This is a genomic window from Hymenobacter sp. J193, assembly GCF_024700075.1.
Lineage (GTDB): Bacteria > Bacteroidota > Bacteroidia > Cytophagales > Hymenobacteraceae > Hymenobacter.
This window is the reverse complement of record NZ_JAJONE010000003.1, coordinates 115,344-170,364: the sequence shown is the minus strand read 5'-3', so window position 1 is coordinate 170,364 and position 55,021 is coordinate 115,344. Positions and strand designations below refer to the sequence as shown.

Sequence of the window (55,021 nt, the reverse complement as noted above, 5' to 3'; positions counted from 1 at the left end):
CGGGGCGCTGGTACTGGGAAATTTTCTGACCTACTTCGACGTGGCGGGCGTTGCGCTGACCTGCCTGCACCAGGGCCAGCTGTACCACTTCGCGCAGTGGCGTACTCAGTGGGGCAAGATCATGGCGCTGGGCCAGTGCCGCTATTTAGCCCCGGCGCAGTACGAGCAGCTGTGGTTGGCCGCTCCCACGGGTGGGCCGGTTTCCGCCACGGGCATACCAGCCCAGCTGACCGGGCTCACGGATGAGCAGGTGCTACGGCGCTTCTTCCGGCTGATCGCCTGCGATGCAGCAGTCCTGCAATACAATGCCACCAACACGGATTCACAGGCTTTCTGGCAGTGGCGTAATGCGACGGGCCAGGCCTGGATCAAGCAAGTCGCTACCCGCCGCTTGTTTGATAGCCACCAGCCCTTATGGAATGAGGTACCGTGGAAAGGCCAGGCTATCTGTCCGGCGACTTTTGCCGAAGTGATTCGCCTAACGGGTCAGGACTCGCGCAATGCTACGGCAGCCCGTGCGGTCCGCTACAAGTGGAGCGCCGAGCAGGTAGAAGAACTAAACCTTAGGCATTCTGCAGGAAGATGAAAGTTTCTTCAATACCAATCAGTGAATTACTGGCTCAGTGGGCGCTCCGCTTGTACGTCTTTTTTCTGGCGGGCATCGTTCTGCGACACCTGGTTCTGAAACTGCGGCGTCCGAAACGCAAAGCCGGGCCGACAGCAGTTCTGCTTTTACTAAGCGGTAGTTTGTACGCCCAGGGCACCATGCCCTCCGGGGTTACGGTGCAGAACTACGACTCTACTTCTGTCCCGTGGACGTTGCCCCCGGGCATGAGTCATAAAGAGGCCCGGCAGGCCGTGCTAACCCTGACCAAGCTGGGTCCAACCCTGACGACGGCCCACCTGACGGCAGCTGACAGTGCCTTCCTCTACAAATGGATGCCCGGCGTGCTGAATCCCCCTCGCCGGGTTCACTAATGTTTTTCACCTCATTTCTGAATGTGTATGTTTCTGGTCTATGTCAATCTCCTTCCAGGCAGCGATAATCATTTCGTTGCCTACATCATGCACGTGCTGGAGCCCCTGCCGCTGCTACTGATTACCCTTGGGGCGGCCGCAGTCGCGTTTCTGCTGACAGCTACCCGCCAGCCCCGTCCTCTGCCGCGGCTTACGCAGGGAGTACTGCTGCTGAGCACGCTGACGCTCGTAGGCTCGGCCATATATGCCGGCTTGCTGGTGGGAGCCGCCCTGAGCTGGTGCCTGTTGCTGCTGCTGCTTCTGCTGGATGAGTTTCTGCTGCTACGCGGCCAGGTGTCAACTACAGAAGCGGATGATAGAATTCTCCGCCTTATTCGAGCTAAAAGACGGTGATAATTATACAGAAGTCATTGCAACAAAAAACCCCGGTCTGTGCCAACAGCCGGGGTTTTTTGTTGCTGCGCCGCTCGCGCGGCTTGCTTTACTGATCTGTTGTCAGCGGCGTTTCCCCGTTAATGTGGGCCAGGAGCTGCCCGCAGAGTGCATGAATTTTTCCACCCATTGCAGCATCATCGGTTGCCTGCATGAGCGAGTCGGCAATAGCGCCAATGGTATCGACATAGAACCGTTTCATCTGGTCCACCGGCATATCCTTTGTCCATAGGCCAATCTTCATGGTGCCTTGCTCCTGGCCATCCCAAACGGAAATATTCAGGGCCTTTGCCTGCTGTATGCCCTGCTCCGGGGCTTTACCGTCGCTGGAGCGCCAGCTGATGGTTTCAGGCATTTTGTTTTCGTCGAGAGCAATTGAGAAGGTGAGGACAGAATCTTTCATGTGAGGACAACAGGGTGTAGACTCAAATTTACCGGCTTTACCGTGAATGGCAGAATGCTTCGCGAAATACTTGCTGCTGGCTGGGCGTGTCCCCGTGGGCCGGGCTATGCGGGGCTACGCTGTTCGCTTCGGTGCTACGCACTAAACCCCTTCTATCCCTCACGCAAATTTCGCCGGTACTGTCAGGGTGGGTAATTAAACCAATGTGGCAGTCGGGGGAAATGCGGGAGGCAGTCCAAAGAATCGCTGTTGGTAGTATCATGTTAAGCTATTTTGCGTATAATAAGCAACAATAAACCCTATTTTCATGTCACAGACAACAGCAGAGAAGGTGTACTTTATCTATGACGAAATAGATAACCCAGTTGTAGGAAGCTGTCCGGTTTGTGGGGGCGAAGCCTTTCTGGCAGAAGCCGCCCAGGCGGCCCAGGTCGTTGAAAGTCAAAGTGACGAGCCGCTGGATATTCCCGAGGGGTTGGCGTGGTGCCCCACGTGTGAAAAAGCCGTTGAGGCTGTTCCTGAGAACGAGGAAGACTAGCCGGCCGGGAAGCGGGGCAGTAGGGGAGTAAAAGTTGATTTGCAGCAAATTGAGAGTGTTTTTTGTTGTCTTTTGACAACGCTAAGGGGTGCCCAGCCGTTAAACTATTATACAACGCAAGCAACCTCCCTCACCTCTGAACGCCGCCGACCATGTGCCCAGCCCCTACTGCCGCCGCTACCACCGACCGCCCCAAGCGTACCCAAGGCCAGAATTGGATTACCCCCAAGAAGCGCCTAGCAATCTACCTCCGCGATGGGTTTTGCTGCGCCTACTGTGGCAAAGGCATTGAGGCGGGCGTAACGCTGACGCTCGACCACTTGAAGCCTTACAGCAAGGGTGGGGCTATTTCCGACCACAAAAACCTAATTACCGCTTGCCTGAGCTGCAACAGCGCCCGAGGTAACCGCAGCCTGAAAGCCTTTGTAGAGGTATCAGCCGCTTACCACCAGCGTGAGGCCCAGGAAGTACTGGCCTACATCCGCCGGCAGGTACGCCGGGTACTCAAAACGAAAGTAGCCGGGGTAATGCTGGCCCAGCGCGGAAGCTGCCGCAAGGTACTCGACCAGGTTCAGGAAGGGGGGCTAGGGTAGGCAGGGCTACCCGGTGGGGCCGCCGAGGCGATTGGCCGGGGGCGGGCATCGAGCCCGCCCCCGGCCAAAAAGGGCTAAACAGCAGGAGCGTACAGGTATTGTTGTCGCTTTGCCCTATGAACCGTTCAAAGGTGTGTCGGTTCATAGGGTTGAGAGTATCTGACCCCATACCTATTGCAGCAAGTACGGAACCCGGCCTTACCAGCCGGGTTTTTTGTTGGGCAGTCGGGCGGGAAAGCACGCAATTAAATTTAATTGCAATATGGTCATGGATTTATACCTTTGCTTCGTTCAGATTTCGACCTATGAAAACACTGCTTCTCATTCTCGCCGGCACCTTTGGTTTTCAGGCAGCTACACCAGTCGCCAGCAAACCCCAGATACAGGACCCGCAATCGGGCTTGAATTACCCCCAGCCAGGCGCTTTCCTGAAGGTTTATCCTCAGGATAACCTCAGTTTTGGTACCCGGCCCAGTGGCGGCATAGTGGAGGCGAGTTTCACGCTGAAGAACATGGGCGCTGATCCCGTGATTATCCGGGACGTGCAAAGCAGCTGCGGCTGCACCGTTGCCCAGTTCAACCGTCAGCCTCTGAAAATGGGCAATAGCCGCACGCTGGTCGTACGTTTCAATACCGATGGTCGTATTGGTCAGCAGAACACCAAGGTGGTTGTGCGGAGTAATTCTACCACCGGGCCCTTAGTGCTTTCATTTTCCGGAATCCTGGAAGAACCGGCCGCTAGTACTACCGGAAAATAAGCGATCCTGCGCAAGCATCCGAGTAGATAGGATTAATGGGAAACCTCACAATTTATTTGTGAGGTTTTTTCATGCTCACAGGGCAACGTTGTAGTTGGCTTTATAAATATGATAAATGCGATTAGGGTAAAATAAAGGGGTTTTTTGTTGCTAAATATCAACAAAAATAGCTGTTTGAACGTACACGCTATATACAGCGCAAACCTCCAGCCCGTTAATTTCATGCTTCAAGTTACCTCACTTCCGCCCGTTGCTCAGCAACTCGAAACGAACGCTTATGCTTTTGGCCGTGAGGCCCAGCAGCGCGGGATGCAGGAAGTCCCCGCCCAGGATGCCAACCTTTGGCCCCTGATGAAAGGCTTGGTCGTAGGTCAGGGCCTGCCCCTAATGCAGGCGTGGCTGAAAGGCTACCGTGACCAACAGGACGAGCAGCAAATCCGCGAGTTTGCCTGCCAGTTGAAGCGAGAAACGGAAGTAGAGCAGCTGCTTCAGTCGGGCCTGAAAGATGCAGCGCGCAAGGCGCTGTGGTGGCAGTTATTTGACCAGCTTCCGGACGCGCACTAGGCCATCAATGGGCCGTTGTCTTGCTTACACATCACTACATCGTCGAACATGAAACTCTCCTTTAATCCCGATACGCTGCTGCCCAACGCCCTGCCAGCCTCCATGCCGGCCTGGGCCAAGCAAATGCCGCCGCTAGTTCCTCAGGCCCGCAGTCTGTACAATTTGGCCCTGGTGCGCCGCCAGCAGCAGTTGCTGCGCCAGCTGAGCGCCACGCTGGATGCGCAGGGCACACCAGCATTTCTCATCGACCACCTCGACAGCGTAGCCGACTTGCTGGGCGAGCTGGTAACGCCCTACCTGGAAAAGCTCGATACCCTGGGCGAGTGTGCCACTGAGGAAATAGAGCCGAACTGGTTACCTGATTTCTCCCCGCTGCCCATTTTCTGGCGTCCCAGTGACCCGGCCGTAGAGGTAAGCAGTGAAACCGTGGAAGCATTCGACCTGGTGGCCCGGCAGCCCGATGTGGTGATTGCCGTATCCGGGGGCGCGGCAGAAGTGGTATCGACTCGGCCGGGGGTGCAGGTGGAGATTGTTGATTTCGATGACCTGGGCCAGGAGCAAGGACAGGCCCGGGTGCAGGAACTACTGGGCGGAATATTAGACCCAACCGATTGGATACCGGAATACCCGCAGGAGGAAGTAGCCCAAGCAGAAGACTAGCTATGGCGCAAGTAGCAGGCAGCAGGCTACATGTACCAACAAACAGTAAACCAACACGTTCAGTATGCCATCTAGTGCAAAAAACCAGAAGCTAAACCCGACTGCCACCCTGCAGCCAACGGCTACGGGTCTGAGCCAGAACGCGCTCATCATTGCGTCCGGGCAGTACATCACTGCCGAGGATGTAGCTCACCAGTTCAAGGCTGGCCCGCGCAAAGCCAAGGCCCTATTCAAGGAAATGCAGCATCTGTATGGGCTGAAGCCCACGTTCTTTCACCTGGCATTATTCAGCGGTACCAACGAACTCGAAGCAATGATGAAGGACCTCATGCAGGCCCGTAAGCAACGCAACCCCAACGCCTAAAGCCGGCCAGTTTCCTTATTTCTCAAATATGGATAGCAACCAACCAGTACAGCAGCCTTTGCCGTTTCGCTTTCGTGGCTTCACATTTGAGCCGCTGCGCCAGCTCACGGCGTGGGAAGAAAGCCAGGCGTTTCGCATCATGAACAGCCAGGTGCGCATGCACAACCCGGTGCTGCACGATGCCGCCGCAGGGTGGGACTACGAGAAGTTCTACCACGCCGCCCGAAAAGCCGGCGCCGGCGCCATTGACCTGTTTCGGGTAAAGACCCGGCCGGGCCGGGCTTTTCTGCCTGGTACGAATCACCTTTTTTATATCGACGAGTCCTAGCGCGTGCTTTCCCAGGCGGGTTGGTCCCGCCTGGGAGATAGGTAGGCTGCCATTACCTTTGCTCAGAATCCAAACGCTCGGGATGGGCCGTTACCTCCGTCACTACTCCTTATAATAAGGTGTCTAATCTTTCCATGACTGTATCTCGATTTTCGGGTTGCCTGAGCGCCGCCTTTTGCTCCCTGCTGCCCCTGGCAAGCCAGGCGCAAGGTTACGCCGAAGGCCTAGGCCTGAGTTATGAAGTGTTGCCACTCCAGCTGGCCGGCGATGCCCCTCGCTCCTTCCGTGCCGACGTGTACCGGGCCAACCTGATACTGCCGGTTCTAGCGTCGGCCGACAGCAGCCGGAGTATGTTGGTCGGCCTGAGTCTGGAGCACCTGCGCTTCAGCGGGGAACGCCTTGGCTTGGCTTCCCGTGGCCAGCGTAACCGGCCTGTTGCCCTTGGTTGGCTACCGGTACCGCGTGTCGCCGCAGCTGGAGCTGACGGCCCTGGCGCTGCCGGCGCTGAACTCGGACCTGCGCCACGTGCGCGCGGCCGACCTTACCTGGGGCGGCGTGGTGCGGGCCGGCTACCGCCGCAATGCCCGCCGAGCGTACCGCCTTACCCTGGGATACCGGCAGCAATTCTATGGCCCCCAGTATGTGGTGCTGCTCGGTCTGGACTGGCAACTCGGCCGGCGCTGGCGGGCCTTTGGCGACTTGCCCACGACCTTTACCCTGAGCTACGCGGCTTCGCCGCGGGTAGCCGTCGGCTTCAACCTCAACGGCATCAACACGGCCTACCGCCTGCAGGAGAGCAACCGCTATTTCCAGTACCAGCAAGGGCACTACGGCCTGTTCGCGGAAACCTACCTCAGCTCGCACTGGGCGCTGCGGGCCACGGCGGCCTACGCCGTGACCCGCCGCCTCGATGTATTCGAGCAGAACGACCAGTGGCCCGCGACCATCGACTACATCGGCCTGGGTCAGGAGCCCACGTCGGTGAACCCTCACATCAATAATGGCCCGGCATTCAAGCTCGCGCTAAGCTACCGCGTGGCTACGCCTTAACCCACTTGCATACTATGTCTGAACATAAAGGCCAGTTTGTTTATGCTGGCACTTCCCTGGCTGAGCTGGTGCAGGCACATTATCGGCTGCTTCGTGACTTTGATTTGGATAGTGAAGTATTAGACCCAAATAGTGAATGCTATTGCAGAGACCTTTATTGGGGGATTTGGTATCTGAGCTTCCGTGACCGTGCAATCGGGGACTGTTATCGGGTAAGCAAAAAGGAAAACGCCACTACCCTGGACAGAATGCTGCACGCCTATCCGTCCCTTCGCCAGTACCGCACCAGTGAACCCACAGCGGTAGCACCTTTGGACGTGGAGCGCCTGCTGGCTGCCTCAACGGATTGGGTGGAATCTAAGTTGGCGCAAATCCAGCCGGCAACAGCGCTCGGTGAGCAACGGGCTGCCCAGTACCGGCAGCAAGTAAACGACTGCCGCAACCTGGTTGCTCGGGTCGGCCGAAACTGGTTTGTGCGGCTTGTCTAACGTGGACTCTTCCCAACGGGAGGATTTTACGTTAAGTACCCTTGCGCGGAGGGGCCTAGGTAGCCAAGACCGAGATGGTTCAGTGAGTTCTCTAATAAATTGTACTTATATAGGTGATTACTGCACTATAACTATTAATTGTGTTTAATTGGTAAAAGTAGTTTTTTCCGGTCATTAGTTATGATAACATTTACTTATCGTAACCAATTGTCTACCTTGTTGGCTTGGTCACTCGTTCTTTTCGTATCGCTCCATTTACCCTAACCGAATATTATGTCTGATTACGACGAGGGCTACGAAGCCGGCCGCAATGCGCCGAACATCCGCCAATCCATCCAGAACGGTCAGGCAATCGGCAAGGGCCTGGCCACCGTGCTGGGTTTGGGCTTGCGCCTGCTGGTCGAGGTGCTGGTCCTGGCGCCCTTCCTGGTGCTGGGACTGATCCTGGCGATGGAGCTGGAATTTCTCGGGCCCGGCTTCGGCTTCGCCCGGCTGCTCTGCATCGGGGTGCTGGCCTACAGCTTCTATGCGCTGCTCTACCTGGTCAAGGGCGTGGCCATCGGCCTGCGCCAGCGCGGTAGCCGGCGGTGGCTGCTGCCGTTTACCATCTGCCTGCTGGTCGCCTGTCTTGTACCGGCCTGGCTGCTGCATTTGTTCGTGGTCCATACTGCCCACGTGACGCACCCGGTACTGGTCTGGGTGGTGCCGGCCCTGTTTGCGCTCTACACCTATTCGCGTTATCGTTTAACAGAAGACGTTGCGCCGAATACGGTGCTGTGGGCGTACCGCCGCGGGTACCAGTGGACAACCACCTAACCTAATCTGGTAAGCTACCTGACCGCCCAGGCAGCTCCCGTAAGCACTGCACCCGAATGCGTACACACCTTCCCCAGCCCGCCGCCGCGCACCAGGTCGGCCCGGCGCGCAGCGTCAACGAGTACACCCAGGAGGCCGCCGACTACCTGATCCGCAGCCAGCAAGGGGCCGTGAACACCCAGCGGGCCTACGCCGGCGACTGGCAGCGGTTCACAACCTGGTGCCAGGCCTACGATCGAATAAGCCTGCCGGCGGAGCCGGCTACCGTGGGGGCCTTCCTGGTGCACCTGGCCCGGGAGAAAAAAGTCTCCACGGTGCAGCGACACCTGGCCGCCATCAGCAAGGCCCACCGGCTGGCCAAGCTGCCGAACCCGGCGGCCGACGAGACGGTGAAGGACCTGCTCAAAGGCATTGCCCTGGAAAAGAAAGTGCGGCCCAAGCAGGCCCAGGCCTTTACCCTGGCCCATTTCAAGCGCGTGGTGCAGGCTATTTCCCAGGAACGGCCCGATGGCGTGCGCGACCGGGCGCTGCTGCTGCTCGGCTTTGCCGGTGCCTTCCGCCGGGACGAGCTGGTGAAGCTGCTGGTGGAGGATCTGACCTTCGACGACGACGGGCTGCTGATCACACTGCGCGAGAGCAAAACCAACCAGCAGGGCCAAGCCGAGGAAAAGGCCGTGGTGTATTCTTCCGACCGGCGGACCTGCCCCGTGCGCGCCCTGAAAGACTGGCTGCAGGTGCTGGAAACCAACGAGCGCCATAGCGGCCCGCTGTTTCTCTCCTTCAATAAGGGCCAGCGCTTGGGCCGCAAGCGCTTGAGCGGCGTCTGGATAAACGAGCTGGTGCAACGCTACCTGGGCGCGGCGTATTCCGCCCACTCCCTGCGAGCCTCCTTTGTGACTATTTCTAAGCTGAATGGAGCAGACGACTCCAAGATTATGAACCAGACCAAGCACAAGACCACGGGCATGATCCGGCGTTATACCCGCATCGATAACGTGCGCCAACACAATGCCGTCAATGATTTAGGTTTGTAGCTTCGTTGCATCCAGTTGTAGATTCTTATAAAGGACTGATAAGCAGGATAGGACAGTGCTGTAGTATAACGTTTGATCCGTGAACTATAACGTTTAATCCGTTAAACCTGATCCTGCTATTTTAAAAGGAAGTACGCGCTACTTTGCTGACTAAATTGGCAGCGGATTGCCGCCGAACAAATACGGCAACTGAATTTCGGTCTTATGGGGTACGCGTATGAATGATGAAACCCTGGCCCGGCTCATTTACCGGGCCAATGGCGCCTATGGGCAGGAAATAGTGGTGGAGCGCCCCTTGACCGATACAGTCGGCTGGGCCCGCATCTGGCTGCAGGCGCCCCACCCCAACGAGAGCGATTTGCTGACGCCGAACTATGATGCCTACCTGATCCGTGACCGGACCCAGCGTTGCGTCGGCCTGGTCATCGACCACGGAGAAAACGACCTGCACGCCTATGTGCCGCCCCACCGGCGCGGCCGGGGGCTCATGAGCCAGGCCCTGCGCGAGGTGATTCTGCCCCACCTGCTGGGCCGGGGCGACCGCACTGAGCAACGCATCACCATTAGCCGCAATTACGGACAAGCTACTTTCGAAGCGGCCGCCCGGGCTGCCCGCGCCGCCGGCTTCGAGCCGCTGGAGCTGGGCGAGCAGGCCGAGCAGAACACGCTCACCCTGCGCTACCGGCCGGCGAACGCAGGCAACTTGCCCTGGGTCGAGGGCCGCAATACGCTGCCGACGCTGGAGCGAGTGGGCCAGCTGCGCCGGGAGTTGGCGTACGTAGCGAGCCGCCTGCAGCGGATCGGCGCGGAAGCTGGAACTGCACCTGGGCGACGAGCTGCTAACCGCTGACATAGCGACCCTCACCCAGGAGGTACAGGACCTGGGGGAGCGAATTGAAACGGCCACATGGGCTGCTGCCCGTAGCCAGGACCGTACCCTCTAAGCTTGTAGCGATGCAGAAGCCTACCCGACTTGAACTGCGCATTAATGCATTCCAACGGCTTATTGGCGCGCCAGCGTACAACGGCGCTGTTGCAACCCTTCTTACGGAGGTGGCTGCCTGGCCTATTAACAGCATTTCGATAGACGATGCGATCTTCTGGTCGCACCCGGCCTTCAACTTGTAGCCGGCCGTTATGCACGTTTACCGACAGCAGCCGCCCCTGGTTGCTGGCCCACTCCCTGCGCCAGTACCGACAGGAGGGATGCTGGCCCACGGCCCGCTACATGGCGCTGCGCTACCTGGTGAGCCGGCCGGATCAGCTGCGCCACACCGGCGTGGTGGCTGTGACGGCGCTGCTGCAGACGGCCCGGGAGCCCTGGGCTGACATCCCTCCAACTGCTGGACTAGCATAGAAAACGCCCTGGCATTCCAGCCAGGGCGTTTTCAGTTCCTTCTGGGCGAGGCCACTGGCCGGTACCGGTAGCGCGCCCGCGATGTGGCCGCGCGGAGGAAGGGCAAAACAGCGAAAGAACGAGTGCTGCGAAAAGGAAGAAGTAGCCCGTTCTGTGACACGGCCCGGCTCAGTAGCACCGCTTACATAGATCCTGGCCAGACTAGCCACCAGACATGGGTCGTAGCTTGTAGGGGTAGTGAATCAGTTGAAGTTATTGCGGACGGGTAAGCGTATAGGCGGCCCTAACTCTTTGTGTGCTGCTGTTGGCACCTTGCATATTCCATTGGTTCGTCGGGCGCCCACGCTGCATGATTCGGGTGATTTGATGCACCCTGCCAAATCTATCCTGCTGCCCCATCGTAGTGAATGCCGCATGCTTACTAGATCTGACAATAGCAATGGGTACCGTATCTAGTGTGCTAAAGTCAGTTATTGCCTGTAGGCTCCAGGCTATTAACAAATTGCCGCTTTCAGTAGGATAGCCAGAACAAAGATATTGAACCGCATCCGGGAAGTTTTTAACGCACTTCTTGTAATCTCCGCCATCATTGACCAAAGCACTCTGTAGACGCAACATGCGTTTGCAAATGAGGGTGTACATGGTAACAGCATCTTCCACAAAAACCGAGGTTTGTCCCCTGGGGACTTCCAAATCAGCCCTTCTCCTAACAGTGTCACGCTCCGCTGGGCCAATGGCTACAGTTGTACCATCATGAAACGTGCACCGAATGCTGTCACCACCTCGTCGGAACGATCTGAACACCTGATCAATCGAGCCAGCCTGGGCCAGTGATACTTTGATGACAGCAATGGCTACACAGTTGCCGACGCTATAGTCATCAGTGCATTTCTGGGTGTTGTTAAATGAGCTTTATACAATCCGTAGCAGACCGACCTTTCTACTTGATGAGAACGGTTTGATTCCTTGTGCCGGAAACAGGCGCATTCGAAGCCATCTGCTCTTAATATAAGCAATTCCAATTATATTGGTCGCACAATTGGGAGTGCTTTTTCGCAAAGGAGGACAGATACCGTTTGTATCCCTCTTGATTCGTTACACACTAGGAGCTGTTAACAGTAGGTATTATGTTTGGTTATGGAGTATTTATTGGGGTTCCACTAGAGCAAGAACGGAAAACAACGCTAAGGCCAGTTAATCAAATTCCGGTGGTGGTGGTGGGGTGCCTCAAAAATCGGGCTTTTTTTCTTACAGCGTCAAAATCGACCTGCGCGAGGATAATAGTTGTCTGTTTAGCGGATTACAGCAGTCAATGTCACGCTGGCTGCGCAATGCATCAAGCCCCGGAGTGAATTACCGCCGACTGCAGGTAGTATTATATTTACTAAAAATTTCCTCGGCCAATGCCTCACTCTTACATTGCCTTCGACCCCGCAGCGACCGTGAACGGCGAAACGTTGCAAGCGGTACATCGAGTGCTTCATATTCCCCAGGATGCCCGGCGCTTGCTGAAACAGTATGGCCTGCCTTCGCAGCCCGTGCGCGGGCAGTGGTACCCGCTGCAAGGCTGGCTGAACCTGCTGGGGGAGTTGGAGACAGGGTACGGCGAGCAAACGGTGTACGCCGTGGGCCTACAAATTGCCGAGTGCAGCGTCTGGCCCGACACCATTGGCACGTTGGAGCAAGCGTTGTACGCGCTCGACGAGGCCTGCCAAGCCAACGTGGACAGTTCCCCGATGGGGTACTACCGCACGCAGGCTCTCGCGCCCCGGACCATGCGCGTGGTGTGCTACACGCCCACGCCGACGAATTTTGAATGCGGCCTGATTACGGGCGTAGCCCGCAAGTTCAAGCCCGTCGGCAGTATCCGCGTCCGGGTCGAGCCGGAAGAAACCCCGACTGATTCGCCTGCCCTGCTAAAATGGTTTCGGGTTAGCTGGACCTGAGCCACCCAAAACCAACGGCTCCGGCAGGGCAATGTTACCGGGCCGCCTGCGCCGGGTCGGGAAAGGAATGCTTCCGCAGTCGATGAATGTGCTCGCAACGGTTGGGCGAGAAGGAGTCAAAATAAATATAGCAAAAATGGAACAGAAAGCAGCGAAGTGAAGTTGGGCGGATTTTAACCTGAACAGGACGTTTTTTGCCCTGCCACGCTCATCTGCTTGCACGTAGATGGTGCCCACCAAGGGGGGTGTACATTTACCTACTTTTTTCATCCGTCCAGCGCGGCTACTATGTCCCATCCTCCGGCGGCTGCCGAGTCTACTCCCCCGGACCTGTTTGCCGCTCCCGCCGACTTGCTGCAGGACCTGCTGGCCGTTTCGCTCACGGCGGTCAACCTGCTGCGCCCCCTGTACGCCCCCACGGGAGAAGTGGTGGACTTTGCCGTGGAATACCTCAACCCCGCCGCGCAGCGCATGACGGGCCTGCCGGAGCGGCCGGGGGGCACGATGCGCAGCCGCTTCCCCCACACGTTTGCCAACGGCGTGTTTGCCCTGTACCGGCAGGTGATGGAAACCGGGCAAGAAGGCCGATACGGCGTCAACTATCAGACCGACGGCTTCGACAACTATTTCCACGTCGCCGCCCGGCGCAGCGGCGAGTGGTTGCTGGTCAGCTTTACGGATACGGCCGACCAGGACCGCAGTGCCGTAGAACTCGCCCTGCGCGAGAGCCAGGCCGCCGAGCGAGCCGCCCGCGCGGCGGCCGAGGCCCAGCGCCAGCGCTTTTACGAGGTGCTCCTGCACCTGCCCGCCCAGGTGGCCATCTACCACGGGCCCGACCACGTGTTCGGCTTCGTCAATGAGCGCTTTCGCTCGTTTGTGCCCGCGGCGGACCTGCTCGGCCGCCCGGTGCGCGAGGCCGCCCAAGGGGCTGTGGGGGAGGAAGTCTTTGCGCAGCTGGACCGCGTGTACGCCACCGGCGAGCCCGTCCACCTGCCCGAGTTGGAAATAGTCCTGAGCCACCGAGATGGCCCCTTGGCTAGGCCATTGTTTGTCAATGCCTTTTACCTGCCTTTACGGGATGGCGAGGGCCGCATTCACGGCGTACTCGATTTCTCTTACGATGTCACCGAGCAGGTGCTGGCCCGCCGGCAGCAGCAGCGGCTTACCCAGGAGTTGGAAGCCCGCGTGCAGGCGCGCACGGCCGAGGTGCGCCGGCAACAGGGCCACCTGCAGCAAATCCTGGGGCAAGTACCGGCCGCCATCGCCACGCTGCTCGGCCCCGAACACCGCTTCGCGTTCTTCAACGACGCCTACCAGACCCTGACCGAGGGGCGCACCCGCGCCGGCCAATCGGTCGCGGAACTCTTGCCGGAAGTGGCGGCTCAGGGCTTTATCGGGTTGCTGGACGAGGTGTATGCCACCGGCCGGCCGCACGTGGGCACGGAAACCCCGCTTGCGATTCACGACCCGGTGACCGGTCAAGACGTCCCGCATTACCTGGATTTTCTCTACCAGCCGCTGCTCGACGAGCAGGGCCGCCCCGCCGGCATCCTGGCCTTTGCCGTGGATGTGACGGAGAAGGTGCAGGCCCGCCAGCAGGCCGAAGCCCTGCAGGCCCAGGTGCTGGCGGCGGCCCGGCAGCAGGCCCACGAGCGGGAGGCCTTTCACAACGTGTTCGAGCAAACGCCCGCCTTGGTGGCGCTGCTGCGCGCCCCCGGCCACCGCTTCGAGTACGTCAACCCCGCCTACCAAGCCCTGTTTCCCGGGCAGCAGCTGGTGGGCCTCGACCTGGCCGTGGCCGTACCGGCAGCGCAGGAGCAGGGCTTCGTGGCCCTGCTCGACCGCGTCTACCAGACCGGCGAGACCTTCTTTGGGGCCGACTTGCCGTTCACTGCCGCCGCCACCGACGAGAGGCCCGCGCAGACGACGTATTTTAACTTCACCTACCAGGCGTACCGGGAAGCGGGCGACATCGCCGGCGTGTCCATCTTCGCCTTCGACGTGACCGAGCAGGTGCTCGCCCGGCAGGAGCGGGAAGCGCAGCAGCAGCAGCTCGCCGACCTGTTCATGCAGGCCCCGGCTCCCATCGCCATCCTCGACGGCCCCGACTTGGTGTTCCAGCTCGTCAACCCAGCCTATCAGCGCGCCTTTCCGGGGCGGGAACTGCTACATAAGCCGCTGCTGGAGGCCCTGCCCGAGTTGGTAGACTCGCCTGTTCCGGACCTGCTCCGCCACGTGTACCACACCGGCGAGCCGGTGGTCATGCAGGAGCTGCGGCTGCGGCTCGCCCGCCACGAGGGCGCTGCCCCGGAGGAAATGTATTCGACCTTCACCTACCAGGCCCGGCACGACGCCCAGGGCACGATTGACGGGGTGCGCGTTTTTGCCCACGACGTGACCGAGCAGGTGCTCGCCCGGCAGCGCACCGAGCGCAGCGAAAGCCGCTTCCGGCACTTGGCCGAAACCACCCCCTTAGTGGTGTGGGAAGCCAACGCCCAGGGCCAGACCACGTACCTGAGCCCCCAGTGGGAGCGGTTCACCGCCGCCGCCAACGGCCAGGGGCTGGGCTGGCGCGAGTACCTGCACCCCGACGACCAAGAAAGCTTCGTGCAGGCCTGGCTGACGGCAGTGGACAGTGAGCAGCCGTTCCAGGCCGAACTGCGCCTGCGCGTGGCCACCACGGGCGAATACCGCTGGCACCTGGACCGGGCCGTGCCCGTGCGCGATGCCGCCGGGACGCTCGTGCAGTGGGTAGGGGCCGCCATCGACATCCACGAGCAGAAGCTGGCCGAGCAGCAGTTGCAGCAACTAACGGCGCAATTGCGCGCCGCCCGCGACGAAGCCCACGCGCTCAACACGGAGCTAACGGCTACCAACGCGCGGCTCACGCGCACCAACGCGGACTTAGACACCTTCGTGTACACGGCCTCCCACGACCTGCGCTCCCCCATTACCAACATCGAAGGCCTGCTCACGGCCCTGGGCGAGCACCTGCCCGAAGCCGCCCGCCAGGCCGAGCCGGTGCCTTACCTGTTCAACTTGCTGCACGGCGCCGTCGAGCGCTTCCAACTTACGCTCGACCAGCTCACCGATATCATCAAGTCGCAGCAGACGGGGCAGCAGCCGGCCGAACCCATCGACCTAGCCGCTCTCATTGCGGACGTTCGCCTGGACCTGGCCCCGCTGCTGGCCGCCACCCACGCCCAGTTCGACGTCAACGTGGCCGCCTGCGCGTCCCTATACTTTGCCCCGCAGCACCTGCGCAGCATTGTCTACAACCTGCTCAGCAACGCCGTCAAGTACCACCACCCCGACCGACTGCCTGTAGTGCAGGTGCGCTGCTGCCCCGCCCCCGGGGGGCACGGTCCTGGAAGTGCAAGACAACGGGTTGGGCCTGAGCGCGGCCCAGCAGGCGCGCCTCTTCGGCCTGTTCCAGCGCCTGCACACTCACGTGGAGGGTTCCGGCATTGGCTTGTATACCATCAAACGCATTCTCGATAATGCCGGCGGCACGATTACCGTGCAGAGCCAGCCGGATGTTGGGACGACGTTTACCGTTACGTTTCCAGAGTAGCCGGCTGTCTTTTTGCTTCCTATCCAATGGCCCTACTCGCTACTTAAAACGCATTGCTGCTAGCAGGCGGCAGTACCCACATTAAACACCCCATATAGTCCAACCCAGTAGTGCTGGCCGCCGCTGAGGTAAGTGGACCCGCACGGACCGGCTGGCCCTGCTCCCCCGTTCTGTTTTCCTCACCCCACCGTAACGGGCCAGAGCGCCCACGGTGCGAGCAGCCCGTCTAGCCCGTGGGGGTGGGTAAGCAGCCCTTGCGCGCCCACTAGCCAAAAAACCTTATAAGCACCATGCCATCCGCCAATCAGACCACTTTTTGGGAGAATTTGTACGCGCAACGCCGACCCGAGCAAGCCAGTTGGTTCCAACGCCAGGCAACGGCTTCGCTGCGCTTATTCGCCGACGCGAACTTGCCTTTTGACGCCCCTGTGCTCGACGTGGGGGCCGGCGTATCGCCTTTTCTGTCGGGCCTGCTGGCCCAGGGCTACACCAACCTCATCGCCACGGACCTAAGCGCAACGGCCCTGGCCGAGCACCGCCGCCAGTTACCGCCCGCGCAGGCCGAGCACGTTATGTGGGTGGTGGACGACTTGCTCCAGCCGCAGCACCTGCCGCTGCTGGACCCGGTGCTGTTCTGGCACGACCGGGCCGTGCTGCACGGCTTTCTGGGTTCGGCGCAGACCGCGGCCTACGCGCGCTTGCTCCACCACATGGTGGCCGCCCATGGGTGGGTGCTGCTCAGTGCCCGGGCACCCGAATCGGCGGTGCCGCCCACCGAGGCGGGGCTGCTGCTGCAACCCTACACCGTGGCCGATTTACAAGTCCTGCTCGGTTCCAACTACACCCTCCAGGCGGCGACGGAAGAAGTCCACCAGCCTCTTACAGGCGACGCACATCCCTATACCTACGCCTTGTTCCAGCGCAATGCCACCTGTCGGCAAGCGCCGTGGTCGGCGTAACGTGTAAATCCGCCCCGTTGGCTTCCCTCAACATGGCCGAGCGACTGCGGCGAGCAGCCCGCTAGCGGAATGCTTGTAGCAGTCGCTCGGGCGCTGACTTCGTTCCGGGGCTGTTATAGGGTTCTTATTGCAACGGGGTGAATTTACACGCTAAGGTGGCCGAAAAACAGACTGAAAAAGGGCGATTCCAAGTGATTTAGAGGGTATACCAAGCTTATCAAAAAGAAAATTCTGCTTGATAAGTGCTTTGGATAATCTTTGCCTCCCTAGCTCGGTGATGAATGGCTACTGTAAACCGGGTATTGACCCCGCCAAGCACCTGCGCCTCGGCCGCGAGCAAGGCCGGGCACTGGCTGACATCCCGGCAGCCCTCACGCATGGCCGCCGGGCAGCCGGCCGCCGTACACCCTAGCGTCAACCGGTTCCGGTTCAGCACGGCTGGCCGCCGCCGCTGGCGCAACCTTCTTCATTTCACCGGCCGGCGGCACCGACCACCCACCTTTTATTCCGCTTCCTTGCTACCTACCCTCGTTCGGCCCCTGGTTCGTCCGCTTATCCGGCCCTTCGCCGAGTTTTTCCGCCGGGAGGCGGCCAGCGGCATCGTCTTGATGATTAGCGCCGTGCTGGCCCTGCTGCTGGCCAACACCAGCTGGGGCCCGGCGCGCTACTTTCCCGCGTTCTGGGACCAGCACCTGCGCCTGAGCGCGGGCAGCGTAGTGCTCGACCACACTTTAGTGGAATGGATAAACGACGGGCTGATGACCGTATTTTTCCTCATCGTGGGCCTGGAAATCAAGCGCGAAGTGCTCGACGGCGAACTGTCCTCGCCCCGCCAGGCGGCCCTGCCCATTGCCGGGGCCCTGGGGGGCATGCTGCTGCCCGCGCTGCTGTTCAGCGTCTTCAACCACGGCACGCCCACGGCCGGGGGCTGGGGCATTCCCATGGCCACCGACATTGCCTTCGCCCTGGCCGTGCTGCAGCTGCTGGGTCCCCGGGTGCCGCTGGGCCTGAAAGTGTTTCTGACCGCGCTGGCCATTGTCGATGACCTGGGGGCGGTGCTGGTCATTGCCGGCTTCTACACCACGGAGCTGCACCTGCACTACCTGTACCTGGCACTGGGTACTTGGGCGGTGCTGCTGGCCTTCAACGGGTTGCGCATACGCAGCTTGTGGGCCTACCTGCCGCTGGGCGCGGTGCTCTGGTTTTTTATGCTCGAATCGGGCATCCACGCCACCCTGGCCGGGGTGCTGCTGGCGGCGGCCATCCCGTTTCGCATTCCCTTCTCTCGGCCGGACTTGCTGCGCCGCGTGGACGAGCGGCTGGCCCTGCTGCGCGAGAAAACCCAGGAGCCCGAGGCAACCCCGCGCGTCATCAGCGAGGAACTGGAGGAGCTGTACCTGCGCAGCAGCTCGCCGGCCCAGCGGCTGGAGCAGCAGCTGCACTCGGTGGTGGCCTTCGGCATCATTCCCCTGTTTGCCTTCGCCAACACCAGCCTGGTTGTTGCGCCGGCCGCCGTGCGGGGGCTGCTTTCGCCGCTGGGGCTGGGCATCCTGGCGGGCCTGGTCGTGGGCAAGCCCCTGGGCATCGGGGCGCTGAGCTGGCTCACGGTGCGCCTGGGCTGGGCCACGCTGCCGCCCGGCGTGAGTTGGCGGCACCTGTGGGGGGGCGGGCCTGCTGGCGGGCATCGGCTTTACCATGTCCATCTTCGTCACGCTGCTGGCGCTGGGCGAGCATTCGGTGGGCACGGACGTGGCCAAGCTGGCCATTCTGGTGGCCTCGCTCACGGCGGGCGGCCTCGGGTTTGCGCTGCTGCGCACGCTGCCCGCAGCCCCGCCGACTTCGTGACGCTGCGGCTCCCGCTGCCGACATATGGCGTACTCTTGGCCTGTCTTAAAAGTTTGGTCCCTAAGTCGCATTTAGGGAACGTGGCTGTTACCTGCTAGCTGCCAGCACGAGTCGGTGTTCCGGCTGCTGCAGGGCCGGTGCTTTAGGGGTAGCGCAAGAGTAAGAACAGAAATTCCCGTTAGGGCCGCAGGGTTGGATTTTGGCGGGGGCCGGGCGTCTCAAAATACGGGCGTTTTTGCGGTCCACTGCCCGCACTGGCTGGGGGCCTACTGAAGCTGAGCAATAACTGTCTCATATGGTGTTCTCACCAATCAACGGCTCGCTATCTTCGCGGCTCTTGACTTTTTGAGAATAGCGCCTATGATTTTCGGCTACGCCCGCGTCAGCACCCCGGACCAGCAGTTGCACCTGCAGACCGATGCCTTGCAGGCCTACGGCTGCGCCGAGGTGGCGCAGGAAAAAGTATCGTCCGTGAAAGAGCGCCCCGCGCTGCAGCACCTGCTGACCCGGCTACGGACGGGCGATACGCTCGTGGTCTGGAAACTCGACCGACTGGGCCGCTCGCTCAAAGACCTGGTCACACTGGTCAGCGGCTTTCAGCAACAGGGGATTCACTTTGTCAGCTTGCAGGACCATCTGGACACGACCACCGCCCAGGGCCGCCTCATGTTTAACCTGTTTGCCTCGCTGGCTGAGTTTGAGCGCGACATCATTCGGGAGCGCACCAAAGCGGGCCTGACGGCGGCCCGGGCCCGCGGCCGCCAGGGCGGGCGGCCCAAAGGTCTTTCCAAAGAAGCCCTCTCCAAAGCCCAGGCCGCAAAAACGCTCTACCTGCAACAAGACAAGACGGTAGCAGAAATCGGGCAATTGCTGGGCGTGGGCCGGGCTACTATTTACCGTTACCTGGCCTATCTGGGGGTAGCAACCGGCGGAAAAGCGCAGGAAGCGGCCTAGTTCCGGCCTTTCTATCCAGACAGCTCAGTGCCCCCGTCAGAAAGTCTTCAGAATTGCCAGCTACCTTTCCGCCGTTCCTCACCTTGCACTCCCGTGAAGCTGCTGATTGTAGAAGACGAGCCGGCCCTGCGCACTTCCCTGGTGGAGTACCTGCGCCAGGACGGCTACGTGGTGGAAGCAGCGGCCAGCTACGAACAGGCGCACGAGAAAATCAAGCTCTACCAGTACGATTGCGTGCTGCTGGATTTGACGCTGCCCGACGGCAACGGGCTGGACGTGGTGCGCACGCTCAAGGCCGACCGCTCCCCGGCCGGCGTGCTCATCGTCTCGGCCCGGGGCGCGCTCGACGACAAGGTGCTGGGCCTGGAGCTGGGGGCCGACGACTACCTGGCCAAGCCGTTTCACCTCTCGGAGCTGAGCGCCCGGCTGAAAGCCATCATCCGGCGGCGGCAGTTTCAGGGGCAGCGCCACCTACTGTTTCAGGAACTGACCGTATTTCCTGACCAGTCCCGGGTGCTGGTCAACGGCGAGCCGGTAACGCTTACGCGCAAGGAATTTGACTTGCTGCTGTATTTGCTCACCAACCCCGGCCGCGTGCTGACGAAGGAGTCCATTGCCGAGCACGTCTGGGGCGACGCGGCCGATGCGGCCGACTCCTTCGACTTCCTCTACACCCACCTCAAGAACCTGCGGCGCAAGTTGCAGGACAAAGGAGCCGGCGACTACATCCGCTCCGTGTACGGGGTGGGCTACAAGTTCAGCGCGGAATGAAGCTGCTGGCCGCCACCAACCGCTACTACCTGCTGCTGGCCACCGTGCTCTTCACGGCCGGCAGTGTGTTCCTCTACTACGGCGTGCGCTGGACGCTGCAAAGCGAAGCTGGAGGAGCGCCTGTTTCAGCAGCGCGACTACTTGCGGGCGCAGGTGCAGCGCACCGGCCACCTGCCCGGCACCCCGTTTGAGGGCCGCATGCAGCTCAGTGCGCAGCCGCAGCCGGAAGGGCTGCGCGATACCCTGCTGCTGGAGCCCCTGGAAAACGAGTTGGAGCCCTACCGCCAGCTCACGTTTCGGCTGCCGCTGAACGGGCAAACCCAGTGGGTATCGCTCAGCAAGGCCCTGCTGGAAACCCATGACGTGCAGCGCCTGATTGTGCTGTTGCTGTTCGGGGTGCTGGGCACGCTGCTGCTGGGCGTGGTGGGGCTCAACCGCTGGTTGACCCGCCGCCTCTGGGCCCCGTTTGAGCAGACCCTGCACCAGCTGCGCGGCTACGACGTGCGCCAGCACCAGGTGCTGCAGCTGCCCGCCACCCACATTGAGGAGTTCGCCCAACTCAACCACACGCTCACCCACCTAAGCGAACGGGTCGCGGCCGACTACGTGCTGCTCAAGGAGTTCACGGAAAACGCCGCCCACGAAACCCGCACCCCGCTGGCCATCATGCAGGCCAAGCTGGAACAGCTGCTCCAGCTGCCGGATTTGCCCGCGCCGGCCGGTCCCTTGGTGGGCGACCTGTACGCGGCCGTGCAGCGGCTGGCCCGCCTGCACCAGGGGCTGACGCTGCTCAGCAAAATCGAGAACCAGCAGTTTGCCGCCGCCCAGCCGGTGCCGCTGGCGGAGTTGCTGCGCGAGAAACTGGCGCAACTGGAGGAATTCATCCAGCAGAAGGAGTTGCAGCTGGACGTGCAATTAAATGCCGCGCCGTTGCTTATGCTACACCCTGCGCTGGCCGATTCGCTGCTCAGTAACCTGCTGCACAACGCCATCCGGCACAACTTGCCGGGCGGCCTGTTGCGGGTGCAGCTGCGTGCCACCGAGCTGGTCATCACCAATGCCGGCCCCGCCCTGGCGGCGCAGCAGAAACCCGCACAGTTTTTCGAGCGGTTTCGCAAGCAGAATGCCGCTTCCGACTCGCCCGGCCTGGGCTTGTCCATCGTGCAGAGCATTGCTGCCTTCTATGGCTTTACGGTGACGTACGACTACGCCCCGGACCCGGCGCGGCACACGCTGCGCGTCCGATTCGTTTCAGCGGCTCCCCGGCCCTGACCGCTACAGAATGTGCACAGAATTGCCCCCTACGTTTGGGACGTACCTGCTGCTGTTCTGTATGCCCCGCTCCGTGTTGCTCCCCTGGCTGTGCTGGCTGCTGCCCCTGTTCCCGTCCCGGGCCCAGACGGGGCCGGCTGTTTCGGTACCGCCTTCCCTGCGTGACTCCACCGCCCGCCCGCCGCGCTGGCAGCGGCCGGTGGCGCGGGCGCTGCTGGTGCCTACGCTGCTGCTCACGGCCGGCGCCCTGACCACCCACCGGGTGGAGGCGCTGGAATCAGACGAGGAACTGCGGGAGGAAATCCGCGAGCATATGGGCCGGCCCACGACGACGCTCGACAACCAGCTCCGGTACCTGCCGGGGGCCGTAACGCTCGGCCTGGGCCTGGCCGGGGTGCCGGGCCGTCACAAACCCGTGGACCAGCTGCTGCTGGCGGCGCTGGCCTTCGCCCTCAACGATGCGGTGACCAGCAACCTGAAGAAGCTCACGCAGGTGCAGCGCCCCGACGGCTCCGACTTCCATTCTTTCCCGAGCCAGCACACCAGCCTGGCTTTTGCCTCGGCCACGTTTCTGCACAAGGAGTACGGCGGGCGCAGCGTCTGGTACAGCGTGGGCGGATACTCGGTAGCAGCGGCCACGGGAGGTATTCGCATGGCCAAAGACGTGCATTGGTTTTCCGATGTGCTGGCCGGAGCCGGCGTGGGCATTCTGTCAACGCAGGCCGCGTACTGGCTGTACCCGCTGGTAACAAAGCCGCTGCGCAAGGTGCTGGGCAACCGGGCGCTGGTCGTGCCCAGCTACCAGCAGGGGGCCATCGGGGCCACCGCCGTCATGGCGTGGTAAGGCAAGCGAAGGAAACTACAGAATGACTTCAGAATCGTGCGGGAGCTTTGTCGGGCTAACCTGCGCCAACGAGCCAGCGCATGGCTTCCTCACTAACGGTCCCTCCCATTGCCCAGCAAAAAACAGATAAAAACAAGCCTGTTGCGTACCTGGCTCACGGCCTCCCTGGGCCTGTGCGCCGCCGCAGCCTCCGCCCAGCAAGTGGACAGCCTCTCCTTTATCCGCTCCAAGCGCATGGCAGACGCCGACCTGGCCAAAAAACGGGAAGGCCTGTTCGTGACCGGCTTGCCCGACCTCTCGTCCGACCCGGTGACGGGCTTCGGCGTGGGGGTCAAAACCAACATCATCTGGAACGGCACCCGCGACAACCCGCTGTTTGCCTACACGCCCTACCTCATGCGCCTGCGCGCCAACGCGGCGTACTTTACCAGCAACGCCCGCGAGTTCACGCTTTCCCTGGACGTGCCCTACTATCAGGGCACGCGCTGGCGCTACCGCGTCGACTTCAAGGCCCAGCAAAACCCGGCCAACCTGTACTTCGGCTCGTCCGAGGCCACGCTCGGCCGCCTGCGCCTGCCCTCCAACCCGGACGAGACGTTTGCCACCTACGCCGCGTACGACGCGGCCCGCAAAACCCTGCGGCCCGGGCAGGCCGGCGAAGCCGCCGAGGTCACCGATGCGCTGTCCAACCGGTTCCGCGAAACCGAGTTTATGCTCAACCTCAAGGCCGACTACGCCCTGGGCAAGGGCACGTGGCGCGTGATGGGCGGCTACGAGATTCAGCACCTGGCCTACGACACGTTCCAAGGCACAACGGCCGAGGCCACCCGTAACGGCGAAGAAACCACGGCCCCCAACGGCACGTCGCTGCTGCAGCGCGATGCCCAGCAGGGGCGCATCTTTGGCCTGGACGGGGGGTGGGTGTCCATTATCCAGACGGCGCTGATTCACGACACGCGGGACTTTGAACCCGACCCGACCCGCGGGGTGTACTTTGAAGCCGCCAACGAGTTTTCCAGCCCCGCCATCGGTTCGCAGTTCCGTTTCAACAAGCTGTTTTTCCAGGGCCGGGCCTACCGCAAGCTGCCTGTCGGACCGCGCACGGTGCTGGCCGGGCGGGTCGGCGCGGGCACCATTTTCGGGAAAGAAGCGCCGTTTTTTGAGTTTCAGGACCAGTGGAGCCCCGACGGCAGCATCAACGCCCTGGGCGGGCGGCAGTCGCTGCGGGGCTACCGGGCCAACCGCTTCCTGGCCCGCTCGCTGGCCTTTGCCAACGCCGAGCTGCGCATCCGGCTGGCCGATGTCAAGCTGGGCAAGCAGAACTTCGGGCTGGGCGTGGCCCCGTTCGCGGACGCCGGCACGGTGCGCGACCGGTGGCAGGACCTGGGCTTGCGCGACGTCCGGTTTTCGTACGGAGCCGGGGCGCGCATTGCCTGGAACCTGTCCACCATGCTCTACGCGGACTACGGCGTGTCCAAGGAAGACCGGCTGTTCTACTTCGGCATCGGACAGAATTTCTAACCCCGTAGTAGCGCGGCGCGGGGCTTCCCGGCCGGTTGTTCGGGTTTGATAGCGGCACCATGCGCCATTTGGCTTATTCTTTCGCTGCCTCCCTGGCCCATGCCCGTAGAATTCCTCAGTGACGAGCAGGCCGCCCGCTTCGGCTGCTACGCCGACGAGCCCAGCCCCGAACAGCTGGCCCGGTTCTTTTACCTGAGCGCAGCCGATGGCCACCTCCTGGCCGCGCGCCGACGCCCCGCCAACAAACTCGGGTGTGCCGTGCAGCTCTGCACCCTGCGCTTTCTGGGCACCTTCCTGACCGACCCGCTGCGGGTGCCGGCCGCGGTGGTGCAGACGCTGGCCGAGCAGCTGCACCTGCCCGCGGACGCCTTGGCCGCGTACCGGACCCGGCCGAACACGTGGTACGACCACCAGGCCCGGATTGTGGCCCACCTCGGGTACACCCCCTTTGACGGGCGGCAGGCGTTCCGGCTCACCCGCTGGCTCTACGCGCAGGTGCTGACGAGCACCGTCCGGCCCAGCGTGCTGTTTGACTTGACCACGGCCCACCTGGTCGCGCAGCGGGTCGTCTTGCCCGGCGTCTCGCTGCTGGCCCGCCTGATTGCGCGGGTCCGCGAGCGCACCGGCCGCCACCTCTACCGCCAGCTGCGCACGCGCCTGAACCCGCCCCAGCAAGCGGCGCTGGAAACCCTGTTGACCGTACCGGCCGGCGAGCGGCTCACCCACCTGGAGCGGCTGCGCACCCCGCCCACCCGCGTGTCCGCCCCGGCGCTGGCGGCCGCTTTGCGCCGGGTGGACGAAATCCGCGCCCTGGGTGTGAGCGCCGTGCCCGTGGCCGACTTACCCGAAGCCCGGTTGGCGCGCCTGGCCCGCCACGCCCAAGTGGCCTGGGCGCAGACGCTGGTGCGGATGGGCGAGGAACGCCGGCTGGCCACGCTGCTGGTCTTCGCCCAGACCCTGGAGCGCACCGCCACGGACGACGTGCTCGACCTCTTCGACAGCCTGCTCACGTCGCTGGCCCTGCGGGGCGAAACCAAGCGCCGGCGCGAACGCCTGCGCTCGCTCAAGGACCTGGACCAGGCCGCGCTGCTGCTCCAGCAGGCCGTGGAGCTGCTGCTCGACGAGGCCGTACCGGCCGGGCAGGTACGCCAGCAGGTGTTCGACCGCCTGGGCCAGGAGCCCTTGCGTGCTGCGGCGGCCACCGTGCAGGAACTGGCCAGTCCGCCGGAGGACCCGTTGGCCGAAGCGCTGAGCGGCAGCTACGCCACGGTGCGCCGGTTTCTGCCCGCCTTGCTGGCCGGCATCGCCTTTGAGGGAACGCCCACCGCCAAGCCGTTGCTGGAGGCCTGGGCCTTTTTGCAGCGGCAGGAAGCCGGCGGCCGGGGCCGCCCGAAGTGGTCGGCCGCGCCCCGCACGGTGGTGCCGAAGGGGTGGGCCCGGCGGGTGTTCCCGGCCAAAGGAGCAGTGAATCCGCAGGCCTACACCCTCTGCGTGCTGGAGCGGCTGCAGCAGGCCGTGCGCCGCCGCGACGTGTTTGTGCCGACCAGCGATCGCCACGCCGACCCACGGGCCGAGCTGTTGCGCGGCGCGGCCTGGGAGGCGGCGCGGGACTCGGTGGCCCGGGCCCTGGACCGTTCCCTGAACCCGGCGGTGGAACTGGCCCGTCTGGGGCAGCTGCTGCGCACGGCGTATGCCGAGGTCGGGGAGCACCTGGCGCAGAAGACCGCCCTGCAGGTGGTCGAGCAAGACGGCCAGCCGGTCGTCACGCTCAGCGCCTTGCCGGCACAAGACAAGTCAGATTTGCTGGCGCACGTGCGCCAGCAGCTGGCGGCGGCCCTGCCCCAGGTCGAAGTAGCGGCCCTGTTGCGGGAGGTGGACGCGTTTACCGGCTTTGCCGCCGCCTTTACCCACGTGGCCGACGGGCAACCCGCTGCCGCCGACCTGCCGCTCAGTATCTGTGCCGTGCTGCTGGCCCAGGCGTGCAACCTGGGGCTGAAAACCGTCGCCCGGGCCGACGTGCCGGCCCTGACGCTGGCGCGCCTGGCGTGGGTGCAGCAAAACTACCTGCGCGCCGAAACGCTCACCGCCGCCAATGCCCGCCTGGTGGATGCCCAGGCGGGGCTGCCCCTGGCGCAGGCCTGGGGCGGCGGGGAGGTGGCCTCGGCCGATGGCATGCGCTTCGTCGTGCCCGTGCGTACGCTGCACGCGGGCTGGAACCGCAAATACTTCGGGTCCCAGCGCGGGGTGACGTACTATAACTTCACCAGCGACCAGTTCACCGGCTTTCACGGCATCGTCATTCCGGGTACGCTGCGCGACTCTTTGTTCATCCTGGCCGGGTTGCTGGAACAACAAACCCGTCTGGACCCCAAGGAAATCATGGCCGATACCCACGGCTACAGCGACGTGGTCTTTGGCCTGTTTTCGCTGCTGGGCTACCGCTTCAGCCCCCGCCTGGCGGACCTGGCCGACCAGCGCTTCTGGCGGCTGGAAAAAGCGGACGACTACGGTCCGCTCAACGAGTTGGGCCGCCACGTGGTCAACGCCCGCCTGATTCACGACCACTGGGACGACATGCTGCGCCTGGCCGGCTCTCTGAAACTCGGCAAAGTCAAGGCCACGGCCGTCATGCGCACCCTGCAGCGGGCGGGCTCCCTCTCGGGGCTGGGGCGGGCGGTCGCCGAATTGGGCCGCGTCGAAAAAACGCTGTACCTGCTGGCCTACGTGCAGGACGAGGCCTACCGCCGGCGCATCCTGGTCCAGCTCAACCGGGGCGAGGGACGACACGCCGTGGCCCGGGCGGTCTTCCACGGCAAAAAAGGCGAGCTACGCCAGCGCTACCGCGAGGGCATGGAGGACCAGTTGGGGTCCCTCGGGCTCGTGGTCAACGCCCTGGTGCTGTGGAACACCCGCTATCTGCAGCACGCCCTGGAACGGTGGCAGCAGACGGAAGGCGTGCTGAACCCGGACGACGTGGCGCGCCTTTCGCCCTTGCTGCACGAGCACGTCAACATGCTGGGCCGCTACGATTTCAGCTTGCCCGAAGACATTGCCGCCGGCGAAATGCGCCCGTTGCGCAACCCCGCCAGCTGGGAAGAACGGCTGGCCGAATTTCCTTAGCGTTGTTTTCCGTTCCTACTCTAGTGCGACCCCTTATTGACGGATGCGCAGTGGGCGCGGATTGCCCCGCTGTTGCCGGGTCGGGAAGGGACCAAAGGCGGCCGGGGCCAAGATAATCGACGCTTTGTAGAGGCGGTGCTGTGGCTAACGCGCAATGGCTGCCGGTGGCGGGCGCTGCCCGCCGTGTGGGGCAACTGGCACACGACGTACATGCGCTTCCAGCGCTGGACGGCCTCGGGGGTGTGGGCCCGGGTGTTGGCCGCCGTGCAACAGGACCAGGCCCTGCACACGCTGCTGGTCGACTCGACCACCGTGCGGGCGCACCAGCACGCGAGCGGGGCACGCAAAAAAACGGACCGCAAGCCCTTGGGCGCAGCCGTGGCGGGCTGACGAGCAAGCTGCACGTGGCGGCCGACGCTCAGGGCCGCCTGGTGCGCTGCCGGCTTACGGCTGGCCAGCGCCACGACGCCCCGCAGGCCCTGCCGCTGCTCAAAGGACTGAACCCGGCCTTTGTCGTGGCCGACCGCGGCTACGACTCCGACCCGCTGGTGGCCGCCTTGGCCGCTGGCGGCACCTGCGCCGTGATTCCGCCCCGGCGCAAGCGCCGCCACCCACGCGCCTACGATGCGGAGCGGTATGCCCAGCGCCACCCCGTTGAGCGGCTCTTCAGCCGCCTCAAGCAGTTTCGCCGCGTGGCCACACGATACGACAAGCTCGATGCCCATTTTTTAGCTTTTGTCCATCTTGCCGCAACCGTCCTGTGGCTGCGTGACTGTTAACACCTCCTAAACTGCTGAAATCATGCAGGAAGAACATAAAGGCGCCAACCAGCCGAATGAGGAAGGTGAATCGATTTTGGATTCATATATCTTCATTCGTCTATCAGATGAGGTCTGCAACGTCGAGTGGGTTGCCAACTCAGAGTATTTGGAAAACACGCACTCCACTAGTAAAATATGGGCACTTGTTGCCACCTCAACCATTCACGATGGTCAGCGCGTAACGACGGAAAAAGAATATGTAGTGGACCCAAAAAGCAAAGTTTTGCTTCCTTGCGCCGTGCCTGGACCAACGGGTCAACGATTTAATCATCGTATTAAAACCAGTAAGTGGACATCTTAACTTATCCATTATGCTGGATGACTCTGCCTTTTTCCTACAAGATACCAGCGCTGTAACGGTTCCCAACCCGTGGCCTTTTTTGGAACCCGAAACTATCAGTACCGTCTCGTCAGGGAAAGATAAAGGCCAAAACATCATTATGACGCTTTTCTTTCGAGCCAAGCGACACGGCACGACGCGCGAAATGGTATCCAACATTAATGCTCGCCGAGTTGAGCTGGGCATTGACCGAGCTGGTCCGGCTGGGGGCATCCAAACTTTAGAGCGTGTTTGGGAATTCAAGCCCGATTGAGCGCCATGGTGATGTTGGCTAGCAGTAACCAAGTGACATGGCTAGCGGGGGTAAATTCGTAATCGACGACGACCCGGCGAAAGCAGGCCAGCCAGGCGAAGGTGCGCTCGACGACCCAGCGCCGGGCCAGTGGCACGAAGCCGCGCTGCGTGGGCGGCCGACTACTGATCTGCTGGACCAGGCCTAAGCTCAGCAGATGGCGCGCAAAGCGCCCGCGGTAGGCGGCATCGGTGAGCACCCGCTGCAGGCGCCGCGCCCACCAGGGGCGGTGCGGCAACAGGGCCAAAGCCCCGGTACTGTCATGGCGGTGGGCCGCGTGTACATGCGCAGCCCAGATGCGTCCGCCAGAATCGACTAGAACTTGGCGTTTGCGGCCGTTGATGAGCTTATGTGCGTCCAGGCCGCGGTGTTCGTAAATGCGCGGGGCCAGCTTCACGCTCTGGCTGTCCACGCAGGCCAGCGCCGGGGTGGGTTCGCGGCCGTGCGCGACCCGATCCAGGGCGTTGACGACCGTGTTGAGCTGCTGCCACAGGCCCAGACGTTGCCAGCGGTAGAAGTAATAGTAGACCGCTGTCCAGGGCGGAAACTGGCGTGGCAGTGCCCGCCATTGGCAGCCCGTGCGGCACACATAGAGCAAGGCGTTGAACACGTGGCGCAAGCACAAGCGCCGTCGCCGGTGCACGGGCAGTAGCAACTCAATAACTTGCCACTGCGAGTCAGTAAGGGGTTGATAGCACTCAACCATAAGCAGGAAGGAGCCTTGGAACTCCCCCGGCAACTTACTGACTCGTTTCTGTTTACTGCCCTACCCAATTCCCAAACACGCTCTTAAACTTGCTGACGAGCGAAACCCGTGGTACTTACCTCAACATTGGCGGGCACGGTAATGAAGGTCTCTTAGAAACGGGTTGCGGGCAAGCAGAGGCCGATGAAAATTCCCAAGTTACCTATAATAATTATGACCAAAACGGTTTAAACGAACTACGGACAAGATACACTATTCTCATTTCCATCCACAGCTGCAACACCGGGGCTGGCAATGGAGGTGCTCTCCTTTTATTCAACCTTGCCAAGTTGTGGAAGGTGCCTGTTCGCGCAAGGACAGGCTTGACCTACACGAAATCAATACATAGCCCCAAGGTATTTTACGAAAAAAATAGTGTTTGGCAGTTAGCTACCCCCGACATGTTAGCTCCGCCACCGACTATTCACGCGCCATCACCTCCTAAAAACAACTTTTTCTCAGATGAATTGAATCAAACCATCTCCGCCTCGTTACAGCAGGTAATGCGAGCACAGGTTTTTATTAATGTAAACGGCGTGCTAAAAGAAAAGAATATGTCAAACGATACAATGCGTGCGTTTGTGGATTCTCTAAGCCAGTCGCTATTTTTTTCCTCCGAAGGGGAGCCAGTGGGTAAAATTACAGCTACTATACTCCTCTACTGGTCACACACCGCTGATGTGTGGAACATGGAAGTTTGTTGCAATTCTTTTGGAAGTATAATTGGGAGAAACATCAGCTGCTATCTACCTGACAGTCCAATACTTACACATATACTTTCCTGAGGGGACTTCTGTTATTGAGTGATGTTTGGCTTGACACCTTCCAAAACTTGTGAGGTGGTCTAGAAATGGCGGACAGAAGAAGGACGTATATTTCTTCTGTAATGACAGCAAAAAGAGTGGGTCGTCGCCCGACAAACGGCGTAAATATGACGAGGCGTTCAAGGCCGAGGCCCTGCGCCTGGCTTCGGAAAGCCGCAGCACGCAGGCCGCGGCCCGCGAGTTGGGCATCAGCCCCAAGCTGCTCTTCCGCTCGGCATGCCCCCCGTCAAGTACATCGACCACACCCTTATCGAGGCCGAGTGGGACACGCTGCTGCGGCTGGTGGTGAGCCTCAAGCAAAAACACGTCACGGCCTCCACGCTGCTGCGCCGGCTCAATTCGTATTCCCAGCAGCATCCCGTGTACCTGGCCCTGCGTGAGCTGGGCCGGGTGGTGCGCACCGAATTTCTACTCCGGTACATGGACGACCAGGCCCTGCGCTAGCGCATCGACGACCAGCTGGACAAACTCGAAAGCACGCATACCTTCGCCCGGGCCTTGTTTTACAGCCAAAACGGCCAGATTCCCTACGCCGGCAAGGAAAAACAGCAAGTCGCCGATGCCTGCAAGCGGCTGGTGCAAAACGTGATTGTGTGCTGGAACTGTCTCTACTTATTCCAGGCCCCGCCCGCTGAGCGCCAGGCGGTGGCCGACGCCATTGCGGCTAGCTCGCCCGTGAGCTGGCAGCACATCAACTTGCACGGCGAATTTGACTTCTCGGACGAGGCCCTCAAAGACTCCCTCCGCTTTGACCTCGAAGCCCTCTACGCCTTCAACTGGGAGCAGGCTCCGGCTCCGGCCGATTAACTTTTGGACCAAACTTTTAACCAAGGCCAAGATTTGGCAAGCTCTGCTTAAAGGCAAGTAGCCGCGTGTGCAAGCCCTCGCGCTGGCGCAGCTTCTCCGCACTGGTATTGGCGGGCAGCGCCAGCGTGACCAGCCACAGCTGCTGAATCGTGGTAGCCTCGACGTCGAGGTAAATAAAGGCGGCGTCATTTGCTTCGTAGGGAGCCCCGCCGCGTACGCCCGTGCCGGTGGCGGAGGGGACCCACTGCTTTTTCTCCGGGTGCCAATCGCTCTGCCGGGTATAGACGGCGTAGTTCAGCTGTTGGAAGGCGTCGAGCACCTGCGGGGCGGTTACCCCGAAGCCAACGTAGCGCAGCAGCACCCGGTGCAGTGTGGCGGTGACGCGCTCCAGCTCGTTGCGAGTAGATTTGCGCTTGTTACCGCGCGCGGGCAGAAAAGCTCGGATAAATCCCTGCAGAATTTGTTGCTGGTCGGCGGGCAAGGGGGCGGCAGGGGGCATGCGCACGTGACAAAGAAGATCTTTTCCAATGGAAAAGGGGTAAATGTAGTATGGTAGGCTGCTGGGGATATTATACCCTGCCGGTACCTAACCAGAGGCATATAATGCCGATATGGATAAGCGGCAGCAGCCCGTTTAACCAGAAATACCGGCACATCTTTTCCGAAGGTAAGTAAATGCCGGCCATCCATACGATCGCGTGGGCGGTGAATAACACGTAGCTCAAGGGCGAAGGCAGGAAGAGACTATTGGCCAAAAGCATAGCCATCAGCAGCAAATTGGCGCCTTGTAGTAGGGAAAAGAGCTGCCAGCGCTGCTGGGCAGGAAGGAGGGAATTGGCATCCATCGGAAAGCAAGGTAGCGTGTGAGGATGATACGGTAACTTACCGTGAACGGCTGTACAGAGCGCATGGGACGCAGCAGGGAGAGCAGTAGCTGGCGGTAAGGCTCTTTTCGCAGTACCGTATTTAATGTTCATTTATAGTACCCCATATGGCCGGCAGGTCAGGTATCCAACCCTATAAAACCGTTACTTTCGCTTATAAAATCTATCTTTTCGGCGTACTTTGGGTGTTGTTAAGCCCGATCAACTTAGAAGTGCAGTGACCGCCAAGCCGTATGGCGCGTATTTCCCGAACCGCATTGCGGCCCGGCACCAGTTCGTGCGCCACAGCAAGCACAGACGGGACTTCCTAACGTACTGCTACGGCCCGAGCGGGGAGCCATTCCCCAGCCACCTGACGCTGCGTCAACGGGTGGAACGTGCCTACCTATGGTCGGAATACGAAGCCTGGGAGCAGTGGCAGCGCGCGGGACGTCAGATTTTTGACTTTTCGCTGGGTCTGTTGGAGATGCTGGCGCTGACGGACGTCAGCCATGTCGGGGTTGAAATGCTCCGTTTACCATATCCCGCATGCTACCTGGACTTGTCGGCGGCTGGTTTGCGCATGGGCGATGACAAGTCGCCGCTGATCGAAGGGGTGTATGTGCTGGAGGACAGTACGCCGCTAGATGAGGCCGGGCACGAGTTGGACCGCATGATCCATTTGAGTTTTACTGGTAACTACATCGAGCAGTACGCCTACGTCAATGAGCAGCTGACCGAAATGGGCGGGCGCGGATTTAACGCCTACACATTACTGCACGACGTGGACGAGAGTGGGCCTGAACCGCACGTGTTGCCGACGCCAATCGGAAAAGTGGTAGCCGCCGCAGCCAGCACCTTTGCCACAGGCTTCATGGACGATGCGGACGAGCCGACCCGTGCGGCCATCCTCGACCTGCACGTATCCTTTGTCGCCCGCACCGTCAACCTGGTAGTGAACTGCTTGCTCTACCTGATGTGGCCTGACCGCGAGGTGAAGCCGGCATACGCACCTGGCCTGCCGGTGCACCTGGCTACCCGCCTGACGAAAGCTACTACACGCCGGCGCCGGCAAGTGGCGGAGGCCAATCTCGCCGCTGCTGGCTTTACCCGCGTCGCGTACGTGGGCGACAGCGTGCTGCCCCGGGCGCAGCGGCCCGAGGTGGTCACCGGGAGTGTCGCGGCGCACTGGCGCCGGGGCCACTGGCGTAAGCAGCGCTGGGGCCCTGGCCTGCAGGAGGAGAGACCGATCTGGATTCAGCCCACTATCGTCAACAAGGACACAGGCAAAGCTGCCAAAGGACGCGTGTATGACGTCTGACATCTTTGTCTATAGCTAATTAACTTAGGGGAGAAATACGTTGCGGCCTTTCGGACGCGCGTAAGCACCTGCAGCGTTGCTGCTTTGTAATTCAATACTTCCCTTCTCCTGCATGGAACACTCTTTACCCGCCGATAACCTGAAAGAAAACCTGGGCCTGAGCCTGCTCGATGACGGTGTAGCCGCTACCAACCTGACCGATGCCACGGTGGACACGGCCGAAGCGTTCCTGGATGGCCTGACCGCGATGGGCGACGTGATGGAGGCCTTCCCGGTATTCGGTACTTTGGTCAAGCTCATTCGCACCGGCTTCAGCATTCACGACCGGCTGTTCATGCAGAAAATGGCGACGTTTCTGCTGGAGCTAAAGAACGTGTCGGTGGATGAGCGCTACCGTTTCGTGCGGGATATGGACGGTGACCCTGCCTTCAAAAAGAAAGTCGGGGCCAAACTGATCCTGCTCCTGGACCGCGTGGACGACCTGGAAAAGGCCAGTGTGCTCGGGAAGTTGTTTCGGGCGTACCTGGTAGGACGGGCCGATTACGTCCTGTTCGGCCGGCTGGCCAGCATCGTTGACCGGGCCTACCTGCCCGACTTAGCGCAGCTGCAACGCCGCGATGACGAAGTGAGCGGCGATGATGCGGTAATCGCCCTCGAATCCCTGGGCCTAATGTACCAGTCCGGCATAGACGGGGGCAATTTCATGGGAGAGAGTGACCATAAGTACCGGGTGAGCGACCTGGGCAAGCAATTAGTTACCCTCATCTTCTAAGCGAGTTGGGTTTATGGCCTCCCGGCAAACCTCTACCTCAGCAAGCGCAGAACTTCAATTCGGCGACGACCTTTACCTGCAGCGTGCCCGGCTGGCCTTGCCCCGCCTAGTGCGCCAGGCTCACGCCGGCACGCCCATTTTCTACTCCGACTTGGCCGAAGAGTTGGGCATGGCCAACCCCCGCACGCTGAATTACCCGCTAGGGGCCATCGGTCGGGCCCTGGCGGGGCTGGGTCGCAAGCACAACACGACCGTACCCGGCATTCAAGCCCTAGTGGTCAACAAGCGCAGCGGGCTGCCCGGCGAGGGCATCGGCAAATTCGTCACCCCGCTCCCTTTCAGCGAGTATGCCATCGAGCAGAAGCGGCGCCTCATCGATGCGTACCTGGCCAAAATCTACACCTACCCCCACTGGGAATGGGTGCTGGCGCAGTTCGAGCTGGAGCCCCTACCGCCGGTGCCGCCGGCGGTGCTGGACGAGGCCCGGCACTATGCGGGCGGTGGGGAGAGCGAGCGGCACCGGCAGCTGAAGTTGTACGTGGCCGCCCGGCCCGAGCTGGTGGGCCTGAGCCCGGCCGTGGCCCCCGCCCGGACGGAATACCTGCTGTTGTCGGCCGACCGGCTGGACGTGATGTTTGAGCACGGTGCCCAGCGCGTTGCCGTCGAAGTAAAATCCGACCTCTCGGACCGGGCCGATGTGCTGCGGGGCCTGTACCAGTGCATCAAGTACCGCGCCCTGCTCGACGCCGAGCAAGTCGCGCAAGGCCTCGTGCCCAACAGCCGGGCCGTGCTGGTGCTGCAAGGCCAGCTGACCCCGGAGCTGCGGGGCCTGAAAAATGCGCTTGGGGTGGAAGTCATCGAGCAGGTACAGCCCGGCGCATAGTGTGGCCAGCCCGCTGTATTTGCCCTACGGCTTGCGCGACGGGCACCTGCTGCACGTACTGAGCGTGGACAACAGGCTGGCCTGTGGCTGCACCTGCCCCAGCTGCGGGGCGCGGCTGGTGGCGCGCAACCGCGGCGAGAAGAAGGCGCCGCACTTCGCCCACTATAACGCGCCGTAGTGCGCCTACGGGCTCGAAACCGCGCTGCACCTAGCGGTGGCCAACCTAAGAACGGGTTCATTTGAGGAGAATCTATTGACCGTAGATAATCTCTCCAGAATAGCTTCGTTTATTAGGGCAACTGACTTACCTGACTACCGGCGATGAGAAAGCGCTGCTACGCTAAGAGCTGTTCGAGGCGGCTTTGGTAATTTTTATGGTTCCCAACCTTCTTGAGCAGGTGATAAGAGCCGGGGAAAGGCGTAAACCCTCGCTTGCTGAGCAAATGGTTGCGTAAGCCCTGTTGCACATCCAAGAGCATCAAATCATGGGACTGCGCAGCAGCCCATGCCTCGATCTGCTGCATGAAACCCGCAAACTGCCCGTTGCCTAACTGCTCGTTGTAGACGTCATTCAGGCAGATGGCGGGCGCCACTAAATTCGTCGCCGCACAGCGGCAGCCGGCGGGAATGCTTAGCCAACTCCCGTGTAACGTGCCATACGTGAAGTTGCCAATCTCACCATCTTGCGTAGGGTCCAGCATGCGTAAGTCGAGTTTGGTCTCCATAAGATGTTGTCTTAGTTGTAGGACAGGTTGTTAGCTAAGAGACGTACGGTTTACAGAATGGTTACGCGGCATCACGTAGGCCTGCTGCGTCTGTCAACTCCGCCTCATAGTAACAGTCCCAATACCCGTCGTCGAGCCGGTACACGTTCACGCGCACCAGGTAGCCGGTCTGCGGCTGCCGTTCCTTGACCTGGCCCCGCCAGAGCACTTGGCACGTGGTTGAATTGGCACGCGAGACGAGCTGGGCAACCGCAAAGGCGAATCCAACGCCAGCACCTGGGCCAGCTGCCTCCAAGGGAAGAGCCCGCTTTACTTCAGTTCCTCCAGTTGGCTGACAAACCTGTTCATGCCAGGCCAGAAGTTCCCCGCACACCGGGCAAAGCGCGCACTCCTCCGAAGGGACATCATCCACCCATTGCGACTCTGTAACCCCGTCGGTTGGCTCCAATACCAGTCGGGCAGGTGCTTTCTTTCCGCTGACCATATGTGTTGTATTCAGGAAATGCTATCGCTAAATGTATTAGTAAAAATAAATAAAATTAACGCAACTACGGTATGCATAACCCTTTATTGGTCTTGTTTCTAGGATGATTGATAGCTGATTCCGGCAAACCCTTGACAATTATTTTAGTATAATTGGCGCTGCACCTACTTGTTTCTGCTAATGCCTACCGTTGAATTGCTCCCCTTTACTGAGCCAGCTACGACCTTATGGCTGCCCTTATTTGCCTCCTTGGTACCTGCTGGCTTTCCTTCGCCCGCCGCTGATGAGCTGGAGGGACTGATGGATATGAACCGGCTGCTTTTCCGCCACCCCGAGGCTACGTACCTGGTACGCGTAAGCGGGGAGAGTATGAGCGGGGCGGAGATCCACACCGGCGATCTGCTGGCTGTCGATAAGCACCTGATGGCCGACCACAATCATATCGTCATCGGCGTGATAGAAGGCGATTGCACCGTGAAGCGCCTGGTGCGCCGGGGAGCCAGCTGGTGGCTGCAGGCGGAAAACCCGGCGTTCCCTGACTACGAAATCTCCGACCCGGACCAGGTACACATCTGGGGGGTAGTTACCCACGTCGTGCACGAACTAATTCCGGGTAAGCTCACGGCGCTGTTGCGCAGCCGTGACTGAGCAGCGCTTAACGGCTAGCAGGAGCAGTGCAAGGGGCAGCTGCTTTGCTTTTTCCCCTACTGACCTTCTTGCGCTATGTTCGGCTTGGTTGATGGCAATAATTTTTACGTGAGCTGCGAGCGGGTTTTTCAACCTCGCCTCAATGGTCGGCCCGTGGTGGTCTTATCGAATAATGATGGTAATGTCGTAAGCCGCTCGCCCGAGGCCAAGCAAATTGGGATTGCCATGGGGGCTCCCTATTTTGAAATTCGAGGGTTGCTGCAGCAGCAGCGCGGGTATGCGCTTAGCTCAAACTATCCGCTCTATGGCGATATAAGCAGGCGGGTGATGGCCCGGCTGGCTGACCAGGTGCCTGCTATCGAAGTCTACAGCATTGACGAGGCTTTTCTGGATCTGCACGGCCTGACCAAGTGGCTGGGTTCACTTGACGCGCACGCTCGGCGTATGCGCCGCGACGTGCTGGCCTGTACCGGTATCCCGACCTGTGTAGGTATGGCCCCCACCAAAACGCTGGCGAAGGTCGCCAACCGACTGGCCAAGAAGTACCCCGAGCTGGAAGGTATCCTTCGCCTCGACACGGAAAGCCGGCGGGAACGGGCGCTCCGCGCGCTTCCCGCCGCGGACGTGTGGGGCATCGGCCGCCAGTATGCCCAGATCCTGACGGCCCTCGGCATCCGTACGGCCTGGGACCTAGCCGGCGTCGGGGAGGCCTGGGCCCGCAAGAACCTAGGCGGCGTCATTGGCTGGCGGCTGATTCAAGAGCTGCGAGGCCAGCCCTGTCAGGGTTTACAGCCCTCGGAGGACGGGACCCTGAGCCGCCAAAGCCTTCGTTGTTCCCGCAGCTTCGGGCAGCCTCTGACAACGTTCGACGATGTATGGGGCGCGCTGAGCACTTACATGGCTAAGGCCGCCGAAAAGCTGCGGACCCAGGGAGGGCAAGCGCACCTGCTCACGGTCTTTATCTGTAAGAGCCAGTATGATTCCCGCGTACGGCCGCCGTATACCCGTTCTACCACGCTCACGCTTCCAGGAGGAGCTACTTCTGATACCCTATTGCTGTTGGCCTATGGCCGACGCCTGCTGGAACGGATTTATGAGTCAGGCCACAGCTACGTAAAGGCTGGCGTTGTGCTCGACGGACTGGAGCCCCCGGGCCGTGGACTTCAGTTGGATTTATTTGCCGCCGCTGGGTCAGCCTCCCCCGCAAATGATGCTAAAAGCAAGGTGTTGATGCAAACAATTGATGCCGTGAATAAGCAGTTCGGGCGTAACAGTGTTCGGCCGGCCAGTTCGGTTGCCAGCGGGAATGCCCCCCCGTGGCAGAGCAAAGCACTGTGGCGTACACCCGCCTATACCACCCGGCTTGAAGACCTGCTGGTAGTTACCTGATGCATGGCAGGTAGCCTTCTCTTGATGCGGGCCACCAGGTTAAATAGGCGGTACGGGCGGTAGGGGAGAAAGTGTTATTTGGGGGTTTTTAAGCCAGCTATTTGTTGCTGTTTATTGGCGTTATAAGTGACCGTTTCGTACAATGAGCATATAACGCAACCGGTTTTCTTATGAGCCAGCACCACTTTACAACCCAGATCGTTCAGGCTGCTTCCCTTGCCAGCGAAGCATTGCCGTACGTAGGTCAGCCCGCACAAATTCGTTGCGGCTTCGACCGGCCACTCCAGCAATTTTTCCTGAGCATTCTTGCGCAGCCCGATACGGACGCGGAGGATAGTTTGTATGACAGCCTGTTTGAGGTCGGCGGGGGGATTGGCCGAGGCAGAGGAGATAGAGCAGGTATGCAAGCATTTTGGCGTCTGCCTGCCCGTGGGCCTGGTAAGCCAGTTGCAGGCAGAGGAACGCCAGAATATTGGTAACCGCGTGGTCATGTGGGATGCCGGCGGCTTCCAAGTGCAATACGAGGAAACTCCCCTGGCCTTGTAGGTCAAGATAGTGCAGCGGACAGAATGCCCCAGGTGAGCTATGGCCAACCTGGGGCATTCTACTGAGCAAGCCAGAAAGGGGAAGGATTTTTTGCAATTAAATTTAATTGCAGTCTGCCTTTTATTTGTAAGTTTGAGGGCCATGAAGCAGCGAGAAGATCAGCCTGTCTTCAACCGAATTTTCCCGCCGCCTTTACTCTTACAGCCCACTTCATATGCTTACCCAGGCCGTACGTCAGCATGTAGCCGTGATTGCTGCCAGCGAGACATTCAAGCAGCAAATCAGCAGTGAGGCAGAGTTGAAGGCCTACGGCTTCTACCTGACATTGCCGGAGTGCTTGGCGCCGCAGTTTCCCGGTATAGATGCCCAGGAACTGGAAGCGCTAGCCGTGTACAGCTATTTGTATTTTCGCTTCATAATTGCCCTGGATAAGCTTATTGATCAGGCAACGGTAGCTACGACGCAGCAAATGCTCGACTGTGTGGCCTTACATGAATACGCGGTGCGCGGATTGGCCCACCTTTTTCCGATTAATGACGCCTTCTGGCAGCGGTTCAAGTGGTGCCAGGAGCGCTACGCCAGCGCGAACCTGCAGGAAAAGGAAGATGCCCGCTGGAGACGCGAGCTAACGCGGGAGCAATTTGAGGAATTGGCTACGGGTAAGTCGGCTATTTGCTTCGCTATCGTGTACGCCCTGGATGAGCTGAGTCGTCGGACAGGACAGCCCGGGGCCTCCCTGCAGCCCTTGCTCGACTGTCTGGCAGGCATTCACGTCGGGAGCCAGTATTACGATGATATTGACGATTTCACCCAGGACTGGCAGCAAGGCCAGTACACCTATACCCATGGACTGGTACAGGGTTTTCTGCGCGGGCAGGGGATAGAGGAGGCCGGAATGCCTATCGAAACACGCCAGCGTTTCCTGTTCTCATCGGGCATTGCCATTGAACTGATGAGTCTCGGCCAGGCCCACTACGCGGCCAGTCTGGAGCTGGCCAGCCAGTGCGGCCTGCAGCAATTGTTGGCGTATCTGCAGCCCCAGCTTTCCCGCTACCAGGAGCTGCAAGCCAAGCTTAGCGGTATGATTTCCACGGCCCGGCAGCAGGCCTCCCTGGCTGAGGCATCATGTTAGTCCATTCCTCTGTAAGCCTGAGCGCCTACGACGGGCAACGCTGGGTGATTAACCCAGCTGCGGGTCCTCATCTGCTGGTGAATGCCGGGGGCGCCCGGCTGTTTACCATTCTGCAGCAAGCGACTTGCTTAGACCAGGCTTTGCGGGACTTCAACCAAGCCTTTGCCACGTCACTAACGGCCGCGGAATTCTGGCAGCTGGTAACCTCGCGCTTCGCCAGCTACGGAATCCTACGGGCAGAAGCGTCAGTAGACTCTGGGGCTACGCACGGCACGGATTACATCAAGCTCAGGATTCCATTGCTGACGGCGGCCGGCGCCGGCCGCCTGGCGGCTCCTTTCCACATCCTGTTCGCCCCCGGGTTTTCTGGGGACTGCTACTGGGCCAAAGCGTGTTGCTGGCAGCCGTTCTGGGGCCGGCGCAGCTGGTGCCCCCGCAAAACGCGCAAGAGGCTTTTGGGGTAGGAGCAGCCGTGTATGGCTCCCTGCTTTTGCACGAGGCGGGGCATATTGCCGCGTGTGCTCGTCTGGGTCTGCGGCACGGAGGCATTGGCTTTGGCTTTTATGCCTACGTGTTTCCCGTCCTGTTTGCGGATATAACCGGCATCTGGCAGGCCACCAAGCAACAACGGGTCATCGGCAACCTGGCCGGCATCTTCATGCAACTGCTGCTGGCCACTGGGTTGACGACGGCCTACCTCCTGCAGCCTTACGCACCGCTGTTACTGGCGAGCACAGGTATTGCCTTAACGGCTGTATGGCAGCTGAACCCTTTTGTCCGTCGGGACGGCTACTGGCTGCTATCGGATCTGACAAACACGCCCAACCTGTCGGAGCAGGCTGCACAGGCACGGCAGGAGCTGCTGCGCGGGCAGCGGTGGACAGCCCGCCGGCTGGTACTGGGTATCTATGGCCTGCTCAATGGCCTGGCCTTTGGGGCCTTGCTTTTGTATCTGCTCTTCCTGCACGGCCCAGCTATGCTGGAGCTGCCGGCGGCGCTACCGGCGCTGCTGGGTGAGCTGCCAGTCCGTTGGCCCCACCTTACCCATTCTCAGCTGGTGGCCCTGGGCTGTTACCTGGTCTGGCTGCGGGTCGGGGTGGCCACGCTGGTACAACGAAAAAGGAAGCCTTAATCTACCTGGACCGGCTTGATGCGAGTGGCCGCTTCCAGGATTCATCAACTCGCGCATTTCACTCTTTTTTTACCCCCAATTGTATGTTGAACTCCTCAACTCCCCAGACCCTCGTAGAACAGAAGGTCGCCGAAAACATTAGCGTAGAGGTGCTGGAAAGCCGCCTCGAAAGTGCCTGGTCGATGGGCTCGGATAGCACCAGCCTGGAGCACGAGTCGCCCACGCAAGTGCGCAAGTAGACTGTATGGTGGTCAACAAGAAAAAAGCCTGGGCATTGCCCAGGCTTTTTTCTTGTACGCTGTAATTTTATCCGTCACTGCTGCTGCTGAACCAGCAGAACCCGGTCGCGGTCCCGCGTAGTACCGGCTCGCTTTTTCAAGGACTTAAGATATTTCTTAGCCTCCTGATAGTTTGGTGATTTGCGGTCCGCCACGGCCAATACGCTCTTGTAGTACCTGGATGCCGAGGGAAGGTCTTTTTCTGCTGCCGCAAGGCGGGCCAGATTTAGGTTGGAAAACAGGTAGTAGCCACCACTGGTTTGCTCAGTTGTTTCGCTGAAAACGATGCAGCGCTGGTAATAGGATTTGGCCCTGGTAAGGTCTTTGTCCTTGTACATATTCTGGCGGATATAGCCCAGAAAGTAGGAAGCGTACCGTCCGCTGAAACCGTCGTACCCTGGCAGGCCCCGATTGTACTTATCCAAAATGGCTAAGCTGGTCTTCTCACAGGCAGCAAAATCACCCTCATTAAAGCACTGCAGCGCGTATAAGCGCTGAAAGTAGGCGTTGTCAGGAAACTCCTGGACCAGCTTACGGGCAACCTCAAGCGCCTCCGCCGTGCGATTCTCACGTTGACTACCCAGGATCTTTAACAGGAAAAAGCGGGATTCCGGCCCCGTGTAGACGGCATTGGCCGCCACGTTGCGCAGCTGCTGCAGTCCCAGCGGCTTATCTCCATTCGGAAACAGCAGCAACACCGGTTTCAGCCAGGGATGCTCTTCCGCAATCCACACGGAGTAGTAGTTGAACAAGGCTTGGCCAAACAGAAACTCCGGGCTCAGCCCATTGGCCTCCTTGCTTAGCTCCAGGTATTTGAGGGCCCGTTTTGCCTCGATTGTGGCACGCGTCCAGTCATGGCGTTCAGCGTGCAGGCGTGAGGAAAAGCCATAAGCAGCCGAGAGAAAGAAACAGGCCTCATAATTATGAGAGTCCTGGTCATACAGCGCCTGGGCTTTCGTAACGGCCGTGTCCATATAAGCAAAAAACGGCTTGTCGAATTGCTGCACCGTTACATTCGTCGGCAGGATTTTCCACCACGTGCTCAGGCCCAGCAGAAAATAAGGAAGCGGATGCGCCGGGTAGCGGCGGCGCAAGCTGCGAAATTGACGCTCGGCCTTGTCGTACTTGAAATTATAGAGGTTATCCACTCCTCCTTCCAGCTCCGTGCGGATATCGTCGTTGAGCAGCAGCCAGCCTTTCGTATCGACGGCAGAGGGAGCAACATCAACATTTTGCAGTTCGATATTGCGTACCACCGGCTCCTGGGCCTGCACGGTGGTAGCAGTAGCCAGAGAAAGCCCAGCCATGCAGAAGCCGGTGCACAAGTGAGCCAGGTACCGAGAAAGTGATCGGGGATGGTGCATGCGTATCAGATCAAGGTGAAAGGAAATAGCAACTGCGGAAGGGTTTGAGCTATGTAGCTCCGGTAGAATGCTGGATCAACCAGACATCCAGCGTCAAGGCTCAGTGGCGCAAGTTAGAGAAAAGGCCATCAAATGCGATTAAGGCTAATTGCGTTCCGACTCTGCCGACCATGAATGGGCTACGGGCAGAATCACAGCTCAAAGTAAAGCAACTGCGTATAAAAAGCAACAAATAATCGCTGTTATAATCCTCTGGGCAATGCGACCACTGCTCAAATGGGGGCAGTAGGGGGAAAGTCGCAACTATGAAAACTTGTCTTGTTGTATGTTGCTAAAAAGCAACAATCAGACCGCTTTAAGCGTATAATTACTATACAACGCAAGCAAGCTACCTGATGAAAAAGTCTCCTGCCTCCCCCCTCAAAGAAAGCCGCCGCCAGCAACGCCACGACGCCGCGCCTTGATATATGTCAGATGGTCACCGACCGGATCGTTGCCTCGCTTGAAGGGGGCATTATCCCGTGGCGCAAGCCATGGAATGCCGGCGCCGGTGCCCCTCGCAATTACATCAGCGGCCACGTGTACCAAAGCATCAACGCTTTTTTGCTCTCGCTGACGCCCTACGAGCATCCGCTGTTTTTGACGTATAAGCAGGCGCAAGCGGCCGGCGGTCAGGTGCGCAAGGGAGAGAAGGGAATGATGGTCGTTTTCTTTTCCCACATCCTGAAAGAAAACCAGCAGACCGGCGAGAAAGATACCTTCCCGCTCCTTCGGTATTCGACCGTATTCAATGTTGCCCAGATTGACGGTATTGACTGGATGCTGCCTGAGTTGCAGACCCGCGACCACCAACCTCACGAGGAAGCGGAGCGCATTTGCGCGCATTACATGGGCGAGTTGGATGGCCCAAGCTTGTACTTCAAAGGAGAGCAGGCCCTGTATCGCAAATCAGTGGATGAAGTGCTGATGCCTGCCCCGGAGACGTTCAACTCGGTCGAAGGCTACTACGCCACGCTGTTCCACGAATTAGCCCACAGCACCGGCCACCAGCGTCGCCTGAATCGGCCCGAGTTAGTTGAAAATGCGGGGTTCGGCTCCCCGACCTACGCCAAGGAAGAGCTAACGGCCGAAATGACCGCCGCTTTCCTGAGTGCCGCCGCCAGCCTTGATTTGTCGGCCACGATTGAAAACGCTACCGCTTACATCCAGAATTGGTTGAACGCGCTGAAAAACGACAAAACGCTGGTGATGAAAGCCGCTAGCCTAGCCCAAAAAGCAGCCTACCATATCCTGGGGCAGGCTGCCCCCAGCTACGAGGCAACCCCGGCCGAGTAGCGCTGCCCACTGACCTGCCTGGCCCCACGCCAGGCAGGTCGAGCTGTTGCCCATAGGCTTAGGGCAGGCATTGAGCCTGCCCTAAGCCTATGGGGTTTATCATTTTTCTTCCGTTTGCGTTATGTTTACCAACTGCCTCTCCCCTATTCCCCTGCTGCCCGTGCTATTGCCCGTGCCTGTCATCGATACGCTGGTGCCGCTGCCCTCCAAGCAGCGGCCCACCCAACTGCACCTGCTGCAAGGCGGCGGCCTGGTACTCGTGCACTGCGCCGGCCCGGGCGTAGCCGAGCTGGCCCGGCTGCGCGATGCCTGGGGGTTTGCTGATGTGCGCGTGAACCTGATGCAGCCACTGGAAGGCATTCCGATGGTGTTGTTGGCCGCGCAGGCGGGTGAGCTGCCCCCAGTGCTGGTCAATGTGACCCTCTGCAACGTACCGTACGCCAGGGCACAGCAGTGGCTCGACGAGGCAGCGGCTAGCATGCCGGCAACGCTGCAAGTGGTAGTGGTTGAACCAGCGCCCGATTTCCCCGGGAAGGGTGTCGTGCGGTGCAGCCGGCCCCTGGCCATCGCGGACCAGAGCTTCTGGCGGCCGCTGTACCGGGCGTTACGCGAGCAGCTGACGCTGGTGGATCAGGGCGAAGCTAGCGTGCTTTCCGTGGCAGCGGACGCGATGCTGTCGCGCGCCGGCGCGGGAGCGGGTGTACTAGCTGGTGGACCGGTGGAACAGTTGCTGTCCTAAACAGGAATGGCAGAATGTAGCTGACTGAATCGGAATTCCGTAAGTGGATCAAACTCTGAAAAACACTGTGCAGAAGCCCGCTACTGGCGGGCTTTTGCCTGTTATTCAGTGCGCGTACCAAGGAAGGCCTGCGGCCAGATATGCCATTCTACTTTTACTGCGCGAGGCCAACCGGAACAGGGCATGGCCTCCCTGCGTTACTGTTTCATCCGATTAGAGTTGAAACAATGTCTAACACTCACCATTACTTTTCCAACGCGCTGGGGTCCGTTGACTATGTGCCCGAGGCTTACGTTCAGCTGCGCTGGTCAGGCCAGCTGCTGCGCAGCCTGGAGCTGCGTGCACTTTACGTACACACGCGCAATCTGCTGGAGCGCGAAAAGCTATGCTGTTTATTAGCCGACCATCGGGCCATGTCGGCGGCGCCGCTTGCGGCCGACCAACACTGGCTTCTGCAGCAATGGCTACCTGACCTTGCCGGGCGCAGGCATACCACGCACTATGCTGTGTTGCCTGCCTTGAACCCAGCTTGCCGCCTTCACACCGCGACGGTGGTACAGGACTTACAGCGTTACCTGTCAGTTGCCCTATTTGATGACCCGCGCCAAGCCGTCGCGTGGCTGCAGGCAGCTTAGCCTGCAGTGTCCCATCCACATGAAAAAAGCCGCCGTAGTAACACGGCGGCTTTTTGATTTGATTTTCGTGCCAGACAAGTAAGTTACAACGCAAACCCTCTTAACCCTGAAAACCAAAGTATGCAAATATACTGCCTAGAACGGCTACTGGTTACAGCATCGGGAAATTATCACTCACATCAGAGTGGGCAGTAAGGGGTAAAGCTTGTTTGGCTGAATAAAACAGCTTTTATGTTGCCATATATTGGCGGTAGCCGCGCTGTTTTCGTATAAAGACTATACCTCGACAAGCAACTTTCCCTTCGCTTTTATGGATACGCTTAGCCAAGTCCGTCGTTATCTGGAGTGCAATCCCACGCTGTTAGCTGCGGTGCCGGAGGCGCGCAGTTTTGCGCTGGATGTGTACTATGTCCGGCAGAACCGCAAACGTCTGGCGACGGTGCTGTGCGCAGTAATTACAGATGCTCTTCAGGCGCCCTACGGGCTGGGCTCAGGCCCCCAGTGGCTGGAGAGAGGCGGCGAGCTGATGCAGGGAATGCTCGACAATTTCTTAGATGCCGAATTGCTCACCACTGAGGAAAAGGAACGCGGTAAGCGCGCGGCACAAGGCCCCCATACTCCTTGCTCGCTTTTACTATTGCTGGCGGCCACCTACACGGCCATAAGACGGCGGCGGGACGCAAAAGCAAGCGTACGCTCTGCGGCTATTCCTATGCAGGTGCAGGCGGCTTAGCCGACCAACTATAAGGCCGGGGGTGGAAGGATGCTTTTACCCCCGTTTTAGTGCAGGCATCAGCCGATAGCCTTTGCTTGGATACTGCCTGCTTATGCCCTTAATTGCAACTAGATTTAATAGCGTAAAAGGCAAACAGAATACGTGCGTTTTGCGTATATGTAGCAACAAAAAACCCTTTTCTGCTGATATATGCAACTGAATCAACTGCCGGCCGCGTACGTCGCCTTGGCTGATATCTGCTTCAAGAAGCAGGGTGAATGGCTCCCTTTGGGAGAAGAAACCTATGCAGAGCAGGGTTTGAGCAGCACTTTATCGCTGGTAGAGCCTCAGACTGCTGGCTCTATGCGGGCCGTCATTGGCGCCCTGCGCGCCGGTACCTATCGGTTTAAAGGACGCGAGTTGAACCGCGAGCAGCTCATGAGCGAGCTGGAGGGCGAACCTGTCGCTTTTCACGCCCAGGTCGAGTGGGATGCAGCAGCGCAGGCCTGGACAGTACAGAAGCGCGACTAGCACGCAGGCAATCTACACCCTAGCTGCTTAGTGCATTCGACCGAACAGTATCATGGCTGAAAACACGAAAATCGAATGGGCGCACCACAGTTTTAACTCCTGGGAAGGATGCGCGAAGGTATCGCCGGGTTGTAAGTACTGCTACGCGGAGAGCCAGCACCGCTTTTTGTACGCGGCCTTAGGAAAGAATGAGGGCCCGGGTACCTGTTGGGGGATCAGCGCGCCCCGGCTGGCCAGAAGCGCCGACAACTGGAAAAAGCCCCTGAAATGGAATAGAAAGGCCTCAGAGCAGCGCGTACGCTTTCGCGTGTTCTGCGCTAGTATGGCCGACGTTTTTGAGCAGCAGAGCGAACTGAGCCGGGCCTTTGCCGGCGTGACGGCCGAGGTGCCTACCGGCAAAGCCAAGCAGACCCGTACCGTTACGTTTGCCAACCTGGACGAGGAGCGTATCCAGCTGTTTGCCCTGATTTCGGTTACCCCGCAGTTGGACTGGCTGCTGTTGACTAAGCGGCCGGAAGCCATCATGGCCACGCTAAAGCGCATCTTCCGGTTACTGTGCGAGCCGGACCGGATATCGACCACTGATAAGCGTGCCTTCAACCTGCTGGAAAAATGGGTCCTGGATGAGCGGCCCCCGCATAACGTCTGGCTGGGCACATCGGTGGAAAACCAGGCCGAAGCGGACGCGCGCATTCCGCACCTGGTGCGCGTGCCGGCAGTAGTGCACTTCCTCAGCTGCGAGCCATTGTTGAGTGCCGTTGATCTTACCCCCTACCTGGCCGCCCTCTCCTGGGTTATCGTGGGCGGCGAATCGGGCCCGCACTCCCGACCAATTCACCCGGACTGGGTACGCAGCCTGCAGCACCAGTGCCAGCAGGCACAGGTGAGTTTCTTTTTCAAGCAATGGGGAGAATCGGTGCCCCAGGGCCAGCAGCTGCGCGACGACTATGGCCATTCCGGTCACCAGCCCTGGCTGCCAGCCGATGGTACCTGTCTGTGGCGTGTCGGCAAGAAGCACGCAGGGCGTCAGCTAGACGGCCAGCTCTATGAAGGTGTTCCAGATCCACTCGCTGCTTAGGGAAGGCTGCTACTAACTGGGGCCATAGGGAAAGAATATTTGTTTGCAGCCAGATTTCAGCCCTTTTCTATTGACCTGAGGTAGCGTTTGTCGGTTGCTTTGCGTATATATAACAACAAGATGACTTTCACTTTTCTTCCACTTTAACCCTTTCCCATCATGCATCAGCTCACCCTCACCGGCCATATTGGCAAAGACGCCATTGTCCGCGACGCGCACGGAGCGAAAGCCATCAGCTTTAGCGTAGCCGTGAACGAAACCCACAGCAAGAACAACGAGAAAGTAGAAACGACAACCTGGTACGACTGCACTATCTGGCGTGGGTCCGACGAGAAGACTACCATCGCGGATTATCTGAAAGAAGGCCAGCAGGTGCTGATTCAGGGCAAACCGAAGCCGGGAGGATATAAGAATGCCCAGGGGGACTGGGTACCGACCATTGAAGTTCGTGTCACCAGCTACGAGCTGCTGGGCCGTAAGCCAGCGAGCCAGAGCACTGAGGCCTCAGCAGAGTATGAAGCAGCCGGGGGATTTATCGCTGATGACCGCAAGAAGTAGAAGATGAGTGCCGGGGGAAGCGAATCGCTTTCCCCGGCGTTTTCTGTTAACTAAGGCAGTTAGCTTACTGCGCAGTAGTTCTTCCACTGGTGCCCAATGTCCTACTTCACCGAACTCTTCACGCTTGATTATCATGGTTACAACCTCCCCTCCCTCGATGCCGGCTAACTGCTTCATGGCAGAGCGGCTTGCTACCCAATCCCCCAAGGCCGCTACACGCTGGCCAAGTGCTGCCGCATTTCCCAGAGAGTTGTGTTACGATCGGGAATATCCTGGGGAATTTATCGGCTCTGTACTCTTCAGCCGCGAAAACCCGGAGGGTCACGAGATAGAAACCTTCTACTACTTCGCCGATGGCCGGGCCCATGGGCACACGTATGTAGCGCCGCAGTCGTCACCGCTCAGCAGGTATTCATCTTCGACCACGTGGCTCGTTAGCTCCATCGAGCAGCTGCGTGAATGGGTAAAACTGGAGCAGCTGGCAGCTGGCCTTCGTCAAGCCTATCACCGCCAGCACGCGGCCGCCATACTGCAGGGCCGTCAGCATGTACCAGCGCTGCAGCGTTTACGGGACGCAACTCAGTTGGCAAGCGCTCGGGCCGATGCTCATGCAGGTGCTCCGCTACCAGGACCAGTAAGCTGCGGTGGCTTACTAGCATAGGAGCGCCCTCCGCATTTCTGATTTTCATATGGCATCTCTCTCTTCAATTCCGGTGATTCGACTTAATCCGGAGGCAGACCAGGTCGATTTGGTCTTTCTGACAACAAGCCAGGCCCTGCGTCGTCGTAACTGGGACCCAGAAGCCTTCGAAATCGATACACTGGGCTTTCCCAACGAACTCAGCGGGCAGGACTATCCCATTGTAATGCGGCTCCACGGGCCGCTGGACAACCTCACCGGTGGCTGGTTACCGGAAGTATACTTTCACGATGATCAGCCCCTGGAGCCAGTCCGGGCCCGGGATGTGCAAGATGCCTGCAACAGCCTGCGCAAAGCGCAGCAGGTCTGGCTGAAGGCCGACGAGAGCCGTGATCTGGATGGCCAGCTCGTCTCGGGGATTTTGTACAGTAAGGGCAAATAGGGAATACTGGCAACAGTTACCCAGGTAGGTTTCTCAACCCAAATACCAGTTTGCTGGCCAGCTGGGGCAGAAGGGAGTAAAAGCTGCTGTCTTCACAAGATAGCTGCGGTACCACAGAGAAAGAGCTTTCTGTCGGCACTATGTTTGCTTATAATAAGCAACGAATTACGGGTTATATTCTCTCTTAAAGGCTTATTCTACATCGCCATGACTATTGCCACTTCCATCTCCATCGAACAGCAGGCCCGTCTAGGAGTGACTACCGGCACCTACGAACTATATCTGCCGGGGCAGGAGCACCGGATTCTGTTTGCCAATTCAGATGACCAGGTTCTGGGCCTGCTCGACTGCTACCTGCAGGTGGATGCTAAACTCGCCGAGTTGGTGCGCACACTGCTGGCCAAGCCGACCCGGCTTACGGATGGTATCAACTGCTGGTCAAGCCGCGTCAGCGATGCCAATGGGCAAGTAGCTTACTTGGCAGCTGGAGCTTCCAGCCGCCGGCTACCGCGGCACGCTGTCGGTGACTCCGTGCGTTTTTACCTGGAGAGCGAGAGTTACCGGGTTACGGGCCTGAGCCTGCAATTTCTGCCCGAGGAGTACAGCACCTGCTGGATGTTCCACTACGGAGAAGGCGAGCGGCTGGGCTGGGGCGTAAGTGAGCGGATTACCCGCTACGGTGCCACCGCCGGCGAGCAGGCGCGAGAGCTGCAGCGGTACCGCGACAGTGGCCAGGAAGTATACTACCGGGTGGTATTGGCTGAGCACGCTCTGCTCGACGTGAGCTGCTATAACACATGCGTAGCTGGCCCCTGGCAGGACCTCGACCGAGATGCCTTTCGGGAAGTCGTATCGCTCATGATGCCGTACGCTTTCACCATCCGATTACACCGAGCATAAGGAAGTAAAACCAAAGTTCTCCGAGGAATTACCGGGGATTCTATCGCAATTATACTTAATTGCAATGGAATCTGATTTTCCCTTGCAGGCCAGGGGTACTGCGCCTTGGCAGCAGTGCTCTCCCCACGGGCCGGCGTGCTAATGCCCATGAAAAACTTACTGACGACAATTCCCCAGCGCGGTGATCTACGCCACTGGGCGAACGTGGAAAAGATCCTGCAAGCCTGCGACAGCGAAGAAGATTTCTGGACGTTCGGTTGTCGTTATTTCCCGAAAGAAAGCGGTCCGGGTGCGCTCTGCTTTATGGTGCACAGCGGGTACGTCCGAGGCTATTTCACGGTCCTGCAATTCACTGAGGAGGACATATGGCGCTGCAGTGAGGACCAGCAGGAGCCGGTGCTGTACCAGGGCCCCAAAGTCAAATTGGCCGTGTGGCGCTCAATCCCAACGGTGCCCCAGCGGGGCTTTCAAGGCTGGCGCTACACGCAGCTACAACCCTGACATACTACTCGACGCGCAATGAACGATGCAGCAATTCGCCCTCTGCTTTACCCGTTGCTGATCGGCGGCGTCCACATCGACGAACTACCCACCGGCAACACCCGGGCCGACGTGGTGCACATCACGCCCGCGTTTATGCACGGCTACGAGCTGAAGGGAGACAGTGATACGCTGAAGCGCGTGCCGAACCAGCTGCGGTGTTACGGACAGGCCTATGATCTGGTAAGCTTTGTGGTCACGGAAAAGCACGTGCCGGGGGTGCAGGTTTTGCTGCCGGAGTGGGCCGGCATCCTAGTGGCCAGCGAGGATGGCATTACGCCCCTGCGTCCAGCCATGCAGCACAACCAGGTACGGCGCCGCAACCTGGCTTTTCTACTGTTGGCTGAGGAAGTGAAGCTCTTCCTCAAAGCCCGCGGCGAAAAAGGCCTGAGCCGGTTGCGAAACCACGAACTCGGTAGTTTGCTGGCCAAGGCCGAGCACATTCCCTTGCTGGAGTTAGGCGCGTTTGTTCGACAACGGCTCATCGATCGGCTGCCCCAGGGCCTGCAGCGGCGGGAAAGAACCAAGCAAGAGCGCTAGGAGCGCGCGGCGGTCCGCCTCGTACAAAAGGCGGAGCAGCAGGCACTGATGGCTCGCAATGCCGCCGAAGATCCAGACTATTACGCCCAGTACCAGGCCCACGTCCTCGAAGTCAAATAGAGCGGCTCTAAGCCGCAGTCTTAATCCTCCAGCCTATGCTGTGGGGCAGCAGGAAAAAAAGTTGATATAAGAGCAAGAGAGAGTTTAAACCCCACTTCTTTGTTGCTAGTCATAAGCAAAAGTTGGCTCGAATCGTATTACCTACTATGCAGCCTTTCCCCATTTTGCCCCAGCCGGATACGCTCCAAATTCAACCATCTGCCCCAGCCACGTCGCCGGCATCTTCGAGCAATAAAGCCCTCGCATTGGCTATTGGAAGGAACAGGTTATAACAGAAAACACAACCCCATTAGAGGCTGTCTAACAGGGTTGTAGAAAAAAACAGAGTAAGTTAAACCCGTGAACGACGCTTGCGCAAGGTGTTTAGGCCGTAGGCTACACCCCCCGGTCAGCAGTAGAGACGCACCACCATCAATCGGCACAGCCGTGGGATCCGGATCCGGTGTGGGGCCACCCTCCACAGGGTCACCCTGCGCAAACAGCGGAGAAGAAAAACTGATTGCTAGCAGCAGGAATGTGCTACCCAAGAAAGAGCGGAGGATCAAGCGGAGAGAGGTCATAAAAACGGGAGGAAAGAGAAGCTGATAAGCAAGTAAAACATATAGCACAGTCATTTATGGCGACTGCGCTATATGTTTAAAAAGGAGGCTAACGGTTGAGCACGATTTTGTGGGAAACCACTTGGTTACCGGAAGTAATCCGCACCACATATACACCTATGGCAAGCTGTGAGCCATCTATTGGAATATGCTGCTGTATTCCGGTAGTCGTAACTGAGCGCGCCAGTACTCGCTGACCGAGGGCATTGAGCAACTCTAGATGCACGCGGCCCTGATACTGGTTGAGCTCTATTGTGAAGTGGCCAGTAGTAGGGTTCGGATATATGTGTACCTGCTGAACGTTAGCTCCCGCTTTGGTAGGCGTAGGCACTAAAACAGGATTGAAGTGCAGGAAGAAGCGGCCCTCCGCCTCTTCTGAGGAGGTGAAGGAATAAGCCGGGGTACTGCGCAAATCCTGCCACACGTTCAGGTGCCGGTCCTCGAGCAAAATTTGCGTGGTGCTGGCAAAGTTTACTAGCTGGGTAGCATCCAGTGTATGAGCAGTAGCTGGCGTAGCCCGCACGCCTAATGGTACTACCAATGACTGCTGCAATGGACCCTGGCCATTGATGGACAAGAGCTTCTGCGCTGCTACGCTGTATAGGTTGGGGCTGCCATCTGTGTTCAGAACCTTATAGGCATCGAAGGCGGCATCAACCTCAGGCGTGGCTCCCTGCTCGAAGTACAGATACGTCGCATCCGTGCGCTGCTGCCCGTCGTGCAGGCTCAGCTCTAGCAAAGGCCGACTTTCGCCGCCACGGTGCATCCCCGGGTTCTGATAAGACGTCAGGCGGCAGGCATCCGTGAAGTTGAAGGTAACTGGCTGGGTGCCCTGCATGCGAACCAGGAAGCCCTGCATAGCAGGAATGATGTTGGCTCCTTTAGGCCCGACGCCATTCACGTAGCTCACATACGAACCGGCGTACGCGGTGCTCGAACGGAAGGTGTAGATGGCATTGTACATGCCGGCTGGGACCGTCACTAAATCCCAGTTAATGGGAGCCGGGTAGGGGTTACCCAGCAGGTGCCAGCCTGAGTTGCTTAGTCCACCATTTGTCAGGGTATTAACCGGCACGGTTCCCGTAGTCAGGGTGCCTTCCAGCGCTACTTTCTCCTGGGCGCTGATATTGACTGAATACCCCTTACCTGGTACCAAGGCATCGGTCAGAGCTGTCGGCGACTTCCAGCCCACGGAAAAGTCAGGGTATTTAGTCGTGATGCGCGTTTCTTCGAAGCCGAGCACCGTCGGGAAAATGGAGGCGGGCATATACGGGCGCGGCAGCTTGTTATAGTCTGGGTTCACTTTTGGTATAAAGCCACTGGTGGTCAGGTCGGATACCGTCGTATTCACCACTGGAGAAGAAAGGTGACGGTAGCCCACACCTGGGTTGGATGGGCTGATGTAGCGCTGCATGGCGGCTTTACCAACTACAACGCCGCCAGCGTTGATAACCATAGCGGTGGTCTTGGCATCGGAGAGTAATGTAAACGACTGATTGCTGGTAACCACATTGCCGCGCAATGTGAGCAAGCGAGCCACAGTGGTCGTTCCCGTCAATTCTGCTCCGGTGGCTTCCACCGTCAGGTTCGAGAAGGGCGTAGTTGCGCTGCCGCCAACTTTCTGGCGGGCCGTGCCCGTCAACCGCACTTCACCTTTCTCCGCGCTGTTAAATAAGCCGTTATTGATGAAGTCGCCTTTCAGCTCCAGCACCCCGTTATCTAGCACGGTAAGCTTGGCGTTCTGGGCCAGCGTAACCTGCTTTACTGCCTGCAGCGAGCTGATGGCGGGCGAGTAGGGCGTACCAGCCGGAATCAGGACCGTGGTTGCAACCGTGGGTATCTGGTTGTTGCTCCAGTTGGAGGCGGTGGCCCAGGCTGTCGACGTCAGTCCTGTCCACATTAGGCTAGCAGCTGTCACAGTTACGGAAACGGAGCTGGTAGCCGTACAGCTGCTGTTGGTGGCTGTGACAGTGTACTGCTGAATTCCTGTGGCTGTGGGTACTGCCGAAACGGAGCTGCCGCTGGTTTGCAGCAGACCCTGACCACTCCAGGTGTAGGTAGTCCCGCTTACTGGGCTAGCTACACTCAGCGTAGTGCTGCTGCCCAGCATCAGGGAGGTAGGAGAGGCCTGAGCAGCTACAGCCAGTGCCGGGTTTACCGTTACCGTTACCGTAGCGGTGCTGGTGCAGCCGCTGGCATTCCTACCCGTAACTATATAAGTTGTCGTGGCAGTGGGTGAAGCCGTTACGGTAGCACCGCTGGTTGTGCTCAACCCGGTGGCCGGCGACCAGCTATAGGTGCTGGCGCCCGTTGCTTTCAGACTAGTGGAAGAGCCTACGCAGATGCTGGGGGATATTGCGCTGGCAGTTACTACCGGCACGGGATTAATAGTGGCCGTAGCACTCACCCGGCTGCTGGGGCATCCCTGCGTTGAAGTGGCCTGCACATAGTAGGTAGTCGTAGCGCTCAGGGAATGCGTGACGAAGCTTGCGTTGGTGCTCAGTATGGTGGTGCTGTTGGCCGTGGCGTACCAGGCGTAGGTACCGCTAGAGCCACTGGCTTTCAACGTAACCGTGCCAGCACCACAGCGCGAAGCACCCGTAGCAACCGGGACACTGAGTACTGGATTAACCGTCACCTGCTGTGTCGCTGTGCCCTGACATCCGCTGTTATTGGTGTAGCGGTAGGTAATAGTGTGTATGCCTGGTCCTGCCGTGCTTGGCGAAAACTGATTGCCATTGACAATGCCTGTGCCGCTGAACGTGCCACCAGCAGGAGTGCCTGCTAGAGTTGCATTGCCTGCTGTAGCGCAATACGTGGTATTCAAGCCCGTAAAGCTGATGTTGGACAGGTTCGAGACCGTTACTACTACCTCATCCGAAGCTTGCTGGCCATAGGCATCTTCTACCGTCACGCTGTAGATGCCAGCCGAGGTGACGGTAATGGAAGCCGTAGTAGCCCCGGTGCTCCACTTATAGGATTTGAAGCCTGCAGCCGCCGACAGTGTTTTGCTCTGGCCTTCGCACATCGTCACATCGGCACCCAGGTTTACCGTGGGTTCCAGCGCCAGTTGCACGGTTACAGCAGCCGAGGTAGCCTGGCACCCATTTTTAT

General features: G+C 59.7%; 63 protein-coding genes and 3 pseudogenes (2 of these 66 only partly in view). 56 read left to right on the top strand and 10 right to left on the bottom strand.

Annotated features, from left to right (window positions below; genetic code table 11):
- The 3 genes from LRS06_RS22265 to LRS06_RS22255 all read left to right on the top strand — a co-directional run.
- On the top strand, positions 1 to 586 hold the 3' portion of the coding sequence (locus LRS06_RS22265) for a hypothetical protein (protein WP_196955987.1). 47 nt of this gene lie to the left of the window's left edge; 586 of the gene's 633 nt are visible here — the last part of the coding sequence; its start codon lies beyond the left edge, outside the window; it ends in the stop codon at positions 584 to 586.
- A 179-nt stretch (positions 587 to 765) separates the two neighbouring features.
- A complete protein-coding gene (locus LRS06_RS22260; RefSeq protein ID WP_196955988.1) occupies positions 766 to 978 on the top strand; it encodes a hypothetical protein in 213 nt (70 codons plus the stop codon).
- A gap of 27 nt (positions 979 to 1,005) precedes the next feature.
- Complete coding sequence (locus LRS06_RS22255; RefSeq protein ID WP_257873595.1) at positions 1,006 to 1,371, top strand: hypothetical protein; 366 nt, start codon at positions 1,006 to 1,008, stop codon at positions 1,369 to 1,371.
- Between the two features lie 88 nt (positions 1,372 to 1,459).
- On the opposite strand, the gene gldC is transcribed toward LRS06_RS22255, so the two are convergent.
- Positions 1,460 to 1,813, bottom strand: coding sequence for a gliding motility protein GldC (gene gldC, locus LRS06_RS22250; RefSeq protein ID WP_257873594.1), 354 nt, complete (start codon positions 1,811 to 1,813; stop codon positions 1,460 to 1,462).
- Positions 1,814 to 2,120: 307 nt separating this feature from the next.
- Between gldC and LRS06_RS22245 the strand changes: the two genes are divergently transcribed.
- The 13 genes from LRS06_RS22245 to LRS06_RS22185 all read left to right on the top strand — a co-directional run bounded on the left by LRS06_RS22245 (position 2,121) and on the right by LRS06_RS22185 (position 10,363).
- On the top strand, positions 2,121 to 2,351 hold the full coding sequence (locus tag LRS06_RS22245) for a hypothetical protein (RefSeq protein ID WP_196955999.1): 231 nt from the start codon (positions 2,121 to 2,123) through the stop codon (positions 2,349 to 2,351).
- Positions 2,352 to 2,503: 152 nt separating this feature from the next.
- On the top strand, positions 2,504 to 2,944 hold the full coding sequence (locus LRS06_RS22240; protein ID WP_196956000.1) for an HNH endonuclease: 441 nt from the start codon (positions 2,504 to 2,506) through the stop codon (positions 2,942 to 2,944).
- Positions 2,945 to 3,249: 305 nt separating this feature from the next.
- The gene (locus LRS06_RS22235; RefSeq protein ID WP_257873593.1) at positions 3,250 to 3,702 is read left to right on the top strand and encodes a DUF1573 domain-containing protein; all 453 of its coding nucleotides are present in this window, start codon (positions 3,250 to 3,252) and stop codon (positions 3,700 to 3,702) included.
- Between the two features lie 222 nt (positions 3,703 to 3,924).
- Positions 3,925 to 4,266, top strand: coding sequence for a hypothetical protein (locus LRS06_RS22230; RefSeq protein ID WP_196956002.1), 342 nt, complete (start codon positions 3,925 to 3,927; stop codon positions 4,264 to 4,266).
- Positions 4,267 to 4,314: 48 nt separating this feature from the next.
- Positions 4,315 to 4,926, top strand: a complete 612-nt coding sequence (locus LRS06_RS22225) for a hypothetical protein (RefSeq protein ID WP_257873592.1) — start codon at positions 4,315 to 4,317, stop codon at positions 4,924 to 4,926.
- Between the two features lie 64 nt (positions 4,927 to 4,990).
- A complete protein-coding gene (locus LRS06_RS22220; RefSeq protein WP_257873591.1) occupies positions 4,991 to 5,290 on the top strand; it encodes a hypothetical protein in 300 nt (99 codons plus the stop codon).
- Positions 5,291 to 5,318: 28 nt separating this feature from the next.
- Entirely contained in the window at positions 5,319 to 5,618 is a 300-nt protein-coding gene (locus LRS06_RS22215) for a hypothetical protein (RefSeq protein WP_196956037.1), read from the top strand.
- Between the two features lie 414 nt (positions 5,619 to 6,032).
- Positions 6,033 to 6,668 carry a DUF6268 family outer membrane beta-barrel protein gene (locus tag LRS06_RS22210; protein WP_257873590.1) on the top strand — a complete coding sequence of 212 codons (636 nt, stop codon included), beginning with the start codon at positions 6,033 to 6,035 and terminating at the stop codon, positions 6,666 to 6,668.
- A 14-nt stretch (positions 6,669 to 6,682) separates the two neighbouring features.
- A complete protein-coding gene (locus LRS06_RS22205) occupies positions 6,683 to 7,156 on the top strand; it encodes a hypothetical protein (protein ID WP_257873589.1) in 474 nt (157 codons plus the stop codon).
- 273 nt (positions 7,157 to 7,429) lie between these two features.
- On the top strand, positions 7,430 to 7,972 hold the full coding sequence (locus LRS06_RS22200; RefSeq protein ID WP_257873588.1) for a hypothetical protein: 543 nt from the start codon (positions 7,430 to 7,432) through the stop codon (positions 7,970 to 7,972).
- Positions 7,973 to 8,028: 56 nt separating this feature from the next.
- Positions 8,029 to 9,006: a site-specific integrase gene (locus LRS06_RS22195; protein ID WP_257873587.1), complete on the top strand. Its 978-nt coding sequence runs from the start codon at positions 8,029 to 8,031 to the stop codon at positions 9,004 to 9,006.
- 217 nt (positions 9,007 to 9,223) lie between these two features.
- Entirely contained in the window at positions 9,224 to 9,856 is a 633-nt protein-coding gene (locus tag LRS06_RS22190) for a hypothetical protein (RefSeq protein WP_257873586.1), read from the top strand.
- 318 nt (positions 9,857 to 10,174) lie between these two features.
- The gene (locus LRS06_RS22185; protein ID WP_257873585.1) at positions 10,175 to 10,363 is read left to right on the top strand and encodes a hypothetical protein; all 189 of its coding nucleotides are present in this window, start codon (positions 10,175 to 10,177) and stop codon (positions 10,361 to 10,363) included.
- Between the two features lie 252 nt (positions 10,364 to 10,615).
- Here the strand turns inward: LRS06_RS22185 and LRS06_RS22180 are convergent, their stop codons facing one another.
- Complete coding sequence (locus LRS06_RS22180) at positions 10,616 to 11,023, bottom strand: hypothetical protein (RefSeq protein WP_257873584.1); 408 nt, start codon at positions 11,021 to 11,023, stop codon at positions 10,616 to 10,618.
- 743 nt (positions 11,024 to 11,766) lie between these two features.
- On the opposite strand from LRS06_RS22180, the gene LRS06_RS22175 reads away from it, so the two are divergent.
- From LRS06_RS22175 to LRS06_RS22105, 16 genes and pseudogenes are all read left to right on the top strand, one after another.
- On the top strand, positions 11,767 to 12,309 hold the full coding sequence (locus tag LRS06_RS22175; RefSeq protein WP_257873583.1) for a hypothetical protein: 543 nt from the start codon (positions 11,767 to 11,769) through the stop codon (positions 12,307 to 12,309).
- A 288-nt stretch (positions 12,310 to 12,597) separates the two neighbouring features.
- A pseudogene (locus LRS06_RS22170) lies at positions 12,598 to 15,099 on the top strand (PAS domain-containing protein); the annotation flags it as partial.
- Between the two features lie 583 nt (positions 15,100 to 15,682).
- Positions 15,683 to 15,883, top strand: coding sequence for an ATP-binding protein (locus tag LRS06_RS25650; protein WP_374679459.1), 201 nt, complete (start codon positions 15,683 to 15,685; stop codon positions 15,881 to 15,883).
- Between the two features lie 410 nt (positions 15,884 to 16,293).
- Entirely contained in the window at positions 16,294 to 16,842 is a 549-nt protein-coding gene (locus LRS06_RS22165; protein WP_257873581.1) for a hypothetical protein, read from the top strand.
- A gap of 281 nt (positions 16,843 to 17,123) precedes the next feature.
- Positions 17,124 to 18,461: pseudogene (gene nhaA, locus LRS06_RS22160) on the top strand (Na+/H+ antiporter NhaA); the annotation flags it as partial.
- A 76-nt stretch (positions 18,462 to 18,537) separates the two neighbouring features.
- Positions 18,538 to 18,687: a hypothetical protein gene (locus LRS06_RS22155; RefSeq protein ID WP_257873622.1), complete on the top strand. Its 150-nt coding sequence runs from the start codon at positions 18,538 to 18,540 to the stop codon at positions 18,685 to 18,687.
- 360 nt (positions 18,688 to 19,047) lie between these two features.
- Positions 19,048 to 19,641, top strand: coding sequence for a recombinase family protein (locus LRS06_RS22150; RefSeq protein ID WP_257873580.1), 594 nt, complete (start codon positions 19,048 to 19,050; stop codon positions 19,639 to 19,641).
- A 93-nt stretch (positions 19,642 to 19,734) separates the two neighbouring features.
- A complete protein-coding gene (locus LRS06_RS22145) occupies positions 19,735 to 20,412 on the top strand; it encodes a response regulator transcription factor (RefSeq protein WP_257873579.1) in 678 nt (225 codons plus the stop codon).
- A complete protein-coding gene (locus tag LRS06_RS22140) occupies positions 20,409 to 20,603 on the top strand; it encodes a hypothetical protein (RefSeq protein ID WP_257873578.1) in 195 nt (64 codons plus the stop codon). Before LRS06_RS22145 ends, LRS06_RS22140 begins: the two co-directional genes overlap by 4 nt.
- The gene (locus LRS06_RS22135) at positions 20,566 to 21,684 is read left to right on the top strand and encodes a HAMP domain-containing sensor histidine kinase (RefSeq protein ID WP_257873577.1); all 1,119 of its coding nucleotides are present in this window, start codon (positions 20,566 to 20,568) and stop codon (positions 21,682 to 21,684) included. The genes LRS06_RS22140 and LRS06_RS22135 overlap by 38 nt, the downstream gene beginning before the upstream one ends.
- Positions 21,685 to 21,745: 61 nt before the next feature.
- Positions 21,746 to 22,528 carry a phosphatase PAP2 family protein gene (locus LRS06_RS22130; protein ID WP_257873576.1) on the top strand — a complete coding sequence of 261 codons (783 nt, stop codon included), beginning with the start codon at positions 21,746 to 21,748 and terminating at the stop codon, positions 22,526 to 22,528.
- Between the two features lie 141 nt (positions 22,529 to 22,669).
- Positions 22,670 to 24,049, top strand: coding sequence for an outer membrane protein assembly factor (locus tag LRS06_RS22125; RefSeq protein WP_257873575.1), 1,380 nt, complete (start codon positions 22,670 to 22,672; stop codon positions 24,047 to 24,049).
- A gap of 99 nt (positions 24,050 to 24,148) precedes the next feature.
- Positions 24,149 to 27,169, top strand: coding sequence for a Tn3 family transposase (locus LRS06_RS22120; protein ID WP_257873574.1), 3,021 nt, complete (start codon positions 24,149 to 24,151; stop codon positions 27,167 to 27,169).
- Positions 27,170 to 27,205: 36 nt separating this feature from the next.
- Positions 27,206 to 27,948 (top strand): IS5 family transposase gene (locus LRS06_RS22115; protein ID WP_257873573.1). Its coding sequence is split into 2 segments (ribosomal slippage): positions 27,206 to 27,527 and positions 27,527 to 27,948, totalling 744 coding nucleotides; the frame shifts between segments, so codons are not numbered across the junction.
- 22 nt (positions 27,949 to 27,970) lie between these two features.
- Complete coding sequence (locus LRS06_RS22110; RefSeq protein WP_257873572.1) at positions 27,971 to 28,291, top strand: hypothetical protein; 321 nt, start codon at positions 27,971 to 27,973, stop codon at positions 28,289 to 28,291.
- Positions 28,292 to 28,301: 10 nt separating this feature from the next.
- Positions 28,302 to 28,583, top strand: a complete 282-nt coding sequence (locus LRS06_RS22105) for a hypothetical protein (RefSeq protein ID WP_257873571.1) — start codon at positions 28,302 to 28,304, stop codon at positions 28,581 to 28,583.
- Here the strand turns inward: LRS06_RS22105 and LRS06_RS22100 are convergent.
- Positions 28,570 to 29,328 (bottom strand): IS5 family transposase, encoded by a 759-nt coding sequence (locus tag LRS06_RS22100; protein WP_257869830.1) that lies wholly within the window; start codon positions 29,326 to 29,328, stop codon positions 28,570 to 28,572. The genes LRS06_RS22105 and LRS06_RS22100 overlap by 14 nt on opposite strands.
- Positions 29,329 to 29,417: 89 nt before the next feature.
- Here LRS06_RS22100 and LRS06_RS22095 point away from each other — a divergent pair, with 89 nt between their 5' ends.
- The 3 genes and pseudogenes from LRS06_RS22095 (at position 29,418) to LRS06_RS22090 (ending at position 30,998) form a co-directional block, all read left to right on the top strand.
- A complete protein-coding gene (locus tag LRS06_RS22095) occupies positions 29,418 to 30,152 on the top strand; it encodes a hypothetical protein (protein WP_257873570.1) in 735 nt (244 codons plus the stop codon).
- 49 nt (positions 30,153 to 30,201) lie between these two features.
- On the top strand, positions 30,202 to 30,480 hold the full coding sequence (locus tag LRS06_RS25645) for a transposase (RefSeq protein WP_374679458.1): 279 nt from the start codon (positions 30,202 to 30,204) through the stop codon (positions 30,478 to 30,480).
- Positions 30,408 to 30,998 (top strand): annotated as a pseudogene (locus tag LRS06_RS22090) (Tn3 family transposase). Before LRS06_RS25645 ends, LRS06_RS22090 begins: the two are co-directional and overlap by 73 nt.
- Before the next feature lie 16 nt (positions 30,999 to 31,014).
- Here the strand turns inward: LRS06_RS22090 and LRS06_RS22085 are convergent.
- Both LRS06_RS22085 and LRS06_RS22080 read right to left on the bottom strand, forming a co-directional pair.
- The gene (locus tag LRS06_RS22085) at positions 31,015 to 31,497 is read right to left on the bottom strand and encodes a hypothetical protein (protein WP_257873569.1); all 483 of its coding nucleotides are present in this window, start codon (positions 31,495 to 31,497) and stop codon (positions 31,015 to 31,017) included.
- A gap of 70 nt (positions 31,498 to 31,567) precedes the next feature.
- Positions 31,568 to 31,843: a hypothetical protein gene (locus LRS06_RS22080; RefSeq protein WP_257873568.1), complete on the bottom strand. Its 276-nt coding sequence runs from the start codon at positions 31,841 to 31,843 to the stop codon at positions 31,568 to 31,570.
- 256 nt (positions 31,844 to 32,099) lie between these two features.
- Here LRS06_RS22080 and LRS06_RS22075 point away from each other — a divergent pair, with 256 nt between their 5' ends.
- From LRS06_RS22075 to LRS06_RS22060, 4 genes are all read left to right on the top strand, one after another.
- Entirely contained in the window at positions 32,100 to 33,182 is a 1,083-nt protein-coding gene (locus tag LRS06_RS22075) for a hypothetical protein (protein WP_257873567.1), read from the top strand.
- Between the two features lie 112 nt (positions 33,183 to 33,294).
- Positions 33,295 to 33,954 carry a hypothetical protein gene (locus tag LRS06_RS22070; protein ID WP_257873566.1) on the top strand — a complete coding sequence of 220 codons (660 nt, stop codon included), beginning with the start codon at positions 33,295 to 33,297 and terminating at the stop codon, positions 33,952 to 33,954.
- A 13-nt stretch (positions 33,955 to 33,967) separates the two neighbouring features.
- Complete coding sequence (locus LRS06_RS22065; RefSeq protein WP_257873565.1) at positions 33,968 to 34,837, top strand: hypothetical protein; 870 nt, start codon at positions 33,968 to 33,970, stop codon at positions 34,835 to 34,837.
- Between the two features lies 1 nt (position 34,838).
- Positions 34,839 to 35,015: a hypothetical protein gene (locus tag LRS06_RS22060; RefSeq protein WP_257873564.1), complete on the top strand. Its 177-nt coding sequence runs from the start codon at positions 34,839 to 34,841 to the stop codon at positions 35,013 to 35,015.
- Between the two features lie 157 nt (positions 35,016 to 35,172).
- Here LRS06_RS22060 and LRS06_RS22055 read toward each other — a convergent pair whose 3' ends face one another.
- Positions 35,173 to 35,562, bottom strand: a complete 390-nt coding sequence (locus tag LRS06_RS22055; RefSeq protein ID WP_257873563.1) for a hypothetical protein — start codon at positions 35,560 to 35,562, stop codon at positions 35,173 to 35,175.
- Positions 35,563 to 35,623: 61 nt separating this feature from the next.
- Entirely contained in the window at positions 35,624 to 35,770 is a 147-nt protein-coding gene (locus tag LRS06_RS22050; protein ID WP_257873562.1) for a hypothetical protein, read from the bottom strand.
- 456 nt (positions 35,771 to 36,226) lie between these two features.
- Here LRS06_RS22050 and LRS06_RS22045 point away from each other — a divergent pair, with 456 nt between their 5' ends.
- Together LRS06_RS22045 and LRS06_RS22040 are read left to right on the top strand one after the other, a co-directional pair.
- Positions 36,227 to 36,694, top strand: a complete 468-nt coding sequence (locus tag LRS06_RS22045) for a LexA family transcriptional regulator (protein WP_257873561.1) — start codon at positions 36,227 to 36,229, stop codon at positions 36,692 to 36,694.
- Positions 36,695 to 36,769: 75 nt separating this feature from the next.
- On the top strand, positions 36,770 to 38,083 hold the full coding sequence (locus LRS06_RS22040; protein WP_257873560.1) for a Y-family DNA polymerase: 1,314 nt from the start codon (positions 36,770 to 36,772) through the stop codon (positions 38,081 to 38,083).
- 74 nt (positions 38,084 to 38,157) lie between these two features.
- Here the strand turns inward: LRS06_RS22040 and LRS06_RS22035 are convergent, their stop codons facing one another.
- Positions 38,158 to 38,490, bottom strand: coding sequence for a hypothetical protein (locus LRS06_RS22035; protein WP_257873559.1), 333 nt, complete (start codon positions 38,488 to 38,490; stop codon positions 38,158 to 38,160).
- Between the two features lie 353 nt (positions 38,491 to 38,843).
- On the opposite strand from LRS06_RS22035, the gene LRS06_RS22030 reads away from it, so the two are divergent.
- From LRS06_RS22030 to LRS06_RS22015, 4 genes are all read left to right on the top strand, one after another.
- Entirely contained in the window at positions 38,844 to 39,761 is a 918-nt protein-coding gene (locus LRS06_RS22030; RefSeq protein WP_257873558.1) for a hypothetical protein, read from the top strand.
- Positions 39,755 to 40,225, top strand: a complete 471-nt coding sequence (locus LRS06_RS22025; RefSeq protein ID WP_257873557.1) for a hypothetical protein — start codon at positions 39,755 to 39,757, stop codon at positions 40,223 to 40,225. Before LRS06_RS22030 ends, LRS06_RS22025 begins: the two co-directional genes overlap by 7 nt.
- Positions 40,156 to 40,893 (top strand): hypothetical protein, encoded by a 738-nt coding sequence (locus tag LRS06_RS22020; protein ID WP_257873556.1) that lies wholly within the window; start codon positions 40,156 to 40,158, stop codon positions 40,891 to 40,893. The genes LRS06_RS22025 and LRS06_RS22020 overlap by 70 nt, the downstream gene beginning before the upstream one ends.
- Positions 40,894 to 40,976: 83 nt before the next feature.
- Positions 40,977 to 41,132, top strand: coding sequence for a hypothetical protein (locus LRS06_RS22015; protein ID WP_196956076.1), 156 nt, complete (start codon positions 40,977 to 40,979; stop codon positions 41,130 to 41,132).
- Between the two features lie 74 nt (positions 41,133 to 41,206).
- Here the strand turns inward: LRS06_RS22015 and LRS06_RS22010 are convergent, their stop codons facing one another.
- Entirely contained in the window at positions 41,207 to 42,478 is a 1,272-nt protein-coding gene (locus tag LRS06_RS22010) for a lipopolysaccharide assembly protein LapB (protein ID WP_257873555.1), read from the bottom strand.
- 531 nt (positions 42,479 to 43,009) lie between these two features.
- Here LRS06_RS22010 and LRS06_RS22005 point away from each other — a divergent pair.
- The 11 genes from LRS06_RS22005 to LRS06_RS21955 all read left to right on the top strand — a co-directional run bounded on the left by LRS06_RS22005 (position 43,010) and on the right by LRS06_RS21955 (position 51,188).
- A complete protein-coding gene (locus LRS06_RS22005) occupies positions 43,010 to 43,870 on the top strand; it encodes an ArdC family protein (protein ID WP_257873554.1) in 861 nt (286 codons plus the stop codon).
- Positions 43,871 to 43,991: 121 nt separating this feature from the next.
- Entirely contained in the window at positions 43,992 to 44,609 is a 618-nt protein-coding gene (locus LRS06_RS22000; RefSeq protein WP_257873553.1) for a hypothetical protein, read from the top strand.
- Positions 44,610 to 44,836: 227 nt separating this feature from the next.
- Positions 44,837 to 45,244 carry a hypothetical protein gene (locus LRS06_RS21995; protein WP_257873552.1) on the top strand — a complete coding sequence of 136 codons (408 nt, stop codon included), beginning with the start codon at positions 44,837 to 44,839 and terminating at the stop codon, positions 45,242 to 45,244.
- Positions 45,245 to 45,554: 310 nt separating this feature from the next.
- The gene (locus LRS06_RS21990) at positions 45,555 to 45,977 is read left to right on the top strand and encodes a hypothetical protein (protein ID WP_257873551.1); all 423 of its coding nucleotides are present in this window, start codon (positions 45,555 to 45,557) and stop codon (positions 45,975 to 45,977) included.
- Positions 45,978 to 46,169: 192 nt separating this feature from the next.
- A complete protein-coding gene (locus tag LRS06_RS21985; protein WP_257873550.1) occupies positions 46,170 to 46,490 on the top strand; it encodes a hypothetical protein in 321 nt (106 codons plus the stop codon).
- 52 nt (positions 46,491 to 46,542) lie between these two features.
- Entirely contained in the window at positions 46,543 to 47,568 is a 1,026-nt protein-coding gene (locus tag LRS06_RS21980; RefSeq protein WP_257873549.1) for a DUF5131 family protein, read from the top strand.
- 159 nt (positions 47,569 to 47,727) lie between these two features.
- The gene (locus LRS06_RS21975) at positions 47,728 to 48,126 is read left to right on the top strand and encodes a single-stranded DNA-binding protein (RefSeq protein WP_257873548.1); all 399 of its coding nucleotides are present in this window, start codon (positions 47,728 to 47,730) and stop codon (positions 48,124 to 48,126) included.
- A 689-nt stretch (positions 48,127 to 48,815) separates the two neighbouring features.
- On the top strand, positions 48,816 to 49,208 hold the full coding sequence (locus tag LRS06_RS21970; RefSeq protein ID WP_257873547.1) for a hypothetical protein: 393 nt from the start codon (positions 48,816 to 48,818) through the stop codon (positions 49,206 to 49,208).
- Positions 49,209 to 49,415: 207 nt separating this feature from the next.
- Entirely contained in the window at positions 49,416 to 50,108 is a 693-nt protein-coding gene (locus LRS06_RS21965; RefSeq protein ID WP_257873546.1) for a hypothetical protein, read from the top strand.
- 147 nt (positions 50,109 to 50,255) lie between these two features.
- A complete protein-coding gene (locus LRS06_RS21960; protein WP_257873545.1) occupies positions 50,256 to 50,609 on the top strand; it encodes a hypothetical protein in 354 nt (117 codons plus the stop codon).
- An 18-nt stretch (positions 50,610 to 50,627) separates the two neighbouring features.
- Positions 50,628 to 51,188, top strand: a complete 561-nt coding sequence (locus LRS06_RS21955) for a sce7726 family protein (RefSeq protein WP_257873544.1) — start codon at positions 50,628 to 50,630, stop codon at positions 51,186 to 51,188.
- A gap of 768 nt (positions 51,189 to 51,956) precedes the next feature.
- On the opposite strand, the gene LRS06_RS21950 is transcribed toward LRS06_RS21955, so the two are convergent.
- Positions 51,957 to 55,021: the final stretch of a PKD domain-containing protein gene (locus LRS06_RS21950; protein WP_257873623.1), read on the bottom strand. 8,065 nt of this gene lie beyond the right edge of the window; 3,065 of the gene's 11,130 nt are visible here — the last part of the coding sequence; its start codon lies beyond the right edge, outside the window — the gene reads right to left on this strand; it ends in the stop codon at positions 51,957 to 51,959.

Excerpts from the sequence above, each read along its gene's own strand:
- LRS06_RS22260 (WP_196955988.1), top strand. The coding sequence starts at position 766 with ATGCCCTCCGGGGTTACGGTGCAGAACTACGACTCTACTTCTGTCCCG.
- LRS06_RS22255 (WP_257873595.1), top strand. The coding sequence starts at position 1,006 with ATGTTTCTGGTCTATGTCAATCTCCTTCCAGGCAGCGATAATCATTTC.
- gldC (WP_257873594.1), bottom strand. The coding sequence starts at position 1,813 with ATGAAAGATTCTGTCCTCACCTTCTCAATTGCTCTCGACGAAAACAAA.
- LRS06_RS22245 (WP_196955999.1), top strand. The coding sequence starts at position 2,121 with ATGTCACAGACAACAGCAGAGAAGGTGTACTTTATCTATGACGAAATA.
- LRS06_RS22240 (WP_196956000.1), top strand. The coding sequence starts at position 2,504 with ATGTGCCCAGCCCCTACTGCCGCCGCTACCACCGACCGCCCCAAGCGT.
- LRS06_RS22235 (WP_257873593.1), top strand. The coding sequence starts at position 3,250 with ATGAAAACACTGCTTCTCATTCTCGCCGGCACCTTTGGTTTTCAGGCA.
- LRS06_RS22230 (WP_196956002.1), top strand. The coding sequence starts at position 3,925 with ATGCTTCAAGTTACCTCACTTCCGCCCGTTGCTCAGCAACTCGAAACG.
- LRS06_RS22225 (WP_257873592.1), top strand. The coding sequence starts at position 4,315 with ATGAAACTCTCCTTTAATCCCGATACGCTGCTGCCCAACGCCCTGCCA.
- LRS06_RS22220 (WP_257873591.1), top strand. The coding sequence starts at position 4,991 with ATGCCATCTAGTGCAAAAAACCAGAAGCTAAACCCGACTGCCACCCTG.
- LRS06_RS22215 (WP_196956037.1), top strand. The coding sequence starts at position 5,319 with ATGGATAGCAACCAACCAGTACAGCAGCCTTTGCCGTTTCGCTTTCGT.
- LRS06_RS22205 (WP_257873589.1), top strand. The coding sequence starts at position 6,683 with ATGTCTGAACATAAAGGCCAGTTTGTTTATGCTGGCACTTCCCTGGCT.
- LRS06_RS22200 (WP_257873588.1), top strand. The coding sequence starts at position 7,430 with ATGTCTGATTACGACGAGGGCTACGAAGCCGGCCGCAATGCGCCGAAC.
- LRS06_RS22195 (WP_257873587.1), top strand. The coding sequence starts at position 8,029 with ATGCGTACACACCTTCCCCAGCCCGCCGCCGCGCACCAGGTCGGCCCG.
- LRS06_RS22190 (WP_257873586.1), top strand. The coding sequence starts at position 9,224 with ATGAATGATGAAACCCTGGCCCGGCTCATTTACCGGGCCAATGGCGCC.
- LRS06_RS22175 (WP_257873583.1), top strand. The coding sequence starts at position 11,767 with ATGCCTCACTCTTACATTGCCTTCGACCCCGCAGCGACCGTGAACGGC.
- LRS06_RS22155 (WP_257873622.1), top strand. The coding sequence starts at position 18,538 with ATGTCCATCTTCGTCACGCTGCTGGCGCTGGGCGAGCATTCGGTGGGC.
- LRS06_RS22150 (WP_257873580.1), top strand. The coding sequence starts at position 19,048 with ATGATTTTCGGCTACGCCCGCGTCAGCACCCCGGACCAGCAGTTGCAC.
- LRS06_RS22140 (WP_257873578.1), top strand. The coding sequence starts at position 20,409 with ATGAAGCTGCTGGCCGCCACCAACCGCTACTACCTGCTGCTGGCCACC.
- LRS06_RS22130 (WP_257873576.1), top strand. The coding sequence starts at position 21,746 with ATGCCCCGCTCCGTGTTGCTCCCCTGGCTGTGCTGGCTGCTGCCCCTG.
- LRS06_RS22120 (WP_257873574.1), top strand. The coding sequence starts at position 24,149 with ATGCCCGTAGAATTCCTCAGTGACGAGCAGGCCGCCCGCTTCGGCTGC.
- LRS06_RS22110 (WP_257873572.1), top strand. The coding sequence starts at position 27,971 with ATGCAGGAAGAACATAAAGGCGCCAACCAGCCGAATGAGGAAGGTGAA.
- LRS06_RS22105 (WP_257873571.1), top strand. The coding sequence starts at position 28,302 with ATGCTGGATGACTCTGCCTTTTTCCTACAAGATACCAGCGCTGTAACG.
- LRS06_RS22100 (WP_257869830.1), bottom strand. The coding sequence starts at position 29,328 with ATGGTTGAGTGCTATCAACCCCTTACTGACTCGCAGTGGCAAGTTATT.
- LRS06_RS22085 (WP_257873569.1), bottom strand. The coding sequence starts at position 31,497 with ATGCCCCCTGCCGCCCCCTTGCCCGCCGACCAGCAACAAATTCTGCAG.
- LRS06_RS22080 (WP_257873568.1), bottom strand. The coding sequence starts at position 31,843 with ATGGATGCCAATTCCCTCCTTCCTGCCCAGCAGCGCTGGCAGCTCTTT.
- LRS06_RS22070 (WP_257873566.1), top strand. The coding sequence starts at position 33,295 with ATGGAACACTCTTTACCCGCCGATAACCTGAAAGAAAACCTGGGCCTG.
- LRS06_RS22065 (WP_257873565.1), top strand. The coding sequence starts at position 33,968 with ATGGCCTCCCGGCAAACCTCTACCTCAGCAAGCGCAGAACTTCAATTC.
- LRS06_RS22055 (WP_257873563.1), bottom strand. The coding sequence starts at position 35,562 with ATGGAGACCAAACTCGACTTACGCATGCTGGACCCTACGCAAGATGGT.
- LRS06_RS22045 (WP_257873561.1), top strand. The coding sequence starts at position 36,227 with ATGCCTACCGTTGAATTGCTCCCCTTTACTGAGCCAGCTACGACCTTA.
- LRS06_RS22040 (WP_257873560.1), top strand. The coding sequence starts at position 36,770 with ATGTTCGGCTTGGTTGATGGCAATAATTTTTACGTGAGCTGCGAGCGG.
- LRS06_RS22030 (WP_257873558.1), top strand. The coding sequence starts at position 38,844 with ATGCTTACCCAGGCCGTACGTCAGCATGTAGCCGTGATTGCTGCCAGC.
- LRS06_RS22025 (WP_257873557.1), top strand. The coding sequence starts at position 39,755 with ATGTTAGTCCATTCCTCTGTAAGCCTGAGCGCCTACGACGGGCAACGC.
- LRS06_RS22015 (WP_196956076.1), top strand. The coding sequence starts at position 40,977 with ATGTTGAACTCCTCAACTCCCCAGACCCTCGTAGAACAGAAGGTCGCC.
- LRS06_RS22010 (WP_257873555.1), bottom strand. The coding sequence starts at position 42,478 with ATGGCTGGGCTTTCTCTGGCTACTGCTACCACCGTGCAGGCCCAGGAG.
- LRS06_RS22005 (WP_257873554.1), top strand. The coding sequence starts at position 43,010 with ATGGTCACCGACCGGATCGTTGCCTCGCTTGAAGGGGGCATTATCCCG.
- LRS06_RS22000 (WP_257873553.1), top strand. The coding sequence starts at position 43,992 with ATGTTTACCAACTGCCTCTCCCCTATTCCCCTGCTGCCCGTGCTATTG.
- LRS06_RS21995 (WP_257873552.1), top strand. The coding sequence starts at position 44,837 with ATGTCTAACACTCACCATTACTTTTCCAACGCGCTGGGGTCCGTTGAC.
- LRS06_RS21990 (WP_257873551.1), top strand. The coding sequence starts at position 45,555 with ATGGATACGCTTAGCCAAGTCCGTCGTTATCTGGAGTGCAATCCCACG.
- LRS06_RS21985 (WP_257873550.1), top strand. The coding sequence starts at position 46,170 with ATGCAACTGAATCAACTGCCGGCCGCGTACGTCGCCTTGGCTGATATC.
- LRS06_RS21980 (WP_257873549.1), top strand. The coding sequence starts at position 46,543 with ATGGCTGAAAACACGAAAATCGAATGGGCGCACCACAGTTTTAACTCC.
- LRS06_RS21975 (WP_257873548.1), top strand. The coding sequence starts at position 47,728 with ATGCATCAGCTCACCCTCACCGGCCATATTGGCAAAGACGCCATTGTC.
- LRS06_RS21970 (WP_257873547.1), top strand. The coding sequence starts at position 48,816 with ATGGCATCTCTCTCTTCAATTCCGGTGATTCGACTTAATCCGGAGGCA.
- LRS06_RS21965 (WP_257873546.1), top strand. The coding sequence starts at position 49,416 with ATGACTATTGCCACTTCCATCTCCATCGAACAGCAGGCCCGTCTAGGA.
- LRS06_RS21960 (WP_257873545.1), top strand. The coding sequence starts at position 50,256 with ATGAAAAACTTACTGACGACAATTCCCCAGCGCGGTGATCTACGCCAC.
- LRS06_RS21955 (WP_257873544.1), top strand. The coding sequence starts at position 50,628 with ATGAACGATGCAGCAATTCGCCCTCTGCTTTACCCGTTGCTGATCGGC.